The sequence below is a fragment of the Mesorhizobium sp. M0227 genome (assembly GCF_040321855.1).
GTDB lineage: Bacteria > Pseudomonadota > Alphaproteobacteria > Rhizobiales > Rhizobiaceae > Mesorhizobium.
Genome location: NZ_JAMYSJ010000003.1, coordinates 223860 through 277750, shown reverse-complemented (window position 1 = coordinate 277750; position 53891 = coordinate 223860). Strand labels below are relative to the sequence as shown.

The 53891-nt window shown below is 62.8% G+C and carries 63 protein-coding genes and 1 tRNA gene (2 of these 64 cut by a window edge); 36 read left to right on the top strand and 28 right to left on the bottom strand.

Translation table 11 applies throughout. From position 1 onward, the window contains the following. On the top strand, positions 1-78 hold the end of the coding sequence (locus NKJ00_RS07000; RefSeq protein WP_027037074.1) for a hypothetical protein. The gene continues 273 nt to the left of window position 1, outside the view; the window shows 78 of its 351 coding nt (coding positions 274-351); its start codon lies beyond the left edge, outside the window; the stop codon is at positions 76-78. A 73-nt stretch (positions 79-151) separates the two neighbouring features. On the opposite strand, the gene NKJ00_RS06995 is transcribed toward NKJ00_RS07000, so the two are convergent. Then, on the bottom strand, positions 152-388 hold the full coding sequence (locus NKJ00_RS06995; protein ID WP_013529265.1) for a hypothetical protein: 237 nt from the start codon (positions 386-388) through the stop codon (positions 152-154). Positions 389-512: 124 nt separating this feature from the next. Continuing rightward, positions 513-1427: a DUF2865 domain-containing protein gene (locus tag NKJ00_RS06990; RefSeq protein ID WP_352629254.1), complete on the bottom strand. Its 915-nt coding sequence runs from the start codon at positions 1425-1427 to the stop codon at positions 513-515. Between the two features lie 318 nt (positions 1428-1745). Here NKJ00_RS06990 and NKJ00_RS06985 point away from each other — a divergent pair, with 318 nt between their 5' ends. Next, positions 1746-1958: a hypothetical protein gene (locus tag NKJ00_RS06985; RefSeq protein ID WP_023810978.1), complete on the top strand. Its 213-nt coding sequence runs from the start codon at positions 1746-1748 to the stop codon at positions 1956-1958. A 10-nt stretch (positions 1959-1968) separates the two neighbouring features. Here NKJ00_RS06985 and tolA read toward each other — a convergent pair whose 3' ends face one another. The 6 genes from tolA to NKJ00_RS06955 form a co-directional block, all read right to left on the bottom strand. Beyond that, entirely contained in the window at positions 1969-2337 is a 369-nt protein-coding gene (tolA, locus tag NKJ00_RS06980) for a cell envelope integrity protein TolA (RefSeq protein ID WP_352629253.1), read from the bottom strand. Between the two features lie 286 nt (positions 2338-2623). Beyond that, a complete protein-coding gene (locus NKJ00_RS06975) occupies positions 2624-3457 on the bottom strand; it encodes a glutathione S-transferase family protein (RefSeq protein ID WP_352629251.1) in 834 nt (277 codons plus the stop codon). Positions 3458-3479: 22 nt separating this feature from the next. Beyond that, positions 3480-4061 (bottom strand): VOC family protein, encoded by a 582-nt coding sequence (locus NKJ00_RS06970; RefSeq protein ID WP_352629249.1) that lies wholly within the window; start codon positions 4059-4061, stop codon positions 3480-3482. A 511-nt stretch (positions 4062-4572) separates the two neighbouring features. After that, positions 4573-4647: transfer RNA gene (locus NKJ00_RS06965), tRNA-Glu, on the bottom strand. Between the two features lie 90 nt (positions 4648-4737). Continuing rightward, entirely contained in the window at positions 4738-5145 is a 408-nt protein-coding gene (locus NKJ00_RS06960) for a VOC family protein (RefSeq protein WP_352629247.1), read from the bottom strand. Positions 5146-5193: 48 nt separating this feature from the next. Further along, a complete protein-coding gene (locus tag NKJ00_RS06955; RefSeq protein ID WP_352629245.1) occupies positions 5194-5577 on the bottom strand; it encodes a fimbrial protein in 384 nt (127 codons plus the stop codon). Between the two features lie 28 nt (positions 5578-5605). Here NKJ00_RS06955 and NKJ00_RS06950 point away from each other — a divergent pair, with 28 nt between their 5' ends. Next, the gene (locus NKJ00_RS06950; protein WP_352629243.1) at positions 5606-6646 is read left to right on the top strand and encodes an RluA family pseudouridine synthase; all 1041 of its coding nucleotides are present in this window, start codon (positions 5606-5608) and stop codon (positions 6644-6646) included. A gap of 199 nt (positions 6647-6845) precedes the next feature. Further along, entirely contained in the window at positions 6846-7757 is a 912-nt protein-coding gene (gene rpoH / locus NKJ00_RS06945) for an RNA polymerase sigma factor RpoH (protein WP_352611781.1), read from the top strand. A 299-nt stretch (positions 7758-8056) separates the two neighbouring features. Here rpoH and NKJ00_RS06940 read toward each other — a convergent pair whose 3' ends face one another. From NKJ00_RS06940 to NKJ00_RS06925, 4 genes are all read right to left on the bottom strand, one after another. Beyond that, positions 8057-8929, bottom strand: coding sequence for an MBL fold metallo-hydrolase (locus NKJ00_RS06940; protein ID WP_352611780.1), 873 nt, complete (start codon positions 8927-8929; stop codon positions 8057-8059). 147 nt (positions 8930-9076) lie between these two features. Further along, positions 9077-9736, bottom strand: a complete 660-nt coding sequence (locus tag NKJ00_RS06935) for a peroxiredoxin (protein ID WP_127260439.1) — start codon at positions 9734-9736, stop codon at positions 9077-9079. A gap of 222 nt (positions 9737-9958) precedes the next feature. Further along, a complete protein-coding gene (locus NKJ00_RS06930; protein ID WP_128305871.1) occupies positions 9959-10324 on the bottom strand; it encodes a cell division protein ZapA in 366 nt (121 codons plus the stop codon). 12 nt (positions 10325-10336) lie between these two features. Further along, a complete protein-coding gene (locus NKJ00_RS06925; RefSeq protein WP_352611779.1) occupies positions 10337-10609 on the bottom strand; it encodes a DUF4164 domain-containing protein in 273 nt (90 codons plus the stop codon). A gap of 263 nt (positions 10610-10872) precedes the next feature. On the opposite strand from NKJ00_RS06925, the gene tkt reads away from it, so the two are divergent. The 7 genes from tkt to NKJ00_RS06890 all read left to right on the top strand — a co-directional run bounded on the left by tkt (position 10873) and on the right by NKJ00_RS06890 (position 20379). Next, positions 10873-12864, top strand: a complete 1992-nt coding sequence (tkt, locus tag NKJ00_RS06920; RefSeq protein WP_352611778.1) for a transketolase — start codon at positions 10873-10875, stop codon at positions 12862-12864. 154 nt (positions 12865-13018) lie between these two features. Further along, positions 13019-14029: a type I glyceraldehyde-3-phosphate dehydrogenase gene (gene gap / locus NKJ00_RS06915; protein WP_352611777.1), complete on the top strand. Its 1011-nt coding sequence runs from the start codon at positions 13019-13021 to the stop codon at positions 14027-14029. A 218-nt stretch (positions 14030-14247) separates the two neighbouring features. Continuing rightward, positions 14248-16137 carry a potassium/proton antiporter gene (locus NKJ00_RS06910; protein WP_352611776.1) on the top strand — a complete coding sequence of 630 codons (1890 nt, stop codon included), beginning with the start codon at positions 14248-14250 and terminating at the stop codon, positions 16135-16137. Between the two features lie 146 nt (positions 16138-16283). Continuing rightward, positions 16284-17480 carry a phosphoglycerate kinase gene (locus NKJ00_RS06905; protein WP_352611775.1) on the top strand — a complete coding sequence of 399 codons (1197 nt, stop codon included), beginning with the start codon at positions 16284-16286 and terminating at the stop codon, positions 17478-17480. Between the two features lie 134 nt (positions 17481-17614). Then, positions 17615-18640, top strand: a complete 1026-nt coding sequence (locus NKJ00_RS06900; RefSeq protein WP_023810964.1) for a class I fructose-bisphosphate aldolase — start codon at positions 17615-17617, stop codon at positions 18638-18640. A gap of 165 nt (positions 18641-18805) precedes the next feature. After that, entirely contained in the window at positions 18806-19549 is a 744-nt protein-coding gene (locus NKJ00_RS06895; protein WP_023810963.1) for a DUF899 domain-containing protein, read from the top strand. A 62-nt stretch (positions 19550-19611) separates the two neighbouring features. Continuing rightward, entirely contained in the window at positions 19612-20379 is a 768-nt protein-coding gene (locus NKJ00_RS06890; RefSeq protein WP_352611774.1) for an SGNH/GDSL hydrolase family protein, read from the top strand. On the opposite strand, the gene NKJ00_RS06885 is transcribed toward NKJ00_RS06890, so the two are convergent. Together NKJ00_RS06885 and NKJ00_RS06880 are read right to left on the bottom strand one after the other, a co-directional pair. Beyond that, positions 20347-20508, bottom strand: a complete 162-nt coding sequence (locus NKJ00_RS06885) for a hypothetical protein (RefSeq protein WP_023810961.1) — start codon at positions 20506-20508, stop codon at positions 20347-20349. The two genes, NKJ00_RS06890 and NKJ00_RS06885, sit on opposite strands and share 33 nt — an antisense overlap. A 116-nt stretch (positions 20509-20624) precedes the next feature. Next, positions 20625-21572 (bottom strand): ring-cleaving dioxygenase, encoded by a 948-nt coding sequence (locus NKJ00_RS06880; protein WP_352442021.1) that lies wholly within the window; start codon positions 21570-21572, stop codon positions 20625-20627. Between the two features lie 313 nt (positions 21573-21885). Between NKJ00_RS06880 and NKJ00_RS06875 the strand changes: the two genes are divergently transcribed. The 4 genes from NKJ00_RS06875 (at position 21886) to NKJ00_RS06860 (ending at position 24057) form a co-directional block, all read left to right on the top strand. Continuing rightward, on the top strand, positions 21886-22053 hold the full coding sequence (locus NKJ00_RS06875; RefSeq protein WP_023810960.1) for a hypothetical protein: 168 nt from the start codon (positions 21886-21888) through the stop codon (positions 22051-22053). Positions 22054-22141: 88 nt separating this feature from the next. Next, the gene (locus NKJ00_RS06870) at positions 22142-22732 is read left to right on the top strand and encodes a DJ-1/PfpI family protein (protein WP_023810959.1); all 591 of its coding nucleotides are present in this window, start codon (positions 22142-22144) and stop codon (positions 22730-22732) included. A gap of 72 nt (positions 22733-22804) precedes the next feature. Next, positions 22805-23212, top strand: a complete 408-nt coding sequence (locus tag NKJ00_RS06865) for a hypothetical protein (protein ID WP_023810958.1) — start codon at positions 22805-22807, stop codon at positions 23210-23212. A 125-nt stretch (positions 23213-23337) separates the two neighbouring features. After that, positions 23338-24057, top strand: a complete 720-nt coding sequence (locus tag NKJ00_RS06860; protein ID WP_013529238.1) for a helix-turn-helix transcriptional regulator — start codon at positions 23338-23340, stop codon at positions 24055-24057. Positions 24058-24116: 59 nt separating this feature from the next. Here NKJ00_RS06860 and NKJ00_RS06855 read toward each other — a convergent pair whose 3' ends face one another. The 4 genes from NKJ00_RS06855 to NKJ00_RS06840 form a co-directional block, all read right to left on the bottom strand. Further along, on the bottom strand, positions 24117-24812 hold the full coding sequence (locus tag NKJ00_RS06855; protein ID WP_023810957.1) for a DUF1013 domain-containing protein: 696 nt from the start codon (positions 24810-24812) through the stop codon (positions 24117-24119). Between the two features lie 307 nt (positions 24813-25119). After that, entirely contained in the window at positions 25120-25767 is a 648-nt protein-coding gene (locus NKJ00_RS06850) for a hypothetical protein (protein ID WP_023810956.1), read from the bottom strand. A 277-nt stretch (positions 25768-26044) separates the two neighbouring features. Then, a complete protein-coding gene (locus tag NKJ00_RS06845; RefSeq protein ID WP_013529236.1) occupies positions 26045-26185 on the bottom strand; it encodes a DUF1127 domain-containing protein in 141 nt (46 codons plus the stop codon). A gap of 193 nt (positions 26186-26378) precedes the next feature. Next, on the bottom strand, positions 26379-27389 hold the full coding sequence (locus NKJ00_RS06840) for an NAD(P)H-quinone oxidoreductase (protein WP_032909131.1): 1011 nt from the start codon (positions 27387-27389) through the stop codon (positions 26379-26381). A gap of 123 nt (positions 27390-27512) precedes the next feature. Between NKJ00_RS06840 and NKJ00_RS06835 the strand changes: the two genes are divergently transcribed. From NKJ00_RS06835 to NKJ00_RS06825, 3 genes are all read left to right on the top strand, one after another. After that, complete coding sequence (locus NKJ00_RS06835; protein ID WP_352554508.1) at positions 27513-27707, top strand: DUF1192 domain-containing protein; 195 nt, start codon at positions 27513-27515, stop codon at positions 27705-27707. A 90-nt stretch (positions 27708-27797) separates the two neighbouring features. After that, complete coding sequence (locus NKJ00_RS06830) at positions 27798-29045, top strand: MFS transporter (RefSeq protein WP_352611773.1); 1248 nt, start codon at positions 27798-27800, stop codon at positions 29043-29045. A 32-nt stretch (positions 29046-29077) separates the two neighbouring features. After that, on the top strand, positions 29078-29341 hold the full coding sequence (locus tag NKJ00_RS06825; protein WP_013529232.1) for an ArsR/SmtB family transcription factor: 264 nt from the start codon (positions 29078-29080) through the stop codon (positions 29339-29341). 84 nt (positions 29342-29425) lie between these two features. Here NKJ00_RS06825 and NKJ00_RS06820 read toward each other — a convergent pair whose 3' ends face one another. Continuing rightward, the gene (locus tag NKJ00_RS06820; RefSeq protein ID WP_128305883.1) at positions 29426-30082 is read right to left on the bottom strand and encodes a glutathione S-transferase family protein; all 657 of its coding nucleotides are present in this window, start codon (positions 30080-30082) and stop codon (positions 29426-29428) included. A gap of 106 nt (positions 30083-30188) precedes the next feature. Next, complete coding sequence (locus tag NKJ00_RS06815) at positions 30189-31019, bottom strand: alpha/beta fold hydrolase (RefSeq protein ID WP_352611772.1); 831 nt, start codon at positions 31017-31019, stop codon at positions 30189-30191. Positions 31020-31118: 99 nt separating this feature from the next. Here NKJ00_RS06815 and NKJ00_RS06810 point away from each other — a divergent pair, with 99 nt between their 5' ends. The 3 genes from NKJ00_RS06810 to NKJ00_RS06800 all read left to right on the top strand — a co-directional run bounded on the left by NKJ00_RS06810 (position 31119) and on the right by NKJ00_RS06800 (position 32544). Further along, the gene (locus NKJ00_RS06810) at positions 31119-31640 is read left to right on the top strand and encodes a winged helix-turn-helix transcriptional regulator (protein WP_128305885.1); all 522 of its coding nucleotides are present in this window, start codon (positions 31119-31121) and stop codon (positions 31638-31640) included. 77 nt (positions 31641-31717) lie between these two features. Next, entirely contained in the window at positions 31718-31951 is a 234-nt protein-coding gene (locus NKJ00_RS06805) for a hypothetical protein (protein ID WP_127296851.1), read from the top strand. Positions 31952-32112: 161 nt separating this feature from the next. Continuing rightward, a complete protein-coding gene (locus NKJ00_RS06800; RefSeq protein WP_023810947.1) occupies positions 32113-32544 on the top strand; it encodes a GlcG/HbpS family heme-binding protein in 432 nt (143 codons plus the stop codon). A 109-nt stretch (positions 32545-32653) separates the two neighbouring features. Here the strand turns inward: NKJ00_RS06800 and NKJ00_RS06795 are convergent, their stop codons facing one another. The 3 genes from NKJ00_RS06795 to NKJ00_RS06785 form a co-directional block, all read right to left on the bottom strand. Continuing rightward, positions 32654-33055, bottom strand: a complete 402-nt coding sequence (locus NKJ00_RS06795) for a hypothetical protein (RefSeq protein ID WP_127296853.1) — start codon at positions 33053-33055, stop codon at positions 32654-32656. A 239-nt stretch (positions 33056-33294) separates the two neighbouring features. After that, entirely contained in the window at positions 33295-33477 is a 183-nt protein-coding gene (gene rpmF, locus NKJ00_RS06790) for a 50S ribosomal protein L32 (RefSeq protein ID WP_008834724.1), read from the bottom strand. Positions 33478-33616: 139 nt separating this feature from the next. Further along, positions 33617-34378 (bottom strand): transglycosylase domain-containing protein, encoded by a 762-nt coding sequence (locus NKJ00_RS06785; protein ID WP_031213164.1) that lies wholly within the window; start codon positions 34376-34378, stop codon positions 33617-33619. A 78-nt stretch (positions 34379-34456) separates the two neighbouring features. Between NKJ00_RS06785 and NKJ00_RS06780 the strand changes: the two genes are divergently transcribed. The 3 genes from NKJ00_RS06780 (at position 34457) to NKJ00_RS06770 (ending at position 38793) form a co-directional block, all read left to right on the top strand. Then, a complete protein-coding gene (locus NKJ00_RS06780) occupies positions 34457-35374 on the top strand; it encodes a polyprenyl synthetase family protein (protein ID WP_352442020.1) in 918 nt (305 codons plus the stop codon). A 215-nt stretch (positions 35375-35589) separates the two neighbouring features. Continuing rightward, positions 35590-36339 (top strand): class I SAM-dependent methyltransferase, encoded by a 750-nt coding sequence (locus NKJ00_RS06775; protein ID WP_352629240.1) that lies wholly within the window; start codon positions 35590-35592, stop codon positions 36337-36339. 114 nt (positions 36340-36453) lie between these two features. Then, on the top strand, positions 36454-38793 hold the full coding sequence (locus NKJ00_RS06770) for a response regulator (RefSeq protein WP_352554511.1): 2340 nt from the start codon (positions 36454-36456) through the stop codon (positions 38791-38793). A gap of 20 nt (positions 38794-38813) precedes the next feature. Here the strand turns inward: NKJ00_RS06770 and NKJ00_RS06765 are convergent, their stop codons facing one another. The 4 genes from NKJ00_RS06765 to NKJ00_RS06750 form a co-directional block, all read right to left on the bottom strand. Beyond that, positions 38814-39662: a Stf0 family sulfotransferase gene (locus NKJ00_RS06765; RefSeq protein ID WP_352629238.1), complete on the bottom strand. Its 849-nt coding sequence runs from the start codon at positions 39660-39662 to the stop codon at positions 38814-38816. Between the two features lie 55 nt (positions 39663-39717). After that, a complete protein-coding gene (locus NKJ00_RS06760; RefSeq protein ID WP_352629236.1) occupies positions 39718-40572 on the bottom strand; it encodes a lytic transglycosylase domain-containing protein in 855 nt (284 codons plus the stop codon). A gap of 5 nt (positions 40573-40577) precedes the next feature. Further along, positions 40578-41831, bottom strand: a complete 1254-nt coding sequence (ispG, locus tag NKJ00_RS06755) for a flavodoxin-dependent (E)-4-hydroxy-3-methylbut-2-enyl-diphosphate synthase (RefSeq protein WP_352629314.1) — start codon at positions 41829-41831, stop codon at positions 40578-40580. A gap of 334 nt (positions 41832-42165) precedes the next feature. Further along, positions 42166-42345 carry a YdcH family protein gene (locus tag NKJ00_RS06750; RefSeq protein WP_013529217.1) on the bottom strand — a complete coding sequence of 60 codons (180 nt, stop codon included), beginning with the start codon at positions 42343-42345 and terminating at the stop codon, positions 42166-42168. Between the two features lie 239 nt (positions 42346-42584). On the opposite strand from NKJ00_RS06750, the gene NKJ00_RS06745 reads away from it, so the two are divergent. Then, a complete protein-coding gene (locus NKJ00_RS06745; RefSeq protein WP_013529216.1) occupies positions 42585-42788 on the top strand; it encodes a YdcH family protein in 204 nt (67 codons plus the stop codon). A gap of 21 nt (positions 42789-42809) precedes the next feature. Here the strand turns inward: NKJ00_RS06745 and NKJ00_RS06740 are convergent, their stop codons facing one another. Further along, entirely contained in the window at positions 42810-43598 is a 789-nt protein-coding gene (locus NKJ00_RS06740) for an IclR family transcriptional regulator (protein WP_352554513.1), read from the bottom strand. A gap of 127 nt (positions 43599-43725) precedes the next feature. Here NKJ00_RS06740 and NKJ00_RS06735 point away from each other — a divergent pair, with 127 nt between their 5' ends. From NKJ00_RS06735 to NKJ00_RS06685, 11 genes are all read left to right on the top strand, one after another. Further along, complete coding sequence (locus tag NKJ00_RS06735; RefSeq protein ID WP_352629234.1) at positions 43726-44607, top strand: transporter substrate-binding protein; 882 nt, start codon at positions 43726-43728, stop codon at positions 44605-44607. Positions 44608-44777: 170 nt separating this feature from the next. Further along, positions 44778-45443, top strand: coding sequence for an amino acid ABC transporter permease (locus tag NKJ00_RS06730; protein ID WP_023810937.1), 666 nt, complete (start codon positions 44778-44780; stop codon positions 45441-45443). 1 nt (position 45444) lies between these two features. After that, positions 45445-46095: an amino acid ABC transporter permease gene (locus NKJ00_RS06725; RefSeq protein ID WP_023810936.1), complete on the top strand. Its 651-nt coding sequence runs from the start codon at positions 45445-45447 to the stop codon at positions 46093-46095. Positions 46096-46097: 2 nt separating this feature from the next. After that, entirely contained in the window at positions 46098-46892 is a 795-nt protein-coding gene (locus NKJ00_RS06720; protein ID WP_352629232.1) for an amino acid ABC transporter ATP-binding protein, read from the top strand. A 38-nt stretch (positions 46893-46930) separates the two neighbouring features. Continuing rightward, the gene (locus tag NKJ00_RS06715; protein ID WP_128305969.1) at positions 46931-47392 is read left to right on the top strand and encodes a RidA family protein; all 462 of its coding nucleotides are present in this window, start codon (positions 46931-46933) and stop codon (positions 47390-47392) included. 25 nt (positions 47393-47417) lie between these two features. Continuing rightward, positions 47418-48623 carry an aminotransferase class V-fold PLP-dependent enzyme gene (locus NKJ00_RS06710; RefSeq protein ID WP_128305970.1) on the top strand — a complete coding sequence of 402 codons (1206 nt, stop codon included), beginning with the start codon at positions 47418-47420 and terminating at the stop codon, positions 48621-48623. 218 nt (positions 48624-48841) lie between these two features. Next, a complete protein-coding gene (locus NKJ00_RS06705; RefSeq protein WP_352442014.1) occupies positions 48842-49831 on the top strand; it encodes a TIM barrel protein in 990 nt (329 codons plus the stop codon). Positions 49832-49872: 41 nt separating this feature from the next. After that, complete coding sequence (locus NKJ00_RS06700) at positions 49873-50925, top strand: sugar ABC transporter substrate-binding protein (RefSeq protein ID WP_352629229.1); 1053 nt, start codon at positions 49873-49875, stop codon at positions 50923-50925. 68 nt (positions 50926-50993) lie between these two features. Further along, positions 50994-52493: a sugar ABC transporter ATP-binding protein gene (locus NKJ00_RS06695; protein ID WP_128305973.1), complete on the top strand. Its 1500-nt coding sequence runs from the start codon at positions 50994-50996 to the stop codon at positions 52491-52493. 23 nt (positions 52494-52516) lie between these two features. Beyond that, positions 52517-53485 (top strand): ABC transporter permease, encoded by a 969-nt coding sequence (locus NKJ00_RS06690; protein WP_128305974.1) that lies wholly within the window; start codon positions 52517-52519, stop codon positions 53483-53485. Beyond that, a protein-coding gene (locus NKJ00_RS06685; protein WP_013529211.1) for a MurR/RpiR family transcriptional regulator crosses the window boundary here: on the top strand, positions 53482-53891 show its beginning. 466 nt of this gene lie beyond the right edge of the window; the window shows 410 of its 876 coding nt (coding positions 1-410); it begins with the start codon at positions 53482-53484; its stop codon lies beyond the right edge, outside the window. Before NKJ00_RS06690 ends, NKJ00_RS06685 begins: the two co-directional genes overlap by 4 nt.

Sequence of the window (53891 nt, the reverse complement as noted above, 5' to 3'; positions counted from 1 at the left end):
CTATCGGCGCCGGCGAAGCCGCTGACCTGCAGGAACGTCAGCGAGCCCGGCAAGAGAGCTCGCATGGTCTGTGATTAGATTGGAGCGGGTCTCTAAAAGCGGGATTCGATCAAACAAAACGCGATCCGCGGATAGCTTGGTTACCCGGCCTTCACAGGGAAGCAGCGCCTTTTTTCGGCTCCTTCGCTCCGAGCTTGTCGAGTGCAAGACGAACCTGACGCAGATCTTCCTGCCAACCGTCATCGTCGTCCATTGGACCCTCCGAGGCAGCCCGCTGCAACCCACGCGCCTCGGATTCGATCTCGCGCAGTTCGGCGATTTTCTGTTCGGTGGTCAGCGAGTCGTCCTCGACGATCTCCAGCACCCGCATTTCCCTGAACGTAGCCACGGCGTTCCTCCCGGCTGATGTCGATCACAACGCCGTGAGTGCCCCTCTGTTCCAGAGGGATCGCGCAACCGCATCGCAGCACGCACGCCGCCACCGGTGATCGCCGATCGGGGAAGACCGGCGATCATTCGGCCGGGAAAAATGCCGGGCCGACCACGCGCACCGGCCGCTCGCCGGCCTCGATCGAAAGGTGCTGGACCGCACCTGGGGCTTCGGCATCGATCCCGGCGACGGTCGCAACCGTGCCGAGATCCGGCTTCGCCGTCGGCAGCGGAATAATGGCGTTGCGCATGTTGGCGGGCGTCACGGTCCTGGCTCGCAGTTCGGTGACCCGCTGGTAGTAGCGCTTGACGTCGCATGCCTTGAAATTCGCATCATCGCGATATCTGAAGGCTGCCGGCAGCTCGGTATAGGGTTTGCGCGTGTCGAGTGCGGTCATCTGGTCGGTTTCGAGGCTGGCGTCGCTCAACGTGTAGAGGTCGACGCCGGGGTCATCGCAGATGTAACGGCATTGATCGACCGTCTCCTTAAGATCGCCACTGGCGGCGAACTGCGACTTTGGCGCCGGGAAGAAATACCCGTCCGACAGACGCACGCAAAACAGCATCGCATTGCCGGCGAACGTGGTGGTCGCCGATTGGGTGCTGGGCGCGGCGCGCACAGGCCGTTGCTTTGCCGAAGGCGCACAGCCAAGCGCGACGAGGCGCGCCTGCAGGCCCGCTGTGTCGCGGCCCGAATTCTCGGCGGCAGCGATCCGGCGCTGCACATCCGAGCGGCTCCTGGCGAGATCGGCGCAGGCGTTGAAGAGACCACCAAGCGAACTTTTCGCCGTGCACTGGCGCTGTCTCTCGATAGTCTGGATGGCTGCAAGTTGCCGGCGCAACTGGGCAAGCTCCGGGCTCGCCCCGCCGCTGCGGCCAGCCGAAAGCAACTGGCTTCTGATCGCGCCGCAGCTGTCCGCGTAGGACGAAAGCGTACCGAACAAAACTGCCGCCAGCGAAATAAATGCGATCACCATGGAAGGCCAGAAACGGATCATCGGGACAACTTGGTCCTTTTTGCGGAGAACCTGGAATTTAGAGCCCATGACTTCAGCAAGCTTCAGCTACATGAGTAATTTCTAACAATCTAAAGAGTTTCAACCTGAATAACCTATTGTCTATTGTACTACGTTACCTCATGTAAATTCGATATTACATTTTTATTTCAAGATTGAGACGAACCTCGAAAGAAAGCGCAAGCCTGACCGTGGCCGAGGATTTGCAACGCAACGGACCGAGATCAATGCGCCATTATCGCCAGGCGTTCGAAACCTTTGCCGGGCCTTCCGCGTTGAAGGACCAAAGGGAGATTGCAGATGTCGATCCACTTCACCGTCTCGGACCTGACAAGAAACCTGTTTCACTCGCTGGGGCTGGACCAGCGCGCGCCAAGGCCACTCAATCCCGAGCAGAGCCTGTTGCTGGAATGCTATCTGGCTGGCCAGGTTCCTGAATCAGCCTGGAGCGACTACGTCTTCGAGACGCCCGATCTTGCCCGGCATGCCGAAGCCAGGCGCAGTCACCACTGAGCGGCAGCGCCTATTTTGGAGAAGCGAATTGCAATGTGAACACGTTGCCGGCGATCCCTTGCGCCAGTTTCGCTGAGAAGGTCAGGGGCAGACAATTCTGCAGGGCCGTTGTCGCGGCGTCGACAAACGATTTCTTCGCCTTGGCATCGCCTTCCACCTTGATGGCTGTCGGCCTCGGTGGGCCGATTAGCGTGCCGTCCCGCTTGAAGCTGAAGCTCAAGGTGACGCTGGCAGTTCCGGCATCCGCCGGCGGTGTCCAGCATGCCTGAATGGCGGTCCCGACATCGTTCATTGTGTTCAGTTCAGCCGCATTTGAAGGATGAACAGCACTCGCCAGCATCACACCCACAACCGCAACCTGCTTCGCAACGCTTTTCATCGCCAGCCCTCATTTCGCGCCTGACCGATCATCCATGCCGGACTGGATGGTAGGGCCAACGCTGGCGATGACAATATCTCTCCGCAAAAGTTGACGTCAGAAAAGCGACACTGGACGAGGCCTCCGTGCCAGATCGCACTTGGCGATGGCGTGCGAAAAGCAAAAAGGCCGGCATTGCGCCGACCTTTCCTATCGCTACGACGTTCTGCGCCAGTACATCCGTGGTCGCGGGCCGAAAGCGAATTGCCCCGCAGTAGACAGGGCTTTGGTTAACGAATCCTTAACTTCAGGCCTTGGCCTGCGACTTAACATGGGCGATGTAGCCGCGCACGTCGCCGGCCGGCTCGCTATAGGCCTTGCCGAGCTTCTTCTCGATCGCCGCCACATAGTCCTTCGCCCATTTGGGCAAGGCATAGTCGACAACGGCCAGGAATTCGAGCGTCGCGGCCAGGCGGATATCGGCGATCGACGGGTGCTTGCCGCCGATGAACGGCTTGCCGTCCCTGAAGAAGCTATGGAAGACCTCCAGCGGCTCGGCAATCGCCGCCATCGCCGCCTTCTGGGCCTCCGACTTCCTGTCTGGGTGCGCATCGCTGTGGCCGACCTCGCCCGCATATTGCGGGAAGCCGAGCGCCGGATAGGTGGCGCGCGCCACATAGGGGTAGAGCGTGCCGATCAGGTAGAACATGGCACTGTCGACCATGGCCCGCTTGGCCGGCGCCTTCGGATAGAATTTCTCCAGCCCGTGCTTGTTGGCGAGATACTGCATGATGGCGCAACTTTCCCACAACACGCCTCTGGGAAGGCCCTTGTCCTCGATCATCGGTGTCAAATGGGCGGGATTTCGCGCCATGAATTCCGGCGAACGGGTGTGGCCCCAGGCATCGGTCTCGGCATGGTCGAAACCGGCCGCGCGCGCAAACACCCGCACGGTCATGTTGTTGACGCTGGGCTTCAGCATGCTGAGCTTCAGCGCCGGCTTCTTGGCCGGCTTCGCCTTGGCCCTAGGCGCGGCTTTTGCAGTCGCTTTCGCAGCAGGCTTGGCGGCCGCCTTGACCGCCGGCTTGGCGGTTGCCTTGGCCATGGATTTCTTCGCACTCTTCGTCGCTGTCTTGGCCATCTTGTTCCTCCCTCTGGTCTGTTCAGTATGGGTTCTTCGGTGCCCGGTCCTCCGACAAGGTTGCGCGGGAACGCTCGACAAGCGCCTGGATCGCATCGGCGAGATGCACTTCGGCGATGTTGTAGTCGCCGCGCGCGACACGGATCTTGTGCGCTTCCATCAGCACGTCGGCATGGGTAAAGCCCGCTGGCGGTTCGAAGCGGTAGGACGCCAACTCGACCAGCAGGCCGAGCGGATCCTCGAAATAGATCGAATCCATGAAACCGCGATCCTTGACGCCGCTGTGCTTGATGCCGCGCTCGTCAAGCCGGGCGACCGCCTGCAGGAAGGTGACGCGCGACACCGAAAAGGCGATGTGGTGAACACAACCCGGATCGGTCGGCGTGCGCCGTCTCTCCGGTGTGCGGCTCTCGTCGGTGAAGATGGTGATCAACCGGCCGTCGCCGGGATCGAAATAGAGGTGGCTTTCCCTGGGCTTGTCGAGGTTGGGCTGCTCGAAGATGAACGGCATGCCGAGCACGCCTTCCCAGAAATCGATCGAGGTCTGGCGTCCGGCGCCGACCAGCGTGATGTGATGGACACCCTGCGATTGCAGCTTCTGCATTGGCCTTCCTCCCCCGTGACATCAACTGGCCGTCCGGGCAGCGCGGCGTTCTGCGCGCCGCTGGAGCCGTATCTCAGGATCCGTGACGTGATGCTAATGCAAACAGCCTCGCGGCGCCAGAAACGACGACGCGGCGACGCAACGGGAAAAAGCCGACTGATTGAGAGCGCCGTCCGCACTCCCGATGCCCGACATCGGAAGCACGTACGCGCTACGCTCTTGGAGGCTGAGATCGACGAATCCGGCCGGTGGCGACCGAATTGATGTACCGACTTACGAGCCGCTGCTGTTGACCGTAGTGCCGACGTTCGTGAATATCCCGTTGAGCGAATTGCCAAGCGCCCCGGCGCCGGTGGCCAGATGAATGAAATGAAGGCCCGAGTGGTTGGTGCCACTGGGATTTTCAAGGCTGCGGCTACCTGTGCAGAGCTGGTTTCCTGAACGCCACAGTATCGAGGGTCGTCGACTTCAGAACGAAATCGACGGCATCCTGCAAATTTGTCGAAAAACTTGGTACGCCCAAGGGGAATCGAACCCCTGTTCCCGCCGTGAGAGGGCGGTGTCCTGACCGCTAGACGATGGGCGCGTTCAAGAACCGGCGATATAGGCTGAGCGCTGGGAAAAAGCAACTGGGGTTAGGCCGCTTTCCCTTGCCGAGGAAAAGCCGGCCGTGAGCCTATCGTTTCGGTTCGATCAGATCCCAGAGATTGCCGTACAGATCGGCGAAAACCGCCACCGTGCCGTAGGGCTCGAAGCGCGGTGCTTCGCGGAATTCGACGCCCTTCTCCAGCATCGCTGCGTGGTCGCGGGCAAAATCGTCGGTTTCCAGGAACAGGAAGACACGGCCACCGGTCTGGTTGCCGATGCTCTGCCTTTGCGCCTCGTCGGACGCTTCGGCCAGAAGCAGCCTGGCGCCCTGCCCGTTGGCCGGCGCCACTGTGACCCAGCGCTTGCCGCCGCCGAGATCGACATTTTCGGCGAGCAGAAAACCCAGCCTCTCGACATACCAGGCAATCGCCTCGTCATAGTTGGCGACGACCAGGGCGACCGTGGCGATGCGACGATGTTCGGCGAACCCGGTCATGCCTGAGGCTTGCTCATTGGCCTGCTGCCGTTCGTCGTTGTGGCTCGGTCACTTGTTGCGGATCGCAAACCGGCCGATCAGGCGGCGCTCGGTGATATCGTAGACGAAGATCGTGCGGCTGCCATCGGCAAGCTCGGCGTCGATCGAGACACGATTGCCGGACAGCGACTGGCTGAGCACCTTGGCGCCGACCGGCAGCACGATGTCGCCGCTGACCGGTTCGCCGGCGGGTGTCTGGATATCGCCGGCCAGCGGCGGGTTCGCCGGCGGTGCATTGCGCGCTTTGTAGACAAGGGCGCCGATCACCACCATAAGGGCGAGGAACAGCAGGCCGAGATTGATCCCGACGAACCGGACGAGTTTCCTGCGCACCTTTTCGACCTCGGGGTCGAGCGGCTTATCCTGGTCTTCTTCGGCGATCGGGCTGGCCATGGCAAAACAGTTCCGGAACGGTTTTTCAATGAGCGCTCATAGCGAAGAGGCCCCTGAATTGATAGAGGCGGAACCGACAGTGCTGGTGGCGGGCGCGGATGCGGCCGGCCTGCGCCTCGACCAGTGGCTGGCCGCAAGCCTTGGCCCGGACATGTCACGCAGCCGCGTGCAGATGCTGATCAGGCAGGGCGCGGTCTCGGTCGACGGCAAGCCTGTCGACGAGACCAAGCGCAAGATGGCGCCCGGCGAAAGCGTGTCGGTTACCATGCCGGAGCCGGAGCCGGCGGAGCCGCAGGGCGAGAACATCGCGCTCGATGTGCTTTATGAGGACGACGAACTGATCGTCATCAACAAGCCGGCCGGGCTTGTCGTTCATCCCGGTGCCGGCAACTGGACCGGCACGCTGGTCAATGCGCTGATCCATCATTGCGGCGACAGCCTTTCCGGCATCGGCGGCGTCCGGCGGCCAGGCATCGTCCACCGCCTCGACAAGGAGACCAGCGGCGTCATGGTGGTCGCCAAGACCGACCGCGCCCACAAGTCACTGTCCGAGGCTTTCGCCGATCACGGCCTGACCGGCGATCTCGAACGTGCCTATCTGGCGCTGGTCTGGGGGATACCGCAGAGGCCGGCCGGAAGGGTCGACGCGCCGCTCGGCCGCGCCGCCGACCGGGTGCGCCGTGCCGTGGTGCCGGAAGGACGCGACGACGCCCGCCATGCGGTCACCCACTTCGCCGTGCAGGAGCGCTTCGGCGAGAACCAACAGGAGTTCGCCACGGCCAGCCTGGTCGAATGCCGGCTGGAAACTGGCCGCACCCACCAGATCCGTGTCCACATGGCGCATATTGGTCATCCCGTGGTCGGCGACCCCGACTACGGCCAGGCCTTCCGCACCAAGGCCAACCGGCTGCCCGAACCGCTGAAAAGTCAGGTCAAGGCATTTCCCCGGCAGGCTTTGCATGCCTGGCTCCTTGCATTTCGCCACCCCACTACCCATCTAACGATGAGGTTCGAGGCGCCGTTACCGGGGGACATGGAGGAACTCGTCGGCGGCTTCCGCAAACTCTGAACCCTCACCAACAAGCCTTAAAAAACCTGACAGAGATTGTTCACTTCACCGTGACACACTGTTTCGTGTTGAACAAATGCCTGTCTTTTCTGGTTTTGTTCCTGTATAAGATCTGATGTCGCGGGCGAGCCTTTTGGTGCTCGCGTCACATGCCCGCCGCGTTTCGGGGGCATCACTCCAATAGAGAGGGGGCGCTATCATGGCCCAGTCACTACCCAGTATCGTTTCCGGCGAAGGCGGCCTCAGCCGCTACCTGGAAGAAATCCGCCGCTTTCCCATGCTGCAGCCGCAGGAAGAGTACATGCTCGCCAAGCGTTACGCCGAGCATGAAGACACCTCCGCTGCGCACAAGCTCGTCACCAGCCACCTCAGACTCGTCGCCAAGATCGCCATGGGCTATCGCGGCTATGGCCTGCCGATTGGTGAAGTGATCTCGGAAGGCAATGTCGGCCTGATGCAGGCCGTCAAGAAATTCGAACCCGAGCGTGGCTTCCGCCTCGCGACCTATGCCATGTGGTGGATCAAGGCCTCGATCCAGGAGTACATCCTGCGCTCGTGGAGCCTGGTCAAGATGGGCACGACCGCCAATCAGAAGCGCCTGTTCTTCAACCTGCGCAAGGTGAAGGGCAAGATCCAGGCGCTGGACGACGGCGACTTGAAGCCCGACCAGATCGCCGAGATCGCCACCAGGCTGAACGTTTCCGAAGCCGAGGTGGTGTCGATGAACCGCCGCCTGTCGGGCGACGCCTCGCTCAATGCCCCGATCCGGGCGAGCGAAGGTGAGTCCGGCGAGTGGCAGGACTGGCTGGTCGACGACCACGAAAGCCAGGAAGAGATGCTGATCGAGCAGGACGAGCTGGAAAACCGGCGCGGCATGCTGTCGGGCGCTCTTGCCGTGCTTAACGAGCGCGAGCGGCGCATCTTCGAGGCCCGTCGCCTCGCCGAGGAGCCGCTGACGCTGGAAGAGCTGTCGTCCGAGTTCGACATCAGCCGCGAGCGCGTGCGCCAGATCGAGGTGCGCGCCTTCGAGAAGGTGCAGGATGCGGTCAAGGCCGCCGCCAAGCGCCAGATCCAGGCGCTGCGCACGATTGAGGCGCAGCCCGCGGCGTAAGGTTAGCTTCGGTTACAAAAATCAAAGCGGCGTCAGGAAACTGGCGCCGCCTTTTTTGTAGCGGACTGCAATGGTGGTTGGCGAAAGCGAAGGCGACATCCGATCTCCCCCTTGCGGGGGAGATGTCCGGCAGGACAGAGGCGGGTGTGAAGGATCGCTACTTTTCGGCGTCAGTCACCCAACCGAAAGACTGAAGGCACAACCACAATTAGCTGACAGGTTGGCGGGACAGCACCCCCCTCTGCCCTGCCGGGCATCTCCCCCGCAAGGGGGAGATTGGCAACTTCGCCAACAGCCCCTCAAAGCCCATCCAGCGGAAACTTCAGGTACCGCCGGCCATTGGCTTCCGGTTCCGGCAGCCGTCCGCCATTCATGTTGACCTGCAGCGCATGCAGGATCAGCCTTGGCATCGGCAGCGTCCTGTCGCGCGCCTCGCGCAAGGCGACGAACTCGGCCTCGCTGCGCGCGGCGACGAGATGGATGTTGGTTGCCTTCTGTATGGCGACCGTGCTTTCCCACGAGGGCTCGCGGCCGCCGGCCTGATAGTCATGGCCGACGAAGACGCGCGTCTCGTTCGGCAACGCCAGAATGTCCTGGATCGAGCGCCAGAGCCGCGCGGCACTGCCGCCGGGAAAGTCCGTCCTCGCCGTGCCGCTGTCGGGCATGAACAGCGTATCGTGGACGAAGGCGGCATCACCGACCATATAGGTGATCGAGGCCAGCGTGTGCCCGGGCGAGAACAGCACCTTGACCGGAAGCGTGCCCACCTGGAAGGTTTCGCCTTCACCAAATAGCCTGTCCCACTGCGAGCCGTCCGCGGGGAAATCCGGCCAGTTGTAGATCGCCTTCCACAGTTTCTGGACCTCGACGACCCTGTCGCCGATTGCTGTCGGCGCGCCCGTCTTCTCTCTCAGGTAATGCGCCGCCGAAAAATGGTCGGCATGCGGATGGGTATCGAGGATCCATTCGACGCTCAGCCCCTGCTCGCTGACGAAGTCGAGCAAGGCGTCGGCATTCGTCGTTGCCGTGGCGCCGGATTTCTCATCGAAATCGAGGATCGGATCGATGATGGCGCAGCGTTTCGTCGCCCGGTCGGCGACGACATACTGAATGGCCCCGGTCGGCTTGTCATAGAAGCCGCTGACCTGCGGCCTGGCCAAAGCTACGTCCAATTCCGGCTTCCCCAACTCTCGGTCGTCAGGAATGATTTTCTCTGGCGACACCCGAGAGGAGCATGGTTGTCCGCTCGGGTGCGGCAGTCAAGTATCACTTGGCTCGCAAGGGCGAGAAGGCCAAAGATCGTTGCGAAGCGCCTGGGATCAGGCCGATGGCTGCTTGGTCTTCCGCAGATAGGGCAAAATGGTCTCGTAGGCGCCGAAGCGCTTGATCGCGTCTTCGTTGGAGACAGCAGCGGTGATGATAACGTCCTCGCCCTGCTTCCAATTCGCCGGTGTCGCCACCTGGTGCTTGGCGGTGAGCTGCATGGAATCGACCGCGCGCAGGATCTCATCGAAATTGCGCCCCGTGGTCATCGGGTAAGTCAGCACCAGCTTGATCTTCTTGTCAGGTCCGATGACGTAGACCGAGCGCACCGTGGCATTGTCGGCCGGCGTACGGCCCTCCGACGTCTCGCCGGCACCGCCCGGCAGCATGTCGTAGAGCTTGGCGACCTTGAGGTCCTTGTCGCCGATCAGCGGGTAGTTCACCGAATGACCGGTCGCCGTCTTGATGTCGTCCTGCCACTTGCCGTGACTTTCGACCGGATCGACCGAAATGCCGATGATCTTGACATTACGCTTCTTGAACTCGCCTTCGAGCCCCGCCATCGTGCCAAGCTCGGTCGTGCAGACCGGCGTGAAATTCTTCGGGTGACTGAACAGGATCGCCCAACCGTCACCGATCCAGTCATGGAATTTGATCGTCCCTTGCGTGGTCTCGGCGGTAAAATCCGGCGCAATGTCGTTGATACGAAGGCTCATGGTACATCTCCCCTGTAAACGGAACCGTCGGCAGCGAGGAACAGCACGCGGCAATCACGCCGACATCAAGCTGTCCCGCCCGGCATCGTTGCATCTTAGCGCAAAAATCGTGGCTGCAAGATAATATGAAACTCTTGTCGGCGGCAGGCGAGCATTTTTATGCTGCCGAATACGCTGCGCGCGTATGAGAGCCTGTTGGGCTGGACAGGAAAGGTTCCTGCCTCAGGTTTTGTTGACCGCCAGCGTCACAGCCAGGTCTTCCATGCGCTGTGCCAGCGCGCCGAGCGCGTTGGTCAGCACGCTATCGCTTTTGTCGGCCTTGGTCAGAGCCTCGTCGCGGGTCTTGCGCAGGGTCAGCACTTCGCTTTCCATGCCCTTGACGCGTTTCTGCAACTCCGAGAGTTCATCCATCACCATGATGCCGGCCATCACGGTCAGTCGCTGATCGCCGATCTCGCCGAACGAGTCCTTCAGGTGTGAAACATAGCGGTCGAAGCGTTCGGCAAGGTCGATCAGATGCTCTTCCTGGCCCTCGTCGCAGGCCATGCGATACTGCTTGCCGTCGATTGAAACCGTGACCTGTGCCATCGGGGCCAGCTCCTATCTGTCCAACACGGCGCGGATGGTTTCCATGGCGGTCACCAGCCGTCGCGACACTTCCTTGTTGGCGTCTTCCAGCCGTTCGGCGCGCACTTCGGAATTGTCGAGTTCCTGTGCCAGCCGGGAGCGGTCGGCATTCATCCGCTGCACTTCGGCCTCGGCTTCCGAGTAATCGCGTTCATGCTCGAGCTTGGCCGCGACAGCGTTTTCCAGCCCCTCGATGGCCTTGCCCAGCCTCGCGATGACTTCCTTGAGTGTGGCTTCCCCGGTCATGGCCTTCGTCCTGTGCCCTGCCCATCACCGAATCGTTCACGTTCAGAACGCGTTATCCCTGAAACATTAGGCACCGGGTGAAGGCAACGTCAACAAAGCTCTCGCGACTGTCCCCTGCTAACGCTAATGCAGACCCGCCGCCGGCATCACAAGGCCGGCAAATGTGCACCCGATTTGTTGACTAAAAGCGCGCGCCTGCTATGTGTCGCGCACCCTTTTCAAGGGCTCTCCCAAGCCCCCAAACCCCCACTTCTGGAGGAACCATGACGTCGCGTGAACAACATGACCGGATGGCCAATGCGATCCGCTTTCTCTCCATGGACGCCGTCGAGAAGGCAAATTCCGGCCATCCGGGCCTGCCCATGGGCTGCGCCGATATCGCCACGGTGCTGTTCACGCGCTTCCTGAAATATGACCCCAAGGCCCCGCACTGGGCCGACCGCGACCGTTTCATCCTGTCGGCCGGCCATGGCTCGATGCTGCTCTATTCACTGCTGCATCTGACCGGCTACGAAGACATGACAATCGACCAGATCAAGCACTTCCGCCAGTTGGGCTCGAAGACTGCCGGTCACCCTGAATATGGTCACGCCACCGGCATCGAGACGACAACCGGCCCGCTTGGCCAGGGTCTCGCCAATTCGGTCGGCTTCGCGCTCGGCGAGCGCATCATGAACGCCGCCTTCGGCAACGACCTCGTCGATCACTACACCTATGTGCTGGCCGGCGACGGCTGCCTGATGGAAGGTGTGTCCCAGGAAGCCATCGCGCTTGCCGGCCATCTCAAGCTCAACAAGCTGATCGTCTTCTGGGACAACAACGACATTTCGATCGACGGTCCGGTCTCGCTGTCCGACAACACCGATCAGGTCGCCCGCTTCCAGGCCTCCGGCTGGAATGCCAGCCACATCGACGGCACCGATCCGGAAGCCATCGCCTATGCCATCGAAGCCGCCCGCCATTCCGACAAGCCGACCATGATCGCCTGCAAGACGACCATCGGCTTCGGCGCGCCGACCAAAGCCGGCACCAACAAGGCGCACGGTTCGCCGCTCGGAGCCGACGAGATCGCCGGCGCCCGGAAGTTCTTCAACTGGGATTCGCCGCCCTTCGAGATTCCGGCCGACATCCTCGACGCCTGGCGCACCGCCGGCAAGGCCGGCGTCAAGGCACGCACCGACTGGGAAGGCCGCCTGGCCAAGGCCGATGCCAAACTGAAGGCTGAGTTCGAGCGCCGCCTCAGCGGCAAGCTGCCGTCCAATTTCGACGCCGTCATCGCCGATTACAAGAAGAAGCTCTCGGCCGACAAGCCGAAGGTCGCCACCCGCAAATCGTCCGAGATGGCGCTGGAAGTCATCAACGGCGCCGTGCCCGAGACCATCGGCGGCTCCGCCGACCTGACCGGCTCCAACAACACCAAGACCAGCCAGACCAAGAACATCACGTCGGACGACTATGGCCAGCGCTATGTCCACTACGGCATCCGCGAGCACGGCATGGCCGCCGCGATCAACGGCCTGACGCTGCATGGCGGCCTCATCGCCTATGGCGGCACCTTCATGTGCTTCTCCGACTATGCCCGTCCGTCGATGCGGCTCGCCTCGCTGATGGGCATCCGCTCGATCTTCGTCATGACCCATGATTCCATCGGTCTGGGCGAAGACGGCCCGACCCACCAGCCGGTCGAGCATCTGGCCGCATTGCGCGCCATTCCCAACCACAATGTCTTCCGCCCGGCCGACGCCGTGGAAACCGCTGAATGCTGGCAGATCGCCCTGGAGTCGGAAAAGACGCCGTCGACGTTGGCGCTTACCCGCCAGAACCTGCCGACGGTACGCAACGAATTCGTTGCCAACAACTTGAGCAGCCAGGGTGCCTATGAGCTGGCTGCCGCCAGCGGCGAGGCAACGGTGACGATCTTCGCCACCGGCTCCGAGGTCGAGATCGCACTCGGCGCCCGCGACCTGCTGGAAAAGCACGGCCATCCCACCCGCGTCGTCTCGGTGCCCTGCTTCGAACTGTTCGACCAGCAGAGCGACGACTACCGCAAGAAAACGATCGGCAACGCGCCAATCAAGATGGCGATCGAAGCCGGCATACGCCAGGGCTGGGATCATCTGATCGGCTCCGACGGCATCTTCGTCGGCATGACAGGCTTCGGCGCCTCGGGCACTATCGAGCAACTCTATCCGCATTTCGGCATCACCGCCGAAGCCGCGGCCAAGGCGGCGGAAGCCCGCCTGCATAACAAATAGGTTCAAGGTTCGGCGAAATCGCGTAAGGCGGTCTCGCCGGGCCGGCCCAACTTAATCGATTTAAATCCACGCCACTGCGGCTGGATTCTTTCTGCTTCCACAGCTATGAAACTGCGGACCCCTCATCCGCCCTCCAACTCCCAGGGAGAGAATAATGACCGTCAGAGTTGCCATCAACGGATTCGGCCGCATCGGCCGCAACATCCTTCGCGCCATCCATGAATCTGGCCGCAAGGACATCGACGTCGTCGCCGTCAACGACCTCGGCCCGGTCGAGACCAACGCGCACCTTTTGCGCTACGACAGCGTGCACGGCCGCTTCCCGCATGAAGTCTCGGTGTCCGGCGACCAGATCACCGTCGGCAAGGAGACGTTCAAGGTCACCGCGATCAAGGATCCGACGCAGCTTCCGTGGAAGGAACTCGGCATCGACATCGCGCTCGAATGCACCGGCATCTTCACCGCCCGCGACAAGGCAGCCTCCCACCTGACCGCCGGCGCCAAGCGCGTCATCGTCTCGGCTCCGGCCGAAGGCGCCGACCTTACCGTTGTCTACGGCATCAACCACGACCAGCTGACCAAGGACCACATCGTCATCTCGAATGCCTCCTGCACCACCAACTGCCTGGCCCCGCTGGCAGCCGTGCTGCACGAGACGGTCGGCATCGAAAAAGGCATGATGACGACGATCCATTCCTACACCGGCGACCAGCCGACGCTGGATACCATGCACAAGGATCTCTACCGCGCCCGCGCCGCTGCCCTGTCGCAAATCCCGACCTCGACCGGCGCGGCCAAGGCGATCGGGCTGGTGCTGCCCGACCTGAAGGGCAAGCTCGACGGCATCTCGATCCGCGTGCCGACCCCGAACGTCTCGGTCGTCGACTTCAAGTTCATCGCCAAGCGTTCGACCACGGTGCAGGAGATCAACGACGCGGTGATCGCCGCCTCCAACGGCAAGCTGAAGGGCATTCTCGGCGTCACCCATCACCCGAACGTGTCGATCGACTTCAATCACGATCCGCGCTCCTCGATCGTTGCGCTCGACCAGACCAAGGTGATGGACGGCAACTTCGTTTCGGTGCTGTCCTGGTACGACAATGAATGGGGGTTCTCCAACCGCATGGGCGACACCGCGGTCGCTTTCGGCAAGACCATCGCCTGATCGCAAAGCTTTCTTTTCGAGACCTGAAACGCCCGGCTTTGTCCGGGCGTTTTTCATGAGGGCGGCTTGCGCCTTTCCAAATTGTGTCCTGGACGCCAAAACATCCAAAAATCAGCGGCATAGGCCAAAAAGCCACCCTGCCGCCTTGCACTGGTCACGTCTTCGCCCCACTCTCTCGCAAAGCAGGAGACAGACGAATTTGAGGGGCTGATTTCAGGATGGAGCATGCGATCTATCTCGTCACGCTGGTCGGCACAGCGCTTGTCGTCGCCGCCGCGTTTTCGAGCCTGATCGCCTTCCGCTTCGGCGCCCCTCTTCTGCTCCTGTTTCTCTGCATTGGCCTCGCCACCGGCACCGACGGACTCGGTATCCAGTTCGACAACGCCCGCATCGCTTATTTTGCCGGCTCACTGGCGCTGGCCGTCATCCTGTTCGATTCCGGTTTCGGCACGCCGCTCAACGCCTTGCGGCAGGCTGCAGGCCCGGCTTTGTCGCTGGCGACCTTCGGCGTGCTTGTCACCACCGGCCTGTTCGGCGTCGCCGCCCATTATCTGCTCGATCTCACCTGGCTGGAATCCTTCCTGCTCGGGGCTGCCGTCGCCTCCACAGATGCGGCGGCCGTGTTCTTCCTGTTGCGAGCCGGCGAGATCAATCTGCGCGAACGCGTGCGCTCGACGCTGGAGGTGGAATCCGGCACCAACGACCCGATCGCCATCTTCCTGACCATCACGCTGGTAGAGATCATCGCCGCCCACGCCAACCCCGAGACCAATGTTCTGGTCACCAGCCTGTTCCTCGGCTTCCTCCTCAATATGGGCCTCGGTGCAATCGTAGGCGTGCTGGGCGGTCTCGCCATCGTGCGCCTCGTCGACCGACTCAATCTCGACCACGGCCTGCTGCCGATCTTCGTGCTGACCTTGTCGCTGATGGTGTTTGCAGCAGCCGGCGCCATTGGCGGCTCAGGCTTCCTGGCGGTGTATATTGCCGGCCTTATCGCCGGCAATTCCGACATCCGAGCCGTCACCATCCTCAAGCGTTTCCAGGACGGCATGTCGTGGCTGGCGCAGATCATCATGTTCCTCATCCTCGGCCTGTTCGCGACGCCGTCGCAGTTTCCGGCGATCATGGTGCCGGCGGTGCTGCTCGGCCTGTTCCTGATGTTCGTGGCGCGGCCAGTCGCCGTCTGGCTCTGCCTGATCCCGTTCCGTCTGCCGCGCCCCGAAGTCGCCTTCATCTCGTGGGTCGGCCTGCGCGGCGCGGTGTCGATCCTGCTCGCCATCACCCCGCTGCTCGGCGGCCTGGAAAACGGCCGTGTCATCTTCAACACCGCCTTCATCATCGTGCTCGTGTCGCTGGTCATCCAGGGCTGGACGGTCGGACCGCTGGCGCGCCGCCTCGGCCTGATCGTACCGGCACGGCTCGGACCGCTGGACAAGGTCGAGCTGGAACTGCCGGGCTCGGCCCATCACGAGCTTCTCGCCTATCGCGTCGCACACGGCAGCCCGGTGGCGCGCGGCGAGCGCATCCCGCGCTGGGCACGGCCCTCGCTGGTGCTGCGCGACGGCCGCTCGATGCGCTTCCAGGACATGGGCCGGCTCGCCGCCGGCGACCAGGTCTATATTTTCGTGCCGGACCGCTATCCGCGCCTGCTCGACAAGCTGTTCGCCAGCCGTGCCGTGGTCGATCCCCAGGATGCCGATTTCTTCGGTGCCTTCGCGGTCGACCCCGCGCGCTCCGCCGCTGAACTGGAAGCGGCCTATACGCCAGGCCTGACCGAAGCGGAGCAAAAGCTCACCGTTGGCGCGCTGGTCACGGCGCGGCTCGGCGGCCATGCCGAATATGCCGACCGCGTCCTGCTCGGCCCGATAGAACTGATCGTCCGCGACGTCGACGACAAGGGCAAGATCATAGGCCTCGGTCTGTCTTTCGAGCCGACCGCGCCGGTGGCGCGGGTGCCGGTCTTCCTCAGCGCCGGCGAAATCGGCGACCGTCTTTCCGCCTTCATCCGCAACTGGCGCAAGCCGACCGAGACGCAGGAGACCGAGGCGCGGGCGGACGAAAAGCCGGCCCCGGAGCCAGCGCCTGAAAAGGCAGCAACCGAAAGCTGACAAAACCGCTATTGAGCGCTGCCATTCATCCGCCCCGCCGGCGCAAGATCGTACCCACTTCAAAATTTCGGTTCGAGCGCGCCCTAAGCCTTGCATCGTCACCGATGCGGGGTATGGTCCCCCGGTTTTTCGCGAAAGGAACCCGCATGGCCGCCTTCAAGACACTCGACGATATCGGCAACATCAGCGGCAAGCGCGTGCTGGTGCGCGTCGACCTCAACGTGCCTGTCGCCGACGGCAAGGTCACCGATGCCACCCGCATCGAACGCATCGCACCGACTATCGCCGAGCTATCGGCCAAGGGCGCCAAGGTCATCCTGCTCGCCCATTTCGGCCGGCCCAAGGATGGCCCCTCGCCCGAATTCTCGCTGGAGCCTATCGCCAGGGCGACAGCCGACGTGCTCGGCCGTCCCGTCGGTTTCGCCTCGGATTGCGTCGGCGACACGGCCGGAAGCGCCGTCGCCGCCATGAACAAGGGCGATGTGCTGCTGCTTGAAAACACCCGCTTCTACAAGGCCGAGGAAAAGAACGATCCGGCCTTCACCGAAAAGCTTGCCGCCAATGGCGACATCTTCGTCAACGACGCCTTTTCCGCCGCGCACCGCGCCCATTCGTCGACCGAGGGGCTGGCGCATCTGTTGCCGGCTTTTGCCGGCCGCACCATGCAAGCCGAGCTTGAGGCGCTGGAGAAGGGCTTGGGAAAACCGGTTCGTCCGGTCGTCGCCATTGTCGGCGGCGCCAAGGTCTCGACCAAGATCGATCTGTTGATGAACCTGGTGAAGAAGGTTGATGCCCTCGTCATCGGTGGCGGGATGGCCAACACCTTTCTTGCCGCGCGTGGCACCAATGTCGGCAAATCGCTGTGCGAGCATGATCTCGCCGCGACCGCCAAGCAGATCATGATCGAGGCGGCCGAGGCCGGCTGCGCCATCATCCTGCCGGTCGACGGCGTCGTCGCCAGGGAGTTCAAGGCGGGCGCGGCCTGCGGGACCGTCGCTATATCGGATGTGCCGGCCGACGGCATGATCCTCGATGTCGGCGCCAAAACCGTGACGGCCATCGGCGAATGGATCGACCGCGCCGCGACACTGGTCTGGAACGGCCCGCTCGGCGCCTTCGAGATCGCGCCCTTCGATCATGCGACGGTGGCAGCTGCCAAGCACGCGGCGTCGCGCACCAAGGCCGGCAAGCTGGTCTCGGTCGCCGGCGGTGGCGATACGGTGGCGGCGCTCAACCATGCCGGCGTCGCCGACGACTTCACCTATGTCTCGACCGCCGGCGGCGCTTTCCTGGAATGGATGGAAGGCAAGCCGCTGCCCGGCGTCGACGTCTTGAAGCGCTGAGGCTCCGAGGCGATCAACACTCGGAGAGCGAACAAGGCCGCCCGAGGCTTTCAATCGATTCGAGCTTTCCGATGCCATTCCTTTGGCGGTAGACTTCCGTTAAGCGCGGAACAACCGTTTCAGGAGAAGCCACAATGAGCGAACGTCTCGAAGACATTGCCGCTGCGATCGTCGCCGATGGCAAGGGCCTGCTGGCCGCCGACGAAAGTTCGGGCACCATCAAGAAGCGCTTCGACGTCATTGGCGTCGAATCGACAGCCGACAGCCGCCGCGATTACCGCGAGATGATGTTCCGCACCAGGGAGGCAATGACCCGCTACATCTCCGGCGTCATCCTCTATGACGAGACGATCCGCCAGAAGGCCGCCGACGGCACGCCGCTGGTCGACATCATCAAGGCGGCCGGCGCCATCCCCGGCATCAAGGTCGATGCAGGCGCCAAGCCGCTGGCCAGGTTTCCCGGCGACACCATCACCGAAGGCCTCGATGGCCTGCGCGAGCGCCTTGCCGACTACTACAAGCTCGGCGCCCGCTTCGCCAAATGGCGCGCGGTGATCGACATCGATGTCGCCAAAGGCGTGCCTTCGGGGACCTCGATCGGCTCCAACGCCCATGCGCTCGCCCGCTATGCCGCTCTTTGCCAGGAAGCCGGCATCGTGCCGATCGTCGAACCGGAGGTGCTGATGGATGGCGCCCACGACATCGACACATGCTACGAGATCAGCAAGGTGATTTTGCTCAAGCTCTATAGCGAACTCTACGCGGCGCGCGTCGTGCTGGAAGGTACTATCCTGAAACCGAACATGGTGCTGGCCGGCAGGAAATCAGGCAAGGTGAGTGGCCCTGAAGAAGTCGCGGAAAAGACTATAAAGCTGTTCCGCGAAACCGTACCGGCAGCCGTGCCGGGCATCGCCTTCCTGTCCGGCGGCCAGGAGGACGAGGAAGCGACCGCCAACCTCAACGCCATCAACGCCATCGGGCCGCACCCGTGGAAGCTGACCTTCTCCTATGGTCGCGCGCTGCAGGCCGCGCCACAGAAAGCCTGGAGCGGCAAGGCCTCGAACGTCGCCGCCGGTCAGGCTGCCTTCACCCATCGCGCCCACATGAACCATCTGGCAGCGCTCGGAAAATGGAAGGCGAGCCTGGAACAGGCCGCCTGACCACAGTCCTTTCTTCCTCCTTCGAACCCGGGCCGATGCGCCCGGGTTTTTTGTTTGTGACTTGCCGGGCTTGGGGCGGAGCCTCTCCGTCCTTATTTCCTCTCGGGCGATGTCGGGTTGTGCTCATCCCGAACGTCCTTGGAATGACACTTCAGGGAGAGGTTCATGCATCGCAACAAGGTCGTTTCGCGCGAAGACCGGTTCCAGGCGCACAAGGCGCATCTGGCGCGCGAGAAGGAACTGACGCGGCTCCGCGAGCGGATCGCGGCTGAGCGGCGTGAATTGCCCTGGCTGAAGATCCGGAAGGACGATGTCTTCGAGACCGGGCAAGGGCCGAAGAGACTGGCCGACCTGCTTGCCGGCAACAGCCAGCTGATCGTCTATCACTTCATGTTCGGGCCGGGCTGCGTCAATCATTGCGAGGGCTGCTCATTCCTTGCCGACCATATCGACGGCGCCAATCAGCATCTGCGGCATCACGACGTGTCGCTGGTCGTGGTTTCGCGCGCCCCACTGGCGGAACTTCTGCCTTACAAGCAGCGCATGGGCTGGAAGTTCGACTGGGTGTCGTCCTATGCCTCGGATTTCAACTTCGACATGCAGGTCTCCTTCACCGACAAGCAGATCGCCGCCGGCGACACCACCTACAATTTCGAGACCCGTCCACGGACATCGAAGGAGCTTCCCGGCACCAGCGTTTTCTACCGGGACGAGACCGGCGACATCTTGCTCACCTTCATGTCGCGCGCCCGCGGCGGCGAGGCGCAGATCGGCGCCTACGACTATCTCGACATGACGCCGAAGGGCCGCAACGAGAACGGCCCCTATCACGGACTGATGGATTGGGTGCGGCTGCACGATGAATATCATCAGGGCAAGCAAGCGGGGCAGGCGAGTTGCTGCGATTGAAGAGCGTTCCCGTCGACCAAAACATGCGCTAAGGCTGCCGCTGATCGTTTAACGGTACTGCTATGCGCTTCACGGCCCTACTCACCTGGCTCGCCTTCCCGGTCTATATCTGGCAAGGCCTCGGCGTGCGACGCCGCACCACGCGCATGCTGCCGGCGCAAGGGCCGGTCATGCACGAAATATCAGGCACAGCACCGCCAATCTCGCTTCTGGTGCTGGGCGATTCCTCCGCCGCTTCGGTCGGCATCGGTAATTCGGAAGATGGGCTGGCCGCGCAACTCGCCGTGCTGATTTCACAGAGTACAGGCCGCGCCGTGCGCTGGCGCGCTGCCGGCTTCAATTCGGCAACGTCTGGCCAGATCCGTGACCATGTCCTGCCCAATCTGTCGGCCGATCCATGGACGCATATCGTGCTGGCCATCGGCACCAACGACACCAAGAATTTTCACTCCGTGCCGCGCTTCAAGAAGGAGTTCGGCGGCCTGCTCTACGCGATGCGTGCCAAGTGGCCGGAAGCACGCGTGGTGTGGTCGCCGGTGCTGGAGTTCACGCGGGCGCCGGCCATGCCGCCGCTGCTCGGAAAAATTCTTGAGATTCGCGCCACCGACATGAACCGGATGGGCGAACGCCTTTGCCTGGAGCGCGGCGCGGTGCCGGCGCCGCGCCTGCCGATCACCAATCCGGAAGCCGGCTTTGCCTCGGACGGCTTTCACGCCTCGGAAGCAGGCTACCGGGCTTGGGCCGAGCATCTGGTTGGCCCGGTGCTTGGCAATTGGGCACCGACGACAAGTGCCGTCCTACGTCAAATGCCCGAGCACGGCCGCCAGTGAAATCGCGGCCATGGCGAGCAGTGCCAGCTTCCAGAAATCGCCGCGTCGCTTGAGGCCTGGCCAGCCGAGCGGCTTGATCAGTTGAATGACCATGAAACCGACGATGACAAGGGCGAGGAATTTCGTCATGCCGCCTTTGACCAGCAACGCGCCCGGCTGTCAAAGCACGTCGTTCATTGCCTGAGAAAGAACGACGCCGCGATCCTAGGTCGGAACGCGGCGCCCGTCTGCGACTGGGAAACGATCTACTTCAGCGGCTTGAGGCCAGCCTCGATCGAAGCCCGCTTCGGTTCGAGGAATGGCGGCAAGGCGAGGCTTTCCCCCAGTGTTTCCAGCGGCTCGTCGGCGGTGAACCCCGGCCCGTCGGTTGCGATCTCGAACAGGATGCCATTCGGCTCGCGGAAGTAGAGCGAACGGAAATAATAGCGCTCGACCTCGCCGCTCGACGGCAGCCGGAACTCGGCCAGCCGCGCCGTCCATTGATGCAGCGTCTCCTGGTCCGGCGCCCTGAAGGCGACATGGTGAACCGCACCCGCGCCTTGCCGCGCCGGCGCCAGTCCCGGCTGCACCAGGACATGCAACTCCGCCGCCGGCCCGCCCTCTCCCATTTCGAAGACGTGAACCTGCCCCTCCGGCGAGACATAGTCGCGCGCCTTGCGCATGTTCATCACTTTGGTCACCACCGCTTCGGTGTTGGTGATGTCGGGAACGCTGATGACGATCGGCCCGAGCCCGCGTATCTGGTGCTCGACCGGTACCGGGCTTTGCGCCCAGGGATGGCTGCCGCCCTTGCCGCCATCGCGGACCAGGCGCAGACGCTGGCCCTCGGGATCTTCGAAGTCCAACGACGCATAACCGCCGATGTCGGCGACCTCTCCTGTTGCCAGGCCTTCATCGGTCAAGTGTTGCTTCCACCAGGCAAGGCTCTCCCGGCTGCCGACCCTGAGGCTGGTCCGCACGATGCTGTGCGTGCCGCGCCGCTCGCGGCCGACCGGCCAGTCGAAGAAGGTAAGGTCGGTGCCCGGCGTCGCTTCGCCGTCGGCATAGAAGAGGTGGTAGGCCGAGGTGTCGTCCTGGTTTACGGTCTTCTTGACCAGCCGCAGACCCAGCACCTTGGTGTAGAAATGAAGATTGCCAGGCGCATTGGCGGTGATGGCGGTCAGATGGTGGATACCTGTCAGTTGCAAGCTCATCGTCGTCTCCCTGCTGTTGGGGAAGAATTTTCTCCCTTCATATCAGACCTGCGGTCACCTCGCTGAAGGCCTCGTATTCCGACAGTCCGTCGCCGGACGCTGAACAGCGGCGCCGAAAACAACGTCGTCGCCATGAACAATCGGACGTCGCAAACCTGCCTTGAGGCACCGCTCGATGCGGCGAGAAGCGATGCCTTGCCTGCGGCGCGCGCACCGGCCGCAACTATTGTCTCGCGCCCTGACATCCTCCTGACAGACTGCTGTCAGGAGGGGTATGCGATAGTGCCTCTACACAGAGAGAGGAGACTTAGCCATGAACGGTTACACCATTCTGCGCGGCATGCAGCACTATGTCGGCAAGATCCGGACGATGCGCAACGAGATCCGCACCCAGCGGTTCATGAACTCGCTGCCGGCGGACATTCGCAAGGATATCGGCTGGCCCGACATGTACGCCGACCGTGGCTCTCGCGGCAATTGAAGCCAATTTTTCGACCCGGCGATTGGATGTGGGCGCGTCAACGCCCAGATAACAAGCAGGGTAACAGGTCGACACGCGGAGCGCGCTTATGCCCGAACAAAAGACAATCGGTTTCCTTTTCATCGAAGGCTTCGCTGACTGGGAGTATGGGCTGCTGGCGGCCTCGGCGGTCGAATGGTTCGGCGCCCGTGCCGTGTCGCTGACGCCTGATGGCAAGCAGGTGACGGGCATTAGCGGCTTTCGGCTGATCCCCGATCGCGCAACAGGCGCCGGCGAGAATGCCGATCTCTATGCCATTGCCGTCATTGGTTCCGACCGGTGGACGGGCAAGGCACCGCCTGATGTAGGCGACCTGCTTGCCGCCATTGCATCGCGCGGCGGCGTGGTCGGCGGCATCTGCGCCGGCACGCTGGCGCTGGCCCGAGCCGGCCTTTTCGAGAAGGCCAGGCATACCAGCAATGGCCGCGAGTGGATCAAGGGTCATGAAGCCGGTTATGCCGGTGCCGAGAACTACGAGGATGTGCCGCATGCCGTAGCCGACGGCAACATCGTTTCCGCACCGGGCTCGGCACCAGGCACCTTCGCACTCGCCTTTCTGAAGGCGCTCTACCCCGAAAGAGGCAGCGATCTCGCACAGATGCGGACGCTGTTCGCCAAGGAGTACGCTGAAGCCTCCTGACAGTATGCTGTCAGGAGGGGCGTGCAATGGTGCCAGCTTCGGACACTGCGCATTGGCGTTAAAGGACGATCGATGAAGAGTTGGAACGACAGACTGAGCACACCAGGCATCAACGGCGTGAGGCCGACGCCGCGCACGATGGCCGATGTCGTCGAAGGCCAGCCTATGCTGGTGCCGACGGCGCGCCAGGTCGATGATTTCATCCGCTCGATTCCCGAAGGCGTCGAGATGGATATGCGTGCGCTGCGTACAGCACTTGCCATAGAGCATGGCGCCGAAGTGACATGCCCGGTCACCATAGGCTATCATCTGCGCACTGTTGCCGAAGCCGCCAACGAGGACCTCCAGCGCGGTATGACGCTGAGTGGCGTGGCACCATTCTGGCGCGTGCTCGATGCGAAAACACCGACGACGAAGAAACTGTCCTTCGGCGCGGAGTTCGTCGCCGCGCAGCGCAAGCGCGAAGGGCTGAAGCCATGATACATGCCGCCCAAAAGTGTTCTGCGGTTTTGGGATAGCGGCATGCGCGAAAACACGATGCATGCCACCCAGAGGTGGACCGGTTTCGGGCGACATGCATAGAGACAACGCCGAGGGACCATACGATGCGCCGCGCCGACAGGCTCTTCCAGATCGTGCAGCATCTGCGCGGTGGCCGACTGGTCACTGCCCAGAAGCTCGGCACGTGGCTCGAAGTTTCCGAGCGAACCATCTATCGCGACATTGCCGATTTGCAGTCGACCGGAGTGCCGATCGACGGCGAGGCCGGCGTTGGCTATATGATGAGGGAGGGTTTCGACCTTCCGCCGCTGATGTTCACGCGTGACGAGATCGTCGCGCTGGTCGCCGGCGCCCGCATGGTGCGCGCCTTTGGCGGTGCCGCCATGGCGAGGGCCGCCGACGAGGCGCTGGTCAAGATCGGCGCCGTATTGCCCGATGCCGAGAAAGACCGCATCGCCCGCACTGAGATCCACACACCGATGTGGGTGGTCAGCGACGCTGCTCGCGAGGCGATTGACCTGATCGAGCGCGCGGTCGAAAAACGGCAGGTGCTGACCATCGACTATTCCGACGAGGCCGGCCGCGGCACCGCCCGCGATATCCGCCCGCTCGGCCTGTGGTTTTGGGGCAAGGTGTGGACGCTGGTCGCCTGGTGCGAGATGCGCGACGATTTTCGCGCCTTCCGCATCGATCGCATCGCCTCCGTGGTCATCGCTGGCCGCATCTTCAAGCCCGAGCGCGGCAAGCAGCTTGCCGACTTCTACCGCGCGGTGGAGCGCAGCGAAGATTATGGCATGGCGCCGGATCGCGCGGCGCGCAGCTGAGTTGTTGACCCAATAAAAAGCCCGCTCGAAGCGGGCTTTTATTAGAATGTCAGACAACCTCACTCGTCGTCGTCATTGTCCGTGTTCTTCGACTTCAAGGCCGAAAGCTTGGCGAACACGGCGTTGGCGTCGAGTTCGGCATCCTCGTCCTTGGGCTTCTCGGGAGCCGGCACCAGCCGCTCGGTCAAGGCCGCCGGCAGCAGCGTGTCGCCGACCGGCTGCGCCTGTTCGCGGCCGCGCGAGGCGCGATTGACTTCCATGTCGAGGTCGATCTGCGAGGCGAGGCCCAACGTGACAGGATCCATCGGCTGCAGATTGGCCGAATTCCAGTGCTTGCGCTCACGGATCTGTTCGATCGTCGACTTGGTGGTGCCGACGAGGCGCGAGATCTGCGCGTCCTTGAGCTCGGGATGGTTGCGCACCAGCCACAGAATCGCGTTCGGCCGGTCCTGGCGCTTCGACAGCGGCGTGTAGCGCGGCCCCTTGCGCTTGGATTCGGGCACCCGGACCTTGGGGTCCGAAAGCTTCAGGCGCTGGTTCGGGTCCTTCTCGGCACGGGCGATCTCGTCGCGGGTCAGCTGTCCGGTCATGATCGGGTCCATGCCCTTGATGCCTTGCGCCGATTCACCGTCGGCGATTGCCTTGACCTCGAGCGGGTGCAGCCCGCAGAACTGCGCGATCTGCTCGAAGGAAAGTGCGGTATTGTCGACCAGCCAGACAGCGGTCGCCTTGGGCATCAGCAGCGTATTGGCCATTTTACAAATCCTTCTCGTTCGCCCGCGTTCCCGCGCGGGCGGTGGTTTAGAGCCACCAAAATGGGAAATTCGCGGTCTGTATAACCGCTCTCGGGTCGTTTCGCAACGTTTTTGGAGCCAAGACCGCACCGCGTGCGCTGCGCGCTCCCAAGACCGTCAGATCGCCCGGAGCGCGGCCGTCCCTTGTTCGACGGATGGCGCAAAAAATCGCGCGTCGGCTTTCCGGCCTGTCGGTATCGGCCCGACAGCTCCACCTTACCCGAGGTCGAATGCCTCGAAACGGTAGCGGCCCAGTTGTCATCCAGGTTCAGTAGAACGGCGAATATGGCTCCAGCCCCGCTCGCGTGAAGATGGAAATGGGGTGATCAATTCGCGCGACAACGCCGGCCCCCAAGTTGATGCCCGTTCCGTCGCAAACACTAAAGATTTTCGACCGCGTTCCGATCAGCACATGGACCGGTTTTCCTGCCTGGACGGGGTATGTACTGTTGTGAATGAAAAGGACCCCGCTCGCTTGTAGCGTGTCGTGCGCATTGCCGTTGCTGCTCGAAATTTCGACGTAGTCGCGACCTGCGAATGAATTGTTCGTCCAGATGCCGACAACCCCTTCCACCGAGAGCCAACCATTCGCCCAGCCGTCCGCATCGCGCGGATGGTATTGTCTGAACAGGCGATAGGTTACGCGGTCCGATAGCCAGAAAACCGTTACGTAGCCGTCCATGTCCGGCACATAGGTGAACCAGATGCCGGTCTCGCTCGTGGCGCGCAGGCCATCAGAATCGTATGGGTCCAGATTGTTGGCACTGACGAAATCCATTGAGAGCGGTACCGGATCGGTCACGGCATGATCGTAGAGTTGGGTGAGCGTCCACCGTCCATTGTAGTTGAACCACTTGTCGAAGTAGGTTTCTCGATCGACCCCGCAGAGGCGCGGCTGGCGGCCTCCCTTGCGCAAGGGCGGCCGTTGAAGGTCAACCTCAGATTGCTGTCGAGCGCATGCGGTTGATGGCCCCAAAAAGACAAAACCCGCCGGACGGGGTCCAGCGGGCTCGGAACCGGCGACGGCAAAACCGTCAGCTCCGGCTCTTGCTTCTACGGCAAGGTCCGCTCCTTAGAGCAATTCCGGGAAAAGCGTGAAACGGTTTTCCGTCCGGAGTCGCATCGGCAGGAGCTAGAGCGGTTCATCGTTTCCGTGAAACGGTGAGCCACCCTACAGCGAACCATGCTCGAAGTCAGATGGCCCTGCGGGCGATCTTTTCGATGTCGGCGCGGTTGATGCCGAGATCGCTGAGTTGACGTGCGTTGAGACGGTTCAGTTCGCGGACGGTCTCGGTGTACATACGCCAGTTACGGAAAGCGCGGATCGGGTTCATGGTAGTCCTCCAAAATGATGTTCGTTTCGATGGTGCTCAAATAGGCGTCATCGATGAGGACTTGAATGGCTGATTTTGCATAGCAATGATGCAAATGCTGCATTGCAGCATTAAGCTTCTGTTCATCTTGTAGGCAGCCACGGGCGCGGACCTCGCTCGGCCGGCCTGCAGGCCGGCCGAGTATCGATACGGCCTAGCCGACGTCGAGCACGATCTTGCCGATATGTTCGCCGTCTTCCATCCGCTCATGCGCCCGCCATGCTTCGCTGAGCGGGAAGATCATGTCCATGACAGGAGCAACCTTGCGCGTGCCGAGCAACGGCCACACCTGCGCTTCCAGCGCCGCCGCGATCGCCGCCTTGAACTCGACGGTGCGTGGCCTCAGGGTCGACCCGGTGTGGGTAAGCCGCTTGACCATGATCTTCGAAAAATCCGCGCTTGCGACAGCACCGGCCTGCACGGCGATCTGGACGATCCGGCCCTCAACCGCAGCAGCCTCGTAGTTGCGCCCCACATAGTCGCCGCCGACCATGTCGAGGATGACATTGGCGCCCTTGCCCCCCGTCGCCTCCTTGACTGCGGCGACGAAATCCTCCTCGCGATAGTTGATCGCCCGGTCTGCGCCGAGCTTCAGGCAGGCGTCGCATTTCTCCTTGCTGCCCGCGGTGGTGATGACATAGGCGCCAAAGGCCGAGGCAAGCTGGATTGCTGTTGTGCCGATGCCGGACGAGCCGCCATGGACGAGCAGCGTCTCGCCTTTCTTGAGGGCGCCACGCTCGAACACATTGTGCCAGACGGTGAAGTAATTCTCCGGCACTGCCGCGGCTTCGGTATGGGTGAAGCCGGCGGGCAACGGCAGCACGCTCCCGGCATGGACCTTGACATATTCGGCATAGCCGCCGCCGGGCGTCAGTGCACAGACGCGGTCGCCAATGCGCCAGCGTGATATGTCGTCGCCAAGGGCCGCCACTTCACCCGACGCCTCGAGGCCCGGCAGGTCGGATGCGCCGGGTGGTGGCGGATAGGCGCCTTTGCGCTGCTGGACGTCGGGCCGGTTGACGCCGGCCGCATGCACCTTGATCAGGATCTCGCCGGGCCCGGGCTGCGGCACGTCGCGTGTTTCCGGCTTCAGCACCCGAGGGCCACCCGGCTCCGAGATCGCGATGGCCGTCATCCTTGCCGGAATTTTCTGTCCGCTCGCCATGAGATTTCCCGTCTTTCCTCGCCGTTATCCGACCGGCTGTTTGCATCGACGCCCCTGCCCTATGTATGCTGATTGCCAAATCAGGCAAATGGCCAATCTGGTCTTGGCGGAGGAGGAGCGACGATGGCGATCTTCGACGACGAACCCAAGAAGAAGGCGCGCCCGCACGAGATCGGGCAGGACCTGTCACTGCTTTCCGTCAGCGACTTGACCGAGCGGATCGGCATCCTGCGCGCCGAGATCGCCAGGCTGGAGGCCGAGCTCAAGGCCAAGGACAACACCAAATCCGCCGCCGAGGCGCTGTTCCGTCGCGGATAGGTGCGCGGGCGCTAAAGCCCGCCGCCGAAAAGCCCGAATGCGACTGTCTTCAGACCCAGCGTCCCCGCCAAACTCGAGCCGGATCAAACAATGTTCGCAACCTACCGTCCGATCCTCTCGCTGCTTCGCGGCACCGCCTTCCTGCTGGCGGCGTCTGGATTGCACGGGCTGCTGCTGCCCCTGCGCGGTCAGCTGGAAGGCTTCTCGACCGCATCGCTCGGCCTGATGGGCACGGCCTGGGCCGGCGGCTTCGTCACCGGCTGCTTCTTTGCGCCGCGCATCGTGCGCCGCGCGGGCCACGTGCGCGCCTTCGGCGCCTTTGCCGCGTCGGGCGCCATCGTGGCGCTGCTCACCGGCCTGATCATCGACGAATATGTTTGGATCCTGCTGCGCGCCTTCACCGGCTTCACCATGGCCGGCGCCTTCATGGTCATCGAAAGCTGGCTGAACGAGAAGGCCACCAACGAGAATCGCGGCACCGTCTTCGGCCTCTACATGATGGTCACCTATGCCTCGATCATGGGCGGGCAGATGATCGTCGCCGGCGGCGACGTGAAATCGGCGTCGCTGTTCATGATCACCGGCATCCTGTTTTGCCTGTCGCTCATTCCGACCGCGGTCTCGACCGCCTCCCACCCCAAGCCGCTGCAGGATGTCTCGCTCGACGTCAAAGGCCTTTATGCCAATTCGCCGGTTTCGGCGGTCGCCTGCGTGTTGATCGGCATCGCCAACGGGGCCTGGGGCACGCTTGGCGCGGTCTACGGCGCCCGTATCGGCATCTCCACGGCCGAGATCGCCCTGATGATGAGCCTTGTGGTCGTTGCCGGTGCCGCCATGCAGCTTCCCGCCGGGCGCATGTCCGACAAGACCGACCGGCGTTTCGTGCTGGCGGGCGCTGCTTTCGGCGCGGCCTTGTTCGCGCTCATGATCTTCCTGTTCGAGCCACGCTCCGGCATCTTCGTCATCGTCTTCACCGCAGCCTATGGCGCCTTCGCCTACACGCTCTATTCGATCGCCGTGGCGCATGCCAACGACCACGCGCGCTCGGAGGATTTCGTCAAGGTGTCGGGCGGACTGCTGCTGCTCTACGGCTTCGGCACGATGATTGGACCCTTGCTCGCCGCCGCCCTGATGGGCTGGATGCGCCCGGAAGGCCTGTTCCTGGCGACCGCCTTCGCGCATCTTTGCCTGGCGGGCTACACGCTGCTGCGCATCAGCCGCCGCGCGCCGGTGCCGATCGGGGATCGTGACGCCTTCAAGACGCAGCCGGCCGACCGTTCGGTGACGCCGGAAGCATTGCGGCTTGATCCCAGAAGAAAAGCAGAAGCAGACGGTTGAGATTCGAAAGGCTTTGCCGCACTAATACAGGCATGATGTTTTCCGACGCCTTCATGGCGATTGCCGATCCCAACCGGCGCCATCTTCTGGAAGAACTTCGCCGCGGCCCGAAAACCGTCACCGAACTGGCCGCCGGCTTGCCGGTGTCGCGCCCAGCCGTTTCGCAGCATCTGAAAGTGCTGCTCGATGCCGGCCTGGTCCACGCCAAGCCGGAAGGAACAAGGCGCGTCTATACGGTGAGCGGCACCGGCTTCCTCAAACTCAACATCTGGCTCGATCAGTTCTGGGAAGCCTGAGCTTCTCAGTGTCATTGCCAGCGGCTCGGTCAGTTGACCGACCGTATCGGCGAGCGTCTGGGGCGAGATCGTGCAGCATCCCGATCAGCCATTATTGTAGGGGAAGAACTTGAAGTAGGGCTGCGCCTCCTCGATCACCCGGGCGAAAGCCGGCCGGTGCACCAGCCGGTCGTGATAGCGCTTCACGGCCGGGTATTTGTCGCCGAACGGCTCGACCTTGTTGGCATAGAACAGCGCCGGGGACGCCGCGCAATCGGCCATGGTGAAGGTGTCGCCCATCGCCCAGATCTTCGACTGCATGTCTTGTTCGATGATGGCGTAGGAATTGCGCAACTGGTCGCGGGCCTGCTCGACGCCGAACGGGTCGGTCTTGTCCTGTGGCCGCAACCGGTCGCCGACGATCTTCTGCATCGGCTCCTGCACATAAAAATCATAGAAGCGATCGGCCTGGCGGACGGCCAGCGCCAGGTCGATGTCGGCGGGAACGAGGTCGACCGGCCCCGGATAATGCGCGGCCAGATATTCGACAACGATGGTCGATTCCAGCACCGTGCGGTCGCGCGCATCGTCGCGCAGCGCCGGCATCTTGCCGGCCGGCGAAATCTTCAGGAAGGCCTCGCGCGATTCCGCATTGCCGAGATCGACGATATCAGGGGTAAACGGCGTGGCGTTCTCATACAGCGCGATCAACGGCTTCCAGCAGAAGGAGGCCAGCGGATGGAAATGAAGCGTCAGGGACATTTTTTGCTCGCCTGTTTCGTGGTTTATCGATCGCCGGCGCCGGGCGCGCTCGTCATGGGTTAAACACTGCGGCAAGCATTGCCCTTCAAGACCTGCTTTTGCCGCTTCAGGCGGCGTGGGCAACGATGCCCGCAACAATCATATCCCAGTCGTCCGGGTGCAGCTCGTGGCCACCACCTTCGATCCCGATGATTTTCGCGCCGGTGACCGCCTCGGCCAGCGCCTCGCCATGTTCGACTGGAAAGATCGGATCGGCCGTGCCGTGGATGACCAGCAGCGGCGCCGTCATTTCATGCAGGCGGCCCTTCCAGGCGTCGCCGCCCTTGAGCATGAAATGGTTGGTCGCACTCAGGAAGCCGCCGGAGCGGTCGTGATCCTGCTCGACAAAGGCACGCATCCGGGCCTCGTCGAATGGATGTGCGATGCTGGCGATCGCCCGCGCATCCCTGACGATGAAATCGATCACCTGGCCACGGTCCGACCAATCGACTTTGGCGCCCTCGGCCGAATGCTCGATATAGGCATCGCTCGTCTGCGGAAGGTGCGAAATGTCGGTTCCCACGGGCGAGCTGCTGATGACGGTCAGCGATGCGACACGGGACGGGTGTTTCAACGCCACAAGCTGCGCGATCATGCCGCCCATCGACATGCCGACGACATTCGCCTTGCCGATGCCGTGGTCGTCGAGAACGCGCATTGCATCGTCGGCCATATCATCGAACGTGTAGGGCGGCTCTCCCGGCTTGTATTTGGTCGAACGGCCGGTGTCGCGATTGTCATAGCGGATCACGAACAGGTCGGCACCGGCCAGTTTCCGGCAGAACGCCTCCGGCCACCACAGCATCGAAGCCATCGCTCCCATGATCAGCAACAGCGGCGGGTTCGCCGGATCGCCAAAAGTTTCGGATATGATTTCGGGGCGTTCGGTCGTCGTCACGGTGCGACCTCCTCTCCTGCAATACCGATTGCATTTTGCAATCGGTTGCACGATAATAAAACCGATACGATAATGCAACCGGTTTTGGAGAAAAATCTCATGAGCATGGATCGCCGGTCCGGGTGTCCGATCAACCTGTCGCTGGAAGTCTTCGGCGATCGCTGGAGCTTGATCATCCTTCGCGACATGATCTTCGGCGGCAGGCGTCATTTTCGCGAGCTGCTCAACGGATCGATGGAAGGCATCGCCTCCAACATCCTCGCCGACCGGCTGAAGCGGCTGATGGAGCTGGGCATGCTGACCAAAGCCGACGACCCCTCGCACAAGCAGAAGGCGATCTACAGCCTGACCGAAATGGCGATCACGCTGGTGCCGATCCTGGCCCATCTCGGCGCCTGGGGCCGCATCTGGCTGCCGGTCAGCGAAGAACTGTCGATCCGCGCCGAACTTCTGGAAAAGGGCGGACAGCCGATGTGGGACAAATTCATGGACGAGTTGCGCCATGAACATCTCGGCATGCCGCTCGATACTGCAGCGGGTCCTTCTGTCCGCGCGACCTTGCAGGCCGCCTATGAGGCCGTGGTTGCCAGCAAGGCCCCCGCCGCCAGCACAGCCGCGTAATTAACTTATTTTCCCGTTTTGGGGCCGACTCTGCTAGAAGAGGCGGAAAATCACAATTTACGGGATTGGATAAGGTCTTGGTTGAAAACTCTCGGGATGCTGCCCGCGCGCGCGCCGACCTGCGTTTCAAGAAGCAGGAAGAGGCGGCAACCGTCCGCCAGAAGGCGATGGCCGAATACGTCGCCGAGAGCGACGCCCGCCAGGCCAAGACCAACAAGCTGCGGGCGCTGCGTCTCGCCAAGGAAGCCGAAGACCTAGCCAATGCGCCGGCGGCACCCGCCAAGAAGCCGACCCGCGCCAAGAAAAAATAGCAGCCACCCCTTGAGCCATAAACGCTAATGCCTGTCCTGATGGTATCGGTGAAAGCTGCTTCCATCCCGCCCCTTCACGCGAAGCAATTTCAACCGAAACGGGGATGTTATCTCGCCCGTCGACGGTCGATGATCGACGCGTTTTCAAACAGGAGACTGCCATGACCGCACTGCCGCTCGAAAAAGCCAGGCAAATCATCGATGCCGCCTTTGCTAAGGGCGCCGATCTCAAGCTCAAGCCGCTCGGCGTTTCGGTGCTTGATGCCGGCGGGCATCTGGTCGCCTTCCAGCGCCAGGACGGCGCCTCGTTCCTGCGCCCGCAAATGTCGGCCGGCAAGGCCTACGGTGCGCTCGCCATCGGCATGGGCTCACGCAAAGTCGAGGCCTTCGCCAAGGAGCGCCCGCACTTGGTGGCCGGCATCTCGGACGTCTCGGGCGGACGCGTGCTGCCGGTGGTCGGCGGCGTGCTGATCCGCGACAAGGCCGGAGCCATCATCGGCGCCGTCGGCATCTCAGGCGACACGTCGGACAATGACGAAGCCGCGGCCATCGCCGGCATCGAGGCCGCCGGCTTCACCGCCGATCCGGGCTGAATCCTCTCCACTTTGGTCATCGCTGGGCGAAGCAGGAGCGAAGCTCCGTCGCGGAGGCCCTGGGATGACGAAGCGATGCGCGTTTCCTGCCAATCGCTTCGCTGAGGAACTAATTCAGATTGATGTCTCGGCTGGCCGATCGCATCGACACCGCGAATCCGGCCAGCACATCGAACAGCGCGATGACCATCAGCGTGAAGAAGACGGAATGGGCCGCGCCCTTCACCAACAGGAACTCGACCAGGAAGGCCACGAACACCAGCGTCGACAGAAGATGGTCCATGATCGAGGCGTTGGTCGTGCGCACCGACTTCGCCATTTCGAGGAACAGGAAGATCAGCCCGATCAGTATCATCAGGTCGCCCAGCGTCATCGAGAACACGCCGCCCGACATCATGCTGAAGGAGAAGACCTCGCTCGCCCACGGATCGTCACCGCTACCGAAAATTCCCAGCAGTCCGAGGTTGTAGAGCACGAAAGGCACGATCAGCAGCGGAATGGCACCGAACATCTGGCGTCTCCATGTGGGGGCGATCCTTTGTAGAATGCGCCATAGCCACGTCGTCAAGATGTTTCGCCATCGGCGCTGAACACGGTCGAAGACCGCACGCAACAACCATGTCAGCCGGTTGCCGGCCGAAGGATTTGCAACGCCGGCGGTGCACGCCTGCGCTGCCGGCCCGCCCAAACGCAAAAGGACCAGCCACCGGCCGGTCCTTTTGGAAATTCAAACCTTTGAAAAAGCTGGTCTCAGCTTTCCTTGGGGGTCAACACCTGGCGACCGCGATACATGCCGGTCTTCAGGTCGATATGGTGCGGACGGCGCATTTCGCCGGAATTCTTGTCCTCGACATAGGTCGGGGCCTTGAGGGCGTCGGCCGAGCGGCGCATGCCGCGCTTGGACGGAGAGGTTTTTCGTTTCGGAACGGCCATGGATATGCTCCACTACATGGTCAAAAGCCCCGCCCGCCCTCGTGAAAGGGCCATGTCGGGCCTAAATCTGAGAAAGTCGGGTGCCTATACACGCCCTGTGCCGTTTTGGCCAGCACTGGCGCGAATTTTTTTGGATCGGCTAGCGGAGACAACCGACATAGGCGCCGGAGCGGCCGGCGCGCCGCTCGATCAGATTGGCGAGCCGCCTCAAGCCAGGCCCGGGTTTGGCCGGATTGCGGGCAATCGGATTTGGCAAGGAGACCGCAAGCAAGGCGGCCTGCCGTCGCGACAGCTGTTTTGCCGAAACGCCGAAATGGTGCTGTGCCGCAGCCTCGATGCCGTAGATGCCCGGCCCCCACTCGGCGATGTTGAGGTAGATTTCCATGATGCGCCGTTTCGACATCACCGCATCGAAATAGACGGCCAGCGGCAATTCGACCACCTTGCGCACCGAACCCAGCGGCCGCGACCAGAGAAACAGGTTCTTGACCGTCTGCATGGTGATGGTCGAGGCGCCGCGCGTCGCTTCGCCGGCCAGCGCGTCGTCGACGACGCCCCTCAGCTCGCCGAGATCGACGCCGCGGTGGAAGCAGAACTGCCCGTCCTCCGACATGATGACGGAATTGGCCAGCACCGGCGACACGTCGTCGATCGACACCCAGCGGCGATCGTAACCGGAGAACGTCGCCAGGTCCTTCAGCATCAGCGTCGAGACAGGATGCACGAAGAATGGCAGATACAGAAACGTCAGCACGACCGGAATCAAAGCCAGCACCGCGGCCACGACGATGCCGCGCCGGACCCAGCGCTTGAGACCACGGCGGTTTACGCCCCGCGATCTCGTCGCCATGTCCAGTCTTTCGGTTTCATGATCGACGATCGGTTCCGCCAAGCCGCCCAACCCGTGCTTCTCCCTGCCCCGGCATAATGGCGCTTGGCTTCTTGCGCAACGTCTGAGTGTCGGCTACCGGTCCGGGCCATGACGAATGACGACCAAATGGCGTTCGAAATGGCGCTGATCAGACGGGCAGCCGCCGTCGAGGTGCTGCTGCGGCGGCTGCTCGACGACCGTGCGCTTTCGGGCGAGATCGCGCGGCCTGAGCGTTTGATGGCGGCGATGCGGCACGGCGTGCTGAACGGCGGCAAGCGCCTGCGCCCTTTCCTGGTCATGGAAAGTGCCGCCCTTTTTTCCGCCGATGGCGAGGCGGCATTGCGCGTCGCCGCAGCCCTTGAATGCGTGCATTGCTATTCGCTGATACACGACGATCTGCCCGCCATGGACGACGACGATCTGCGCCGTGGCCAGCCGACCGTGCACAGAGCCTTCGACGAGGCGACCGCTATCCTGGCCGGCGACGCCTTGCTGACGCTGGCCTTCGACATCATTGCTGGCGAGGCGACCGCCCTGCCGGCGGAACGGCGGGTAGCCCTGGTGCTGGCGCTTGCCCGTGCGGCCGGAGCCGGTGGCATGGTCGGCGGCCAGAAGCTCGACCTCGAAGCCGAACAGGCGCCGCCGGACGAGACCGGCATCATCCGGCTGCAGGCGATGAAGACCGGCGCGCTGATCCGTTTCGCTTGCGAGGCAGGCGCACTCATTGCCGGTGCACCAGCCGATGACCGCGAGCGGCTGGCCGAATTCGGCTCGGCGATCGGTCTTGCCTTCCAGCTTGCCGACGACCTGCTCGATTTGACCGCCGATGCCAGCCAGATGGGCAAGGCGACCGGCAAGGACGCCGCCGCCGGCAAGGCGACGCTGGTGGCCTTGCATGGTGCGAATTGGGCACGCGGCCAGCTTCACGGCCTCGTCGAACAGGCCCATGCACTGCTTGAGCCCTATGGCGACGATGCCCAATTGCTGAAGGAAGCGGCGACGTTCGTGGCGGCGCGTAACAGCTGAGGTTGTGCCAGCCGGAACATCGAGCTGATCGACGCACGCACGTCCCCGCCGGCCGGTTCTGAAATAGAGCTTGAGCGGAAGCCTGCCGAGGCAGAGGATCGACATCGCTTTGCCACCGCACGGCAAGCACGCGGTGCGGATAGAGTTGGAGGGATGCCATGTCGACCACCGACAAGCTGTTCACCGGTTCCATTCCCGAAGTCTAGGACCGGGCGATGGTGCCGCTGATCTTCGAGCCCTATGCGCAGGATCTGGCGGAGAGAGTGTCGAAGCTCGGGCCGCAATCGGTGCTCGAAGTGGCGGCGGGCACCGGTGTGGTGACGCGTGCGCTGGCAGCAAGATTGCCGGCGCAAACACGCATCGTGGCCACCGACCTTAACCAGCCGATGCTCGACCACGCGCGCACGCGGATGTCGGACGATCCTCGTATCATCTGGCAGCAGGCCGACGCCCAGGCACTGCCCTTCGAGGACGCCCGGTTCGACGCCGTGGTCTGCCAATTTGGCGCGATGTTCTTCCCCGATCGAGTGGGCGCCTACGGACAAGCGCGGCGGGTGATGCGGCCGGGCGGGCATTTCCTGTTCAACGTCTGGGGTGCCATCGAAGACAATGAGTTCGCCGAGGAAGTGACGCGGGCACTCGGCCATTTCTTTCCGGCCGATCCGCCTCGCTTCATGGCGAGGACGCCGCATGGCTATCACGATGCAGACGCCATCCGCGCCGACCTGCATGCCGCCGGCTTCCGTGACATCACCATAGAGCCGCTGGATGCCGTCAGCGCCGCTTCCTCGCCATATGAGGCGGCCGCGGCCTATTGCCAGGGCACGCCCCTGCGGGCTGAGATCGAGGCGCGCGGCGGCTCGCTGGAGGAGACGACGCGATACGTGGCAAATGCCCTTGGGAAACGGTTCGGGGAAGGCTCGGTGAGTGGCCGCATCCGCGCCCTCGTCGTGGAAGCGGCCTAGGCGTGGTGTCCATCCGGCGGCTCGCATGGCCTGCCAACCCGCACGAACGAAATTTTAATGTAAATGAAGCGTAATCCCGGCCATTAAAATGGTGCGTATGTGTTGGGGTTGCGCATGCCTGAATATTCGTCCTTCATCCGGTCGGTCCGGATCCGCTATATTTCAGGTTTGCTGATCTTCGCGCTGGCTTCCGCCGGCATCGTGATTGCGCTTGACCGCGTCAATTCCTTTCGCCGCGACATCGATGCGCTGAGCAGCAATCTCGTCATCTTCACCCGCGACCTGCGCAACGCGACCAGCTTTGCCGAGACGACCGGGACAGCCTGGCGGGCGGAGACACGCGATGCCCTGACCACATCGGCGCGCGGCCATTCGGAGCGTCTGACCGGCGAGATCGAGACGCTGACCGCCCAGCTTGCGGCGATCAAGCCGCGGCTGTCGATCAAGACCGTCAACGAACTCCAGTCCGCTTCCGTCAACGGCGATCTGTTCTGGTCGCCGCGCGACATGGTGCGCAATTTTAACCTGATGTCGGTGGCGCAGAAGGTCGACGAGTGGAGCTATCGCGAAATCCGCAACCAGAACGACCTGTTTGCCCAGCCTATGCTGGTTCGCGTCCGCACCGCCATGGATGATGAGCGCCACCTGGCCGATGCCTCAAGCGACAGACTGCTGCTGTGGGCGAGCGGCATCCTGTTCGCGGCACTTGCCATCGTCGCCTTCTGGATCTTCCGCCCGATGGAAGTGGCAATCCGCCGCGCCTTTGCCGAATCCGCCGAATCCCTGTTCAAGGCCGAGGCCGCCGACCGCGCCAAATCGGAATTCCTGGCCAATATGAGCCACGAAATCCGCACGCCGATGAACGGCGTGCTCGGCATGGCCGAACTGCTGGCCAAGACCGATCTGACCCCGCGCCAGAAGACCTTCACGGACGTCATCGTCAAATCCGGCAACGCACTGCTCACCATCATCAACGACATCCTCGATTTCTCCAAGATCAATGCCGGCCAGCTCACCCTCGACCCTGCTCCCTTTCGCCTTTCCGAGGCGGTCGAGGATGTGGCGACGCTGGTCTCGGCGCGCGTCGCCGAAAAGAACCTCGAACTGATCGTGCGTGTCGACCCGCGCCTGCCGGCCCATGTCGTCGGTGACGCCGGCCGGTTCCGGCAGATCATCACCAACCTGCTCGGCAATGCCGTGAAATTCACCGAGAAGGGTCATGTGCTGATCGATGTCGGCGGCGAAATCGTCAACGACGTGGTCCAGCTCAAGGTCCGCGTCGAAGACACCGGCATCGGCATACCGGCCGAGAAACTGCAGAATGTATTCGAGAAATTCGCGCAGGTGGACGGCTCGTCCACCCGCCGTCATGAGGGCACGGGGCTGGGCCTCGCCATCGCCGCCCGCCTCGTCGACCTGATGGCAGGCAAGATCGGTGTCGAGAGCGAGATCGGCCGCGGCTCGGTGTTCTGGTTCGCGGTGCCGCTGCCCGCGCACCAGGCGGCCGCGCGCGACGAGATCGTGCCGGTCGACGTCACCGGCGCGCGCGTGCTGGTCATCGACGACAATCCGGTCAACCGCGAAATCCTGCTCGAGCAGCTCAGAAGCTGGAGCTTCGATTGTGCCGCCGCCGAAAGCGGCGCGGTGGGGCTTGCCTTCCTCGACCGCGCCTTTCAATTGGGCGCCGCCGTCGACTGCATCATCCTCGACTACCAAATGCCGGGCATGAACGGCGCCGATGTCGCCAGAGCCATTGCGTCCGACAGCCGGCTGTCCTCCATCCCGGTGGTGTTGCTGACCTCGGTCGACCAGGTCGATTTCGGCAAGATGATCATCGACTTCGGCATATCAGCACACCTGACCAAGCCGGCGCGCTCCGCGGTGCTGCTCGGCACCGTCATCTCGGTGATCCAGAAGGCCCGCTCGCAGGTCGGCAAGGCGCGATTCGTCCGCGAACCGATCGTGCAGGCTCCCCCGGCGGCGCCGCCCGCCTTCACCGTCATCCGCGGCCCGGCAATGCCGGTCGCGGCAGCGCCGGAATCGACAACCGCGCCGAACGGACCGATCGACATCCTCATTGCCGAGGACAATGACGTGAACCAACTGGTGTTCGGCCAGATCCTCAACGGGTTGGGCTTGAGCTACCGCATCGCCGGCAATGGCCGCACGGCGGTCGAGATGTACCGGGCGCTGCGCCCCAAGCTGATCCTGATGGATGTCTCGATGCCCGAAATGAACGGCTATGAGGCGACCCGCGCCATCCGGGCGATGGAGGTCTCGACGGGCGCCCACATCCCGATCATCGGCGTCACCGCGCACGCGCTGAAGGGTGATCGCGACAAGTGCATCGAATCAGGCATGGACGACTATCTGCCGAAGCCCGTTTCGCCCGACCGCCTCGGCACCAAGATCGGCACCTGGCTCAGCGAAACGGTCGTGGCCAAGACCGCCTAGACTGCATCCATGAGGATGCGTCAGACGGCTGCTGCCTCCAGACGATAGCGGCGCATCCAGTCGAGGCTTGTCGCGTCAGCAAGCTTTGCAACGCCGGGGCTTATATCCTCCTCGTCCGGCGCTCGGACCCTCAGGGCTTCGCAGATGCCTAGCAATGTCGCGGCCGGATTGCCTGAAAGGCGCTCATAGCCGACGCGCAGCGGGGATATGCCTTGCTCTGCGAACCAAATGTTCCAGGCCGCGTCATAGGTCTCGAGTTCCGCGACCTCTCGTTTGATCCGCTCGAAATCATATTGAGGCTCTTTCGGCGGCGCGACCCTTTCGATCTCGGTGCCGTCGGGAGCGATATGCCAAAGACCGGTCTGCTCTGCCTTGATCAGGGAGACAGCCTGCGCGAGCTTGTCCTCCCGCGAGAGGTGTATGTAGAGAACATTGCCGAATGCTCTTCCGAACCGCGCTCTGTCCGACTGCAGTTTCGGGAAAATCCGGTCGAGGATCGTCGAAAGCTCATCCAGATTTTCGCGCATCAAGCGAAGGCCGAAGAGGCTGGTCCCACCCTTGCCCGCAGCGATCGCCGCGTTGAGATAGGCGACATTGAAGTCGAGCTCACTCATCGTGCCGCGATCCGGCAGCTTCCACTCTTCAGCCCACTCCAGCACATCCTGCCGCCGATAGAATGAGTGCGGATCGCCAGTCGTCTTCGTGGATGCCAGAAGCTTGCACAGCAGCGTGCTTCCGGTCCTCGGCGTGCCGCAGATTATGTACCCATCGAACATGTTGTGTCCATGCTGCTCGTCAAAGGCAGGGGCTGTCGCCTTGGAGAAGATGGCCGCCGCTATAGCTGAAATCTTTGCTGGATGCGACGTCACGGCTGTCGCTCTTAAATGCCTCTCTCAGACAAACACCATGCCGGCAGCGGCCAAATTACCGGTTGCGCACCACCACGCACGCCCCACCGACGCTTTGCAATTTCTGGCAAATAACGTTGGCATCGGCGCGGCGGTCGACACCGATCCTGACCGCGTAGATGCCGCGCCGGCCGATCGGCGTGCGCACCCGGCTGACCACCGGATCATGCCCGTTGAGCAGGGCCGGGAACCGGCTCCTTATCCTGAGCCACTGGTTGATCGCGGCGCTGCGGCGAAAATTGCCGGCCACCTGGATGCCCCATGGCTTTATGTTGATCGAAGCCATGGCCACCGTCCGCGACATGATCACCGGCAGTTTTCGGCAAGCGACGGCAAAATCCGTCTTTGCGTCGAGCGGCTCGACTTTTCCGGCATAGGCCCGGTCCGTGAACTTGTCGGCTGGTTCGCCCATGATGTCTAAGACATAGCTTTCGGTCTCCATCGGCAGGAAGCCGCCGGAGCTGAGCCAGCGCGACACCCGGCTCTCGCCGGCATTGTAGGCGGCGGCGGCCAGGCCGAGATTGCCGTAGCCGGTTTTCATTTCGGCGAGATATCTAGCCGAAGCCGGAATCGCCTGGTTGATGTCGAAGGAATTGGCAAGCCCGCGCATCTTGGCGGTGCCCGGCATGAACTGGGCAATGCCTTCGGCACCGACCGGACTGACGGCGTTGGGATCGAAACGGCTTTCCTTCCAGATCAGCCGGGCAAAGAAATCCCTGGACAGGCCGTTCTGGTCGGCATGCGCCTGGATCAGATTGCAGACTTTGTCGATCAGCCGCTGCTTGGCGGATTGCGGCGGATCGGCCTGCACAAGGGCCGACCAGGTCAGCCCGTACAGCAGGATCAGCGTCGCCCATAGGAAACGCTGCATTTGACCTACTCTGCCGCGGCCTTGCCGCCGCGACCGAACCGCTGTTCGATATAGTCGGCGACCATTTTCTCGAAATCCGCGGCGATCGACGGCCCGCGCAACGTCGCCGCCTTTTTGCCGTCGACGAAGACAGGCGCCGTCGGCATTTCGCCCGTGCCGGGCAGCGAAATGCCGATATCGGCATGCTTGGACTCGCCAGGGCCGTTGACGATGCAACCCATCACCGCGACCTTGAGGTTCTCGACGCCGGGGTATTTGTCGCGCCACACGGGCATGTTCTTCCTGAGATCGGCCTGGATGTTCTGGGCGAGCTCCTGAAACACGGTGGAGGTGGTGCGGCCGCAGCCGGGGCAAGCGGCAACAATCGGCACGAACTGCCTGAACCCCATGGTCTGCAGCAATTCCTGCGACACCTGCACCTCGCGCGTGCGGTCGCCATTCGGCTCCGGTGTCAGCGAGATGCGGATGGTGTCGCCGATGCCTTGCTGGAGCAGGATGCCCATGGCGGCCGACGAAGCGACGATGCCCTTCGAGCCCATGCCGGCTTCGGTCAGGCCGAGATGCAGCGCGTGGTTGGAGCGGGTGGCGAGCTCGGTATAGACGGCGATCAGGTCCTGCACGCCGCTGACCTTGGCCGACAGGATGATTTTCTCGCGGCCAAGGCCGATCTCTTCCGCCATCTCGGCCGACAGGATCGCCGACTGCACGATCGCCTCGCGCATCACCTCCTGCGCCGTCAGCGGGAAACCCTTGTCCTGGTTGTCGTCCATCAGCCGGGTCAAAAGCTCCTGGTCGAGCGAGCCCCAGTTGACGCCGATGCGCACCGGCTTGTCATGACGGATCGCCATCTCGACGATATCGGCGAACTGCCGGTCCTTCTTGTCCTTGAAGCCGACATTGCCTGGGTTGATCCGATATTTGGCTAGCGCCTCGGCGCAGGCCGGATGATCGGCCAAGAGCTTGTGGCCGATATAGTGGAAATCGCCGACCAGCGGCACGTTGATGCCGAGCCGCTGAAGCCGCTCATGAATGCGCGGCACGGCGGCGGCGCTCTCGTCGCGATCGACGGTGATGCGCACGATCTCCGACCCGGCCCGATGCAGGGCTGCGACCTGCGCAACGGTCTGGTCGATATCGGCCGTGTCGGTGTTGGTCATCGATTGGACGACAACGGGCGCACCGCCGCCGACGATCACGCCGCCGACATCGACGCCGACCGACGTGCGGCGGGGGAAAGGAGAGGAAAAATATCCGGTCATGCCGGCAGCCTTTTGTCTCTGGGGCATCTTGTGTCCTGCATGGACGCACAACGACGCCCCGGGCCGATGCGCTGAGGTCCGGGCATGAGGTGGAGGAGCAAAGATGGCTTGTCAATGGCGACAGGTCGCCACTGGCCGGAATCGCCCGCCGCCGGCGACCAGAAACAATCGATGATCTGGCGAAACGGGCGACGGCCGAAGCGGAGATTGAGCCGGGTGCAAGTCCAGCTTCGGCTGACAGACCGGTGCTGGAAAATCAAAACCCTCCACGCCGGCGGCGGGGTGCCGCCGGGAAAAGAGGCCGCGGATATGGGGCGGCTATGTCAGGAGGGCATCAATGCGTGGTCGGTTTGCCTCTTAGTTTTTCAATCTCGTCCTTGAGTGCCAGCTTGCGTCGCTTGAGATTCACGATTTCGAGGTCGTCTACCGATGGATGATTCATCGCGTCATCGATTTCACGTTCGATGTCGCCGTGTTTCCGCTGCAACTCATCAAGATGGGATGCAAGAGACATGATTGGTTCTCCCTTTCATGGTTTTCCTCGATTGCAACCGTCACGGCGCGTCCACCGCAGGTTCGCTTCTGTGACGGCACAATGACACTGTGCCACCATCCGGCCGCGATGTCGAATGATCCGTGGTAGCATTCCACGACACCTTGAAATGTGATATGGGCTGCACGCCGGTGACAAAACACCCGGTCCCGCCCAATCAGGCCCAGTTTTGGGCGCCGCAGACGTGCAGACGGTAGAGAATGTCCGATCAGGAACAGGCCGATATTCGCCTAGAATTTTCCCGCCTGAAGCAGGAACACGCCGATTTCGATGCGGCCATCAACGCGATGATCGCCATGGCCTGCGATCCGCTGCAGATTCAGCGCATGAAGAAGAAGAAGCTGTTCCTGAAGGACCGGCTGATGGCGCTGGAAGACAAGATCATTCCCGACATCATTGCGTGAGTTGGCGTTCGCTCGCTCGCGCTACACGGCGATCGAAAGCTTCGCGGCACGATCACGCAGCAGGCCGATAAGTTCGCCGGTCCGCCCCTCGGATGTATCGATGGGGACCACCAGGCACATCGTCGCCTCGACCTTGCCCGGCGCTGAAAACACCGGCGCGGCAAGGCACTTGGTATAGGCATCGACAAGGCCTGAAGTGACGCAATAGCCGGTGATCCGCGCTTTTGCGATGTCGGCGACGAAATCGTCGAGCCGCAGTTTGCGCCCGTCGGGCAGCACGAGATCGTCGTTTGACACCATGTCTTCGATCTCAGCCTTCTCCAGCCCCGCCAGAAGCAGCCGCCCCGAGGCTGTCCAGGGCAGCGGTATCTGCAAGCCGGTGGCGGAACTGATGCGGAACGGCCTGGTGCCGGGACTCGCATGGACGATCGTATAGCGGCCGCTCTGCAGCATGCACAGTTCGGAAGTCTCGCCGGTCTCGCGCGACAGATTGTCGACCTCCTGGCGCCCCCGCCTCAACAGGTCGTTGCCCCGCACATAGTCCATTCCGTAGAGATAAAGCTTCTTGCCGAAATAGACGCGATTGTCGTCGCCTTGCATTTCCAGCAGTCCCGCATCGACCAGCGACCGCACAAGCGTATAGGTCGTCGAGCGGGGCGCGTTCACGCCCTTGGCAAGGTCGCCAATGCCGATCGCGCGCTGGGTCGTGTGAAGAAACTCCAGAATCTCGAGCACCCGGTTGAGCCCCTTTTCTCGGGAGCCCGAAATCTTCTCGCCGGCTGAAAGTGCCGAGGCATTGCCATCTTGCATTGTTGATTCCCGGTGTTAGTATCTGTCCTGTACAGGATACACGCGTCTCTTGTAAGAGACAATCGCTTCGACGTCACTGACGCGTGTATTGCCTGTGCAAGGGGAACACAAACGAAAGGAGGTCGCCGTGAACGACACATCCGGAAGACGTGATTTTCTGAAATTGGGAATGGCGGGACTGGCCGCGGCCGGCGTCGTGGGTGCGGCGGTAACCGTCGATGCCCAAAAGGCCGCTGCCCAGGCAGCACCCGACAGCCTGCTGCGCACCGTGCTCGATCGCGGCAAGCTGATCGTCGGCACCGGCAGCACCAATGCGCCGTGGCACTTCGAGAACGATGCCGGCGAACTCGTCGGCATGGACATCACCATGGGGCGCATTCTTGCCAAGGGCCTTTTCGACGATCCGACCAAGGTCGAGTTCGTGATGCAGGATCCGGCACAGCGCATCCCCAACGTCACCACCAACAAGGTCGACATCACCATTCAGTTCATGACGATGAGCGCCCAGCGCTCGCAGCTGGTCAATTTTTCCCGGCCTTACTACGTCGAGGGCGTCGCCCTGCTGAGCCTTCCGACCGCCGAGAACAAGACCTTCGACAAGCTGCTTGCCGGCGGCTCGGCGACACGCGTCTCCATCCTGCAGAATGTCGATGCCGAGGCGCAGGTGCATTCGGTGCTGCCCGAGTGCCAGGTCATGCAGATCGATACCCAGGCCAACGTGCTGCAGGCACTGGAATCGAAACGCGTCGACGCCGCTGCCGTCGATCTGTCCACGGTGCGCTGGCTCGCCTCGCGCAATCCGGACAGATATTTCGACGCCGGCAAGAGCTGGCTGAGCATGCTTTATGGCGCGGCACTCCGGCAAGGCGACCTTGACTGGCTGACCTTCGTCAACGCGACCTTCACCATCGCCATGTTCGGCCACGAAAACGCACTCTACGATGCCGCCTTCAAGGACTATTTCGGACAGGAGCCGCCGGCGCGCCATCCCGGCTTCCCAGCCATCTGACCTGCCGGGCGGAAGGGCGTATCCAGCGCCCTTCCACCTCCCTAGAGCAATTCCAGGAAAAGTGTGAAACGGTTTTCCGTCCGGAATTGCGTCAAAACAAGGAGTTAGAGCGGGTCGCCGTTTCCGTGAAACGGTGAACTGCTCTAACCCTGCGGCACTGAGGCGGACGCATGGGCTATGCCCTTAATTTCAACCTGATCTGGCGGCACTTCGACAAGCTGTGGGGCGGACTGCTGCTCAGTCTCGAGCTCGCCGTCATATCGATCGCCATCGGCACCGTCATCGGCCTGGTTCTGGCGGTCTGGTACGTGTCTGCCGGACGCATCGTGCGCACCATCATCGCCGCCTACGTCGAATTCATCCGCAACGTGCCGCTGATCCTGCTCGTCTACCTCGTCTTCTACGGCCTGCCGACAGTGGTCGACATCGCCTACAGCGCGCCGACCTCGTTCGTCGTCACGCTGTCGCTCTATAGCGGCGCCTATCTGGTCGAGGTGTTTCGCTCCGGGCTCGAAGCCGTTCCGCGCGGACAGCTGGACGCCGGCAAGGCAATCGGCCTGACGCCCTGGCAAAGGCTGCTCAACGTGCGCCTGCCGACCATGCTGCGCATCACCTTGCCGGCATTGTCCAACACCTTCATATCGCTGTTCAAGGACACCTCCGTCGCCTCGGTCATTTCGGTGCCGGAGCTGACCTATGGCGCCCAGTGGATCAACTTCAACACCTTCCGCATCGTCGAGGTCTATCTCGTGGTCACGGCGATGTATCTGGTGACCGGCTACATTTTGCTTTTTGCGCTTCGGCTTGTCGAGCGCCGGTTCAGGGCGGCGCGCTGACATGCTGACCCAGATCGCCTATGCCTTGCCTTTCCTCGCCCAGGGCTTTGCGCTGACACTGTGGGTATCCCTGCTGGTCGTGGTGTTTTCGCTGATTGCCGGCGTGATCATGGGCGTCGGTCTGGTCTATGGCCCGGTGCCGTTGCAATGGGCCGTGCGCATCTTCAGCGACACCATCCGCGGCATCCCGATCCTGGTGCTCATCTTCTTTGTCTATTACGGACTGCCGGCCGTCGGGCTTCATCTGCCGTCGTTCTGGGCCGCCGTGCTGGCGCTGACCCTGTTCAAGACAGCCCAGGTCGTCGAATATTTCAGAGGTGCTGTCGGCTCCATTCCGAAAGGGCAGTCCGAGGCGGCGATGGCGATCGGACTCACCTTTCGCCAGCGGCTCGCCTACGTCATTTTCCCACAGGCGTTCAGGCGCTTCCTGCCGCCCTGGATCAACGGCGTCACCGATGCGGTCAAGGGCAGCGCGCTGGTATCGCTGCTCGGCATCACCGACCTGATGCAGGCCATCAACCAGGTCATCGGCCGCACCTACGAGGCCATGCCGCTCTATATTCTCGGCGCGCTCATCTACTTCGCGGTCAACTATGCCCTTTCGCTCGCCAGCCGGCGGCTCGAGCGGCGTTTCTCCTTCATCCGGGAATAGCAATGTCCACAAGTCCGAAAAACACCCCGGCCCTTCTCGACGTCCTGGACGTTTCCAAAGCCTTTGGGACCGTCCAGGTCCTGCGTTCGGTCAGCCTGCAGGTGGCGAAGGGGGAGGTGGTGACGGTCATCGGCCCCTCCGGCAGCGGCAAAACCACGCTGCTGCGTTGCGTCAACTTTCTCGAAAGCTATGACAGTGGTTCGATTCGCATCGACGGCAAGGAGGTCGGCTTTCGCGAAGCCGGAACCCGCCAGCGTCGCAGCGAACGCGATCTCGCCGCGATGCGCGCCGAGACCGGCATGGTGTTCCAGAGCTTCAACCTCTTTCCGCACCTGACAGCCGCCGGCAACATCATGCTTGGCCTCACCAAGGTGCGCGGCAAGAGCAACGCCGAAGCGCGCACCATCGCCGAACACTGGCTCGGCCGGGTCGGTCTAGCCCACAGGGCCGACAGCCTGCCCGCCGAACTGTCCGGCGGCCAGCAGCAGCGCGTCGGCATTGCCCGCGCCGTGGCCATGGGGCCGAAGATCCTGCTTCTCGACGAGATAACATCCGCGCTCGACCCGGAACTGGTCGGCGAGGTGCTTGAGGTCGTGCGCAGCCTGGCCGAGGACGGCATGACGATGGTGATGGTCACGCACGAAATGGCCTTTGCCCGAGATGCCTCGAGCCGCATCATCTTCATGGCCGATGGCGGCGTCAGCGCGGCGGGTCCACCCGCCGAAATCCTGGCAGCCGACACCGACAATGAGCGCCTGCGCACCTTCCTGGCACGCTTCCGCGCCTCGCATTTCTAGAACGGGACAGCGAACGCTGTCGTAAGGAGCCTTCTTTCATGACGCCTTATATCCGGCTCGCCGCGTTGGGCCTGACGCTGCCCGAGCCGCCGACCCCGATCGCCAACTTCGTCACCCATGCCGAAAGCGGCCGGCTGATCTTCCTGTCCGGCCAGGGACCGCTGCGCACCGATGGCAAACTGTTCACCGGCAAGGTAGGAGACGATGTCACCGTCGAGCAGGCTTATGGCCATGCCCGCCTCACCGGCCTCAATCTGCTTGCCGTCATGCACGCAGCCACCGGCGACCTTGGCCGGATCGTGCGCGTCGTCAAGCTGCTCGGCTTCGTCAACGCCATACCGACCTTCAGCGACCACCCGAAAGTGGTCAATGGCTGTTCCGACCTGTTTGCCGATGTGTTCGACAATATCGGCGGCCATGCCCGCTCGGCGATCGGCGTCGGCTCCTTGCCTGGAAACATCACCGTTGAAATCGAGGCGGTTGTCGAGATCGCCGCCTGACCTTTAGAAGAATGGAATCCGAGAGATGAAAACCACTTCCACCGACGGCTCCAACACCACCATCCGCGAACGGCTCGGCCTTCGCCCGATCATCAATGTCTCCGGCACGATGACCGCGCTCGGCGCGTCGATCATTGTCCCCGAAGCGATCAGCGCCATGGCGGAAATGGCCTCGCAATGGGTGGAAATGGATGACCTGCAACGCGCCGCAAGCACGATCGTCGCGCGCCTGACCGGCGGCGAAACCGGTTTCATCACTGCCTGCTGCGCCAGCGGCATCACCATGGCGATCGCCGGTGCGATGACGGGGACCAATCTGCTCGCCATCGAGCGGCTGCCTGATAACACGGAAGGTCTCAAGTCGGAGGTCATCGTCCAGCTCGGCCACATCGTCAACTATGGTGCGCCGATCGACCAGTCGGTCCGGCTGGCGGGCGCCAGGGTCGTGCCGGCCGGCACGGTCAGCGTGACGCAGGACTATCATGTGCGCGACGCGATCAACGACCGCACGGCGGCGGGCCTCTATGTCGTTGCGCACCACACCGTGCAGTATGGCATGCTGTCGCTGGAGGAATTCTGCGAGATCTGCCACGCCAGGGGTGTCCCGGTGATCGTGGATGCGGCTTCAGAGTATGATCTGCGCGACTTCCTCGCGCGCGGCGCCGACATTGTCATCTACAGCGGCCACAAATTCCTGAGCGGGCCGACCAGCGGCATCGTCACCGGCCGCAAGGATCTGGTTCGCGCCGCTTATCTGCAGAACCGCGGCGTCGCCCGCGCCATGAAGGTCGGCAAGGAAAGCATCGCCGGCACCATGGCCGCACTGGAAGCCTGGGAAAAGCGCGACCATGCCGGCATCCGCCGCCGCGAAGACGCCGCGCTCAACCTGTGGAAGGACACGTTGCACGGGCTGCCGGGCGTCATCGCGCAGATCATCCCGGATCCGACCGCCAACCCTCTGGATCGGCTTCAGATTTTTGTACTGCCCGAAAGCCGGTTCACGGCGGCCGGTCTCACCTCGGCATTGGCGACGGGCTCGCCGCCGATTATCGTGCGCAACCACGAGGTGGAGCGCGGCCATTTCTTCCTCGACCCCTGCAATCTTCATCCCGGCGAGGCCGAGATCGTCGCCGAACGGCTGCGCGCCATATTGACCGCCAAGGACCGCCCGGCCGATGCGATGAAAGTCGCCCGCAAGGATTCGTCCGGCGTCTTACGCTGGCCAGATTGAACACCCGGCGAATCGCTACCTGAAATGCGTCGGCCGTAACCGGCACGCGCCATCATGCGCCTCCTGCCCTGACGGGCTCTCCAGGGCACCGACCAGGAAACTGCCGGCTCCCTCTGCGCGCCTTGGCGGTTCCAGCTTGGCGGCTGCTTCACAACTTTTCAACAATAACTTTACAAATATCTATATTTATGTGAAGTCATGACGATGAAGGATCGCTCATGACAGCCAACCGTTTCGCCACGCGCCTGAATTCCTTTGCCTCGCGACCGCAGGCCGAGTGGCCCGATCTTACCGGCAAGCCGTCGCTGCTGCAGATGGCGGCGCGCGCCGCCAAGGTCGAGGGGCTTACCGATCTCGACCTCAACTTTCCTGACCACGTCGGTGAAAAGCCCACGGAAATCACCCTGAAACTGGGCGATCTCGGGCTTTCCATCAATGGCTTTGCCATGCGCTACTACTCCAACCCCGCCTTCAAGCTCGGCGCCTTCACCAATCCGGATCCGGCGGTGCGCCGCGAGGCCATCGACCTGACCAAGGCCGGCATCGATGCCGTGCGTGAGGCCGGCGCCAGCCTGATGACGCTGTGGCTCGGCCAAGATGGCTTCGACTACGCCTTCCAGGCCGACTATTCAACGCTTTGGCAACACGAAATTGATGGGATTCGTGAAGTTGCGACACATGATCCCGACTGTCAGATCAGTCTTGAATACAAACCGAACGAACCACGCTCTTACAGCCTGATGCCGGATGCGGCGACGACCTTGCTGGCGATCCGCGATGTGGGCCTGCCCAATCTCGGCGTCACGCTCGATTTCGCTCATGTGCTCTACGCCGACGAACAGCCGGCCTTTGCCGCGGCCCTGGTGGCGCGTCACAGCAAGCTGCTCGGCGTGCACCTGAACGACGGCTACGCCAAGCGCGACGACGGCCTGATGGTCGGCGCGGTGCACACGCTGCAGACCATCGAGCTGCTCAGGCAGATTCGCCGCGACGGTTACGCCGGCGCCATCTATTTCGACACGTTCCCCGATATGACCGGGCTCGATCCGGTGCGCGAGTGCGAAGTCAACATCGCCACCGTCAAGCGCATGCTGCGCGTCGTCGACCGGCTGGAGCAGGACAATCGCCTGTCCGCCGCCATGGACAGCCAGGACGCCGTGACGTCGCAGGCCATCATCCAGGAAATCATGCTCGGGCCGGATAGCTGAGGCATCCGCGCCATCGCCGTTTTCAACCAGGGAGGAATACAATGAAACTTCTGCTTGCCACCGCTACTGCCGCACTGATGGTTCTCTCGATCGACTCTGCCTTTGCCGCCGACCTCGCGCCGCTCAATTCCGACACGGAAAAGGACCGCATCGACTGGTCGCAGGTCGAGGCCAAGTTCGGCGCGTTCCCCAAGCTGCCCGAAGGCACCAAGGCAGGCGCGGTCTCCAAGACGCTGACCAATGAATACTGGCGCTCGCTGGGCGAGGGCTACACGGCATTCGGCGCCAAGGTCGGCGTTCCCGTCGTCTATCAGGCAGCGCAGAGCGAGGGCGACCAGCTCGGCCAGCTCACCATCGCCGAAGGCCTGGTGACGCAGGGCTACAACGTGCTGCTCGTCTCGCCGCAGACGGATGCCAATCTGCAGCCGATCATGGAGCAGGCCAAGGCCGCCAACGTGCCGGTGGTCAACGTCAATGACGCCGTTATCCCGCAGGCCGAGCATTATGTCGGCAATGTCCAACGCGACAATGGCGTGCGCGTCGCCAAATGGTTCATCAAGAATCGTCCGAATGGCGGCAAGGTCGCCATCGTCGAAGGCCAGGCCGGCGTCTATGCCGCCGTGCAGCGCACCGACGGCTTCAAGTCGACCATCACCGAGGGGGGCAATTTCGAGGTTGTCGCCAGCGTTCCCGGCAACTGGGACCGCCAAGCCTCCTATGACGCGGCCACCAACATCCTACAGCAGCACCCCGACCTGATCGGCTTCTATGCCAACAATGACGGCATGGCGCTGGGCATCGTCGAGGCTGTCAAGGCCGCCGGCCTGCAGGACAAGGTTGCGGTCTTCGGCACCGACGGCATTTCCGACGCCTATGCCTCGATCCGCGCCGGCGAACTGACCGGCACGGTCGACAGTTTCCCGGTGCTGACTGGCGAAGTGGCGTTGGAAACAGCTCTGCGTCTCGTCGCGGGACAGAAGCTGCCGCGCGTTGTCGCCACGCCGCAGGCGCTGATCACCAAGGACAATGCCGACCGCTATTCCGGCACCGGCGCGCGCAAGGCCCTGCTCGAGGACGCGGCAGCGGGCCAATAAGGCTATCGGCGGGTGCCGGCCAGAGCGATTCGCTTCTGTCCGGCACCGTTGCCCGGAGATAGAACCCGATGTCACCCCGGCTGCAATTCAAGGGCATTTCCAAGCTGTTTCCGGCCGTACGGGCGCTCCACGAGGTGTCACTCTCGGTCGGGGCCGGTGAAATCCACGGCCTGCTCGGCGAAAACGGCGCCGGCAAGTCGACGCTGCTGCGCGTCCTGTCTGGCGTCTACAGGCCGACAGCGGGAAGCATCCTCATCGACGGCAAGCCGGTTACACTCGCCAACCCGGTCGCCGCACGCGCTGCGGGCGTCGCCATGATCCATCAGGAATTGCAGCAGGTACCGCGCCTCAGCGTCGCCCAGAACATGTTCCTCGGCCATCCGCTGACGCGCGGCGGTATCTTCGTCGCCCGGCGCGAGCAAGAGCGCCGTGCTGCGGATGCTCTTGCGGCCATTGATCCCTCCATCGATCCGGCGGCACCCCTTGGTACCCTGAAGGTGGCGCAGCGGCAGATCGTCGAGATCGCTCGCGCGCTGCTCGATCGCGCCCGCATCGTCGCCATGGACGAGCCGACATCGAGCCTGACGCCGAGCGAATTCGAACGGCTCGCCGAAGTCATTACAGGTTTGGCGCGCGATGGCGTCGCCGTCGTCTATGTCTCGCACAAGCTGGATGAGGTGTTCGGCATCTGCCGGCGCGCCACCATCATGCGCGATGGCGTCGTCGTCGATTCCGTCGATCTGAAAGACCTGTCGGAGAAAGCGGTCGTGGCGATGATGGTCGGCCGCGAACTGGCGCAGGAACACCATAATTCCCATGCCACGAACAAGGTCATGCTGAGCGCGCGTGGCCTCTCTTCGGCGACGAAGGTGCGCAACGTGTCGTTCAATCTGCATTGCGGCGAGGTGCTGGGCATTGCCGGCCTGGTCGGTTCCGGCCGCACTGAACTTTTGCGGCTCTTGGCCGGCGCCGATCGCGCCACGGCCGGGACGATTGCAATCGACGGCAAGGCGGCGCGCTTCGCCAGCCCGCGCGATGCGATTGCCGCCGGCGTCGGACTGGTGCCGGAGGAGCGCAAACGCGAAGGCATCGTGCCGCTGCGCTCGATCACCTGCAATATGGCGCTCGCCTCGATGGCCGTGTTCGCGCCGCGCGGTCTCATCGATCACGCCAGGTTGAAACACGTGGCCGTCGAGAAGATGAGCCGTGTCAACCTGCGGCCGTTTCTGCTCGACCGGCCGATTCGCCTGTTCAGCGGCGGCAACCAGCAGAAGGCGATCATCAGCCGCTGGCTGGCGGCGGGAACCCGCATCCTCTTGTTCGACGAACCGACGCGCGGCATCGATGTCGGCGCCAAGGCGGAGATCTATCATCTGATCGAGGAACTCGCCGCCGAGGGCCATGCCGTGATCGTCGTCTCCTCCGAGCTCCCCGAAGTGATCCGGCTTGCCGACCGCGTGCTGGTCATGCGCGACGGCACGATCGCGGCCGAACTCCACAGAGACGATATCAGCGAACAGGCGATCGCGGCGCACGCCATCCCGCAAACGCAAACGCCGGCCGCGTAACAGGCAAGGCAGAGGTGACGGATATGTCGGATACCACTCTGGTGCGGCCACGCGCCGAATTCCTGCGCGGCGTTTCCATGCGCGACGCCGGCACGCTGATCGGCCTTGTCGTGATCCTGGCAGTATTCGGCGCGCTGGTGCCTGGCTTCTTCGCCGAGCGCAACCTGATCAACATCCTGCAGCAGTCGAGCATCAATGCCTGTCTGGCGCTGGGCATGACGCTGGTCATCATCTCCGGTGGCATCGACCTGTCGGTCGGGCCGACGGCGGCACTCTCGGCCGTCATCTCGGCCTCTATGATGGTCGCCGGCGTGCCGTTTCCGCTGGCCATCGCCGCCGGCTTCGCCATTGGCCTTGCCTGCGGCCTCGTCAACGGCGTGCTCGTCGCCTATGTCGGGCTGCAGCCCTTCATCGTCACATTGGGGACGCTCAGCACCTACCGGGCGCTGGCACTGATCTACACCGGCGGCAATCCGGTTCTGGGCCTGCCCGCGGGGTTCCGCGCCATCTTCAACGGATCGCTGTTTGGACTGCCTCTGGCGGTCGTCATCGTCGCCTGCGTGGCTGTCGTCGCCTGGGTCGTTTTGAAGAAGACGCCCTTCGGCGAATATCTGCTTGCCGTCGGCGGCAACGAGGAGGCGGCCTACATCGCCGGCGTGCCGATTGCCCGCACCAAGATCGCCGCCTACATGATCTCGGGCCTGCTGGCGGCGCTTGCCGCGCAGATCCTGATCGGCCGGCTCGGCGCCGCCGAGCCCATCCTCGGCAATCTCTGGGAACTCGACGCCATCGCGGCTGCCGCCATCGGCGGCGCCTCGCTGATGGGCGGCAAGGGCAGCATCGTCGGCACCATCCTGGGCGCTATCATCCTCGGCGCCATGCGCAACGGTTTGACGCTGATGAACGTCCAGTCCTTCTATCAGCTTCTGGCAACTGGTCTTATAATCCTCGCCGCGATGCTTATCGATCGCGTGACGAGGGGGCGTGGATGACCTTGAGCGGGCTGGACCTGAAAGCGGTAGGACCGCGCATCCGCATGATGATGCCGCATCTCACCCCGTTGGAGGCGAAGGTGGTGGAAACCGTCTTCGGCCGGCGCGGCTTCGATGAGAGCATTCCGCTGAAGCAGATCGCCGAAGAGTCCGGCGTGTCCGAGGCGATGGTGGTCAAGATCGCCAAGAAGCTCGGCTTTTCCGGCTATCGCGACTTCCGCACCGCCGTCTATGAATACAGTCGCCTGCCGACCGCCGAGATGCACCAGGAACTGTCGTCCGACGACAGTTCGGCCGAGATCGTGCAGAAGGTGTTCCGCACCTCCATCCAGGCGCTGGAGGAAACGCTGGCAATCCTCGACATCGAGGATTTCGACCGCGCCGCCGAGCTGCTCTTCCGTGCCAA

What these genes read in the sequence shown, in the direction of transcription:
- NKJ00_RS06990 (WP_352629254.1), bottom strand. Translation starts at nt 1,427, where the DNA reads ATGATCCGTTTCTGGCCTTCCATGGTGATCGCATTTATTTCGCTGGCG.
- NKJ00_RS06985 (WP_023810978.1), top strand. Translation starts at nt 1,746, where the DNA reads ATGTCGATCCACTTCACCGTCTCGGACCTGACAAGAAACCTGTTTCAC.
- tolA (WP_352629253.1), bottom strand. Translation starts at nt 2,337, where the DNA reads ATGAAAAGCGTTGCGAAGCAGGTTGCGGTTGTGGGTGTGATGCTGGCG.
- NKJ00_RS06975 (WP_352629251.1), bottom strand. Translation starts at nt 3,457, where the DNA reads ATGGCCAAGACAGCGACGAAGAGTGCGAAGAAATCCATGGCCAAGGCA.
- NKJ00_RS06970 (WP_352629249.1), bottom strand. Translation starts at nt 4,061, where the DNA reads ATGCAGAAGCTGCAATCGCAGGGTGTCCATCACATCACGCTGGTCGGC.
- NKJ00_RS06960 (WP_352629247.1), bottom strand. Translation starts at nt 5,145, where the DNA reads ATGACCGGGTTCGCCGAACATCGTCGCATCGCCACGGTCGCCCTGGTC.
- NKJ00_RS06955 (WP_352629245.1), bottom strand. Translation starts at nt 5,577, where the DNA reads ATGGCCAGCCCGATCGCCGAAGAAGACCAGGATAAGCCGCTCGACCCC.
- NKJ00_RS06950 (WP_352629243.1), top strand. Translation starts at nt 5,606, where the DNA reads ATGAGCGCTCATAGCGAAGAGGCCCCTGAATTGATAGAGGCGGAACCG.
- rpoH (WP_352611781.1), top strand. Translation starts at nt 6,846, where the DNA reads ATGGCCCAGTCACTACCCAGTATCGTTTCCGGCGAAGGCGGCCTCAGC.
- NKJ00_RS06935 (WP_127260439.1), bottom strand. Translation starts at nt 9,736, where the DNA reads ATGAGCCTTCGTATCAACGACATTGCGCCGGATTTTACCGCCGAGACC.
- NKJ00_RS06930 (WP_128305871.1), bottom strand. Translation starts at nt 10,324, where the DNA reads ATGGCACAGGTCACGGTTTCAATCGACGGCAAGCAGTATCGCATGGCC.
- NKJ00_RS06925 (WP_352611779.1), bottom strand. Translation starts at nt 10,609, where the DNA reads ATGACCGGGGAAGCCACACTCAAGGAAGTCATCGCGAGGCTGGGCAAG.
- tkt (WP_352611778.1), top strand. Translation starts at nt 10,873, where the DNA reads ATGACGTCGCGTGAACAACATGACCGGATGGCCAATGCGATCCGCTTT.
- gap (WP_352611777.1), top strand. Translation starts at nt 13,019, where the DNA reads ATGACCGTCAGAGTTGCCATCAACGGATTCGGCCGCATCGGCCGCAAC.
- NKJ00_RS06910 (WP_352611776.1), top strand. Translation starts at nt 14,248, where the DNA reads ATGGAGCATGCGATCTATCTCGTCACGCTGGTCGGCACAGCGCTTGTC.
- NKJ00_RS06905 (WP_352611775.1), top strand. Translation starts at nt 16,284, where the DNA reads ATGGCCGCCTTCAAGACACTCGACGATATCGGCAACATCAGCGGCAAG.
- NKJ00_RS06900 (WP_023810964.1), top strand. Translation starts at nt 17,615, where the DNA reads ATGAGCGAACGTCTCGAAGACATTGCCGCTGCGATCGTCGCCGATGGC.
- NKJ00_RS06895 (WP_023810963.1), top strand. Translation starts at nt 18,806, where the DNA reads ATGCATCGCAACAAGGTCGTTTCGCGCGAAGACCGGTTCCAGGCGCAC.
- NKJ00_RS06890 (WP_352611774.1), top strand. Translation starts at nt 19,612, where the DNA reads ATGCGCTTCACGGCCCTACTCACCTGGCTCGCCTTCCCGGTCTATATC.
- NKJ00_RS06885 (WP_023810961.1), bottom strand. Translation starts at nt 20,508, where the DNA reads ATGACGAAATTCCTCGCCCTTGTCATCGTCGGTTTCATGGTCATTCAA.
- NKJ00_RS06880 (WP_352442021.1), bottom strand. Translation starts at nt 21,572, where the DNA reads ATGAGCTTGCAACTGACAGGTATCCACCATCTGACCGCCATCACCGCC.
- NKJ00_RS06875 (WP_023810960.1), top strand. Translation starts at nt 21,886, where the DNA reads ATGAACGGTTACACCATTCTGCGCGGCATGCAGCACTATGTCGGCAAG.
- NKJ00_RS06870 (WP_023810959.1), top strand. Translation starts at nt 22,142, where the DNA reads ATGCCCGAACAAAAGACAATCGGTTTCCTTTTCATCGAAGGCTTCGCT.
- NKJ00_RS06865 (WP_023810958.1), top strand. Translation starts at nt 22,805, where the DNA reads ATGAAGAGTTGGAACGACAGACTGAGCACACCAGGCATCAACGGCGTG.
- NKJ00_RS06860 (WP_013529238.1), top strand. Translation starts at nt 23,338, where the DNA reads ATGCGCCGCGCCGACAGGCTCTTCCAGATCGTGCAGCATCTGCGCGGT.
- NKJ00_RS06855 (WP_023810957.1), bottom strand. Translation starts at nt 24,812, where the DNA reads ATGGCCAATACGCTGCTGATGCCCAAGGCGACCGCTGTCTGGCTGGTC.
- NKJ00_RS06845 (WP_013529236.1), bottom strand. Translation starts at nt 26,185, where the DNA reads ATGAACCCGATCCGCGCTTTCCGTAACTGGCGTATGTACACCGAGACC.
- NKJ00_RS06840 (WP_032909131.1), bottom strand. Translation starts at nt 27,389, where the DNA reads ATGGCGAGCGGACAGAAAATTCCGGCAAGGATGACGGCCATCGCGATC.
- NKJ00_RS06835 (WP_352554508.1), top strand. Translation starts at nt 27,513, where the DNA reads ATGGCGATCTTCGACGACGAACCCAAGAAGAAGGCGCGCCCGCACGAG.
- NKJ00_RS06830 (WP_352611773.1), top strand. Translation starts at nt 27,798, where the DNA reads ATGTTCGCAACCTACCGTCCGATCCTCTCGCTGCTTCGCGGCACCGCC.
- NKJ00_RS06825 (WP_013529232.1), top strand. Translation starts at nt 29,078, where the DNA reads ATGATGTTTTCCGACGCCTTCATGGCGATTGCCGATCCCAACCGGCGC.
- NKJ00_RS06820 (WP_128305883.1), bottom strand. Translation starts at nt 30,082, where the DNA reads ATGTCCCTGACGCTTCATTTCCATCCGCTGGCCTCCTTCTGCTGGAAG.
- NKJ00_RS06810 (WP_128305885.1), top strand. Translation starts at nt 31,119, where the DNA reads ATGAGCATGGATCGCCGGTCCGGGTGTCCGATCAACCTGTCGCTGGAA.
- NKJ00_RS06800 (WP_023810947.1), top strand. Translation starts at nt 32,113, where the DNA reads ATGACCGCACTGCCGCTCGAAAAAGCCAGGCAAATCATCGATGCCGCC.
- NKJ00_RS06795 (WP_127296853.1), bottom strand. Translation starts at nt 33,055, where the DNA reads ATGTTCGGTGCCATTCCGCTGCTGATCGTGCCTTTCGTGCTCTACAAC.
- rpmF (WP_008834724.1), bottom strand. Translation starts at nt 33,477, where the DNA reads ATGGCCGTTCCGAAACGAAAAACCTCTCCGTCCAAGCGCGGCATGCGC.
- NKJ00_RS06780 (WP_352442020.1), top strand. Translation starts at nt 34,457, where the DNA reads ATGACGAATGACGACCAAATGGCGTTCGAAATGGCGCTGATCAGACGG.
- NKJ00_RS06775 (WP_352629240.1), top strand. Translation starts at nt 35,590, where the DNA reads ATGGTGCCGCTGATCTTCGAGCCCTATGCGCAGGATCTGGCGGAGAGA.
- NKJ00_RS06770 (WP_352554511.1), top strand. Translation starts at nt 36,454, where the DNA reads ATGCCTGAATATTCGTCCTTCATCCGGTCGGTCCGGATCCGCTATATT.
- NKJ00_RS06760 (WP_352629236.1), bottom strand. Translation starts at nt 40,572, where the DNA reads ATGCAGCGTTTCCTATGGGCGACGCTGATCCTGCTGTACGGGCTGACC.
- ispG (WP_352629314.1), bottom strand. Translation starts at nt 41,831, where the DNA reads ATGACCGGATATTTTTCCTCTCCTTTCCCCCGCCGCACGTCGGTCGGC.
- NKJ00_RS06750 (WP_013529217.1), bottom strand. Translation starts at nt 42,345, where the DNA reads ATGTCTCTTGCATCCCATCTTGATGAGTTGCAGCGGAAACACGGCGAC.
- NKJ00_RS06745 (WP_013529216.1), top strand. Translation starts at nt 42,585, where the DNA reads ATGTCCGATCAGGAACAGGCCGATATTCGCCTAGAATTTTCCCGCCTG.
- NKJ00_RS06740 (WP_352554513.1), bottom strand. Translation starts at nt 43,598, where the DNA reads ATGCAAGATGGCAATGCCTCGGCACTTTCAGCCGGCGAGAAGATTTCG.
- NKJ00_RS06730 (WP_023810937.1), top strand. Translation starts at nt 44,778, where the DNA reads ATGGGCTATGCCCTTAATTTCAACCTGATCTGGCGGCACTTCGACAAG.
- NKJ00_RS06725 (WP_023810936.1), top strand. Translation starts at nt 45,445, where the DNA reads ATGCTGACCCAGATCGCCTATGCCTTGCCTTTCCTCGCCCAGGGCTTT.
- NKJ00_RS06720 (WP_352629232.1), top strand. Translation starts at nt 46,098, where the DNA reads ATGTCCACAAGTCCGAAAAACACCCCGGCCCTTCTCGACGTCCTGGAC.
- NKJ00_RS06715 (WP_128305969.1), top strand. Translation starts at nt 46,931, where the DNA reads ATGACGCCTTATATCCGGCTCGCCGCGTTGGGCCTGACGCTGCCCGAG.
- NKJ00_RS06710 (WP_128305970.1), top strand. Translation starts at nt 47,418, where the DNA reads ATGAAAACCACTTCCACCGACGGCTCCAACACCACCATCCGCGAACGG.
- NKJ00_RS06705 (WP_352442014.1), top strand. Translation starts at nt 48,842, where the DNA reads ATGACAGCCAACCGTTTCGCCACGCGCCTGAATTCCTTTGCCTCGCGA.
- NKJ00_RS06700 (WP_352629229.1), top strand. Translation starts at nt 49,873, where the DNA reads ATGAAACTTCTGCTTGCCACCGCTACTGCCGCACTGATGGTTCTCTCG.
- NKJ00_RS06695 (WP_128305973.1), top strand. Translation starts at nt 50,994, where the DNA reads ATGTCACCCCGGCTGCAATTCAAGGGCATTTCCAAGCTGTTTCCGGCC.
- NKJ00_RS06690 (WP_128305974.1), top strand. Translation starts at nt 52,517, where the DNA reads ATGTCGGATACCACTCTGGTGCGGCCACGCGCCGAATTCCTGCGCGGC.